Annotated in this window: 49 protein-coding genes (2 of these 49 running past the window's edge); 34 read left to right on the forward strand and 15 right to left on the reverse strand. The window is 60.5% G+C overall.

Annotation, left to right across the window (positions count from 1 at the left end; genetic code table 11):
* Nucleotides 1-475, forward strand: the 3' portion of a protein-coding gene (gene coaE, locus BSZ35_RS14230; RefSeq protein WP_105013857.1) for a dephospho-CoA kinase. It extends 122 nt beyond the left edge of the window; only the last 475 of its 597 coding nucleotides appear in the window; the start codon falls outside the window, past its left edge; its stop codon occupies nt 473-475.
* 349 nt (nt 476-824) lie between these two features.
* Here coaE and metK read toward each other — a convergent pair whose 3' ends face one another.
* Complete coding sequence (metK, locus tag BSZ35_RS14235; protein ID WP_105013858.1) at nt 825-1,982, reverse strand: methionine adenosyltransferase; 1,158 nt, start codon at nt 1,980-1,982, stop codon at nt 825-827.
* A gap of 322 nt (nt 1,983-2,304) precedes the next feature.
* On the opposite strand from metK, the gene BSZ35_RS14240 reads away from it, so the two are divergent.
* Both BSZ35_RS14240 and fabF read left to right on the forward strand, forming a co-directional pair.
* Nucleotides 2,305-2,541 carry an acyl carrier protein gene (locus tag BSZ35_RS14240; RefSeq protein WP_105013066.1) on the forward strand — a complete coding sequence of 79 codons (237 nt, stop codon included), beginning with the start codon at nt 2,305-2,307 and terminating at the stop codon, nt 2,539-2,541.
* Nucleotides 2,542-2,901: 360 nt separating this feature from the next.
* Entirely contained in the window at nt 2,902-4,161 is a 1,260-nt protein-coding gene (fabF, locus tag BSZ35_RS14245) for a beta-ketoacyl-ACP synthase II (protein ID WP_105013067.1), read from the forward strand.
* Between the two features lie 149 nt (nt 4,162-4,310).
* Here fabF and BSZ35_RS14250 read toward each other — a convergent pair whose 3' ends face one another.
* Complete coding sequence (locus BSZ35_RS14250) at nt 4,311-4,628, reverse strand: DUF721 domain-containing protein (RefSeq protein ID WP_258096528.1); 318 nt, start codon at nt 4,626-4,628, stop codon at nt 4,311-4,313.
* A 146-nt stretch (nt 4,629-4,774) separates the two neighbouring features.
* On the opposite strand from BSZ35_RS14250, the gene BSZ35_RS14255 reads away from it, so the two are divergent.
* Together BSZ35_RS14255 and BSZ35_RS14260 are read left to right on the forward strand one after the other, a co-directional pair.
* Complete coding sequence (locus tag BSZ35_RS14255) at nt 4,775-6,232, forward strand: TolC family protein (protein WP_105013068.1); 1,458 nt, start codon at nt 4,775-4,777, stop codon at nt 6,230-6,232.
* A gap of 57 nt (nt 6,233-6,289) precedes the next feature.
* Nucleotides 6,290-6,922, forward strand: coding sequence for an ABC transporter substrate-binding protein (locus tag BSZ35_RS14260; RefSeq protein WP_258096531.1), 633 nt, complete (start codon nt 6,290-6,292; stop codon nt 6,920-6,922).
* A 13-nt stretch (nt 6,923-6,935) separates the two neighbouring features.
* Here the strand turns inward: BSZ35_RS14260 and BSZ35_RS14265 are convergent, their stop codons facing one another.
* Complete coding sequence (locus BSZ35_RS14265; protein ID WP_105013069.1) at nt 6,936-7,373, reverse strand: DCC1-like thiol-disulfide oxidoreductase family protein; 438 nt, start codon at nt 7,371-7,373, stop codon at nt 6,936-6,938.
* A 318-nt stretch (nt 7,374-7,691) separates the two neighbouring features.
* Here BSZ35_RS14265 and BSZ35_RS14270 point away from each other — a divergent pair, with 318 nt between their 5' ends.
* The 4 genes from BSZ35_RS14270 to BSZ35_RS14285 all read left to right on the forward strand — a co-directional run bounded on the left by BSZ35_RS14270 (nt 7,692) and on the right by BSZ35_RS14285 (nt 10,941).
* A complete protein-coding gene (locus BSZ35_RS14270; RefSeq protein ID WP_258096534.1) occupies nt 7,692-9,050 on the forward strand; it encodes an arylsulfotransferase family protein in 1,359 nt (452 codons plus the stop codon).
* 180 nt (nt 9,051-9,230) lie between these two features.
* Entirely contained in the window at nt 9,231-9,485 is a 255-nt protein-coding gene (locus BSZ35_RS14275; protein ID WP_219846650.1) for a hypothetical protein, read from the forward strand.
* On the forward strand, nt 9,482-9,865 hold the full coding sequence (locus tag BSZ35_RS14280) for a hypothetical protein (RefSeq protein ID WP_105013071.1): 384 nt from the start codon (nt 9,482-9,484) through the stop codon (nt 9,863-9,865). Before BSZ35_RS14275 ends, BSZ35_RS14280 begins: the two co-directional genes overlap by 4 nt.
* On the forward strand, nt 9,862-10,941 hold the full coding sequence (locus BSZ35_RS14285) for a sulfotransferase (protein WP_105013072.1): 1,080 nt from the start codon (nt 9,862-9,864) through the stop codon (nt 10,939-10,941). Before BSZ35_RS14280 ends, BSZ35_RS14285 begins: the two co-directional genes overlap by 4 nt.
* Before the next feature lie 159 nt (nt 10,942-11,100).
* Here BSZ35_RS14285 and BSZ35_RS14290 read toward each other — a convergent pair whose 3' ends face one another.
* The 4 genes from BSZ35_RS14290 to BSZ35_RS14305 all read right to left on the reverse strand — a co-directional run bounded on the left by BSZ35_RS14290 (nt 11,101) and on the right by BSZ35_RS14305 (nt 15,460).
* On the reverse strand, nt 11,101-12,534 hold the full coding sequence (locus BSZ35_RS14290) for a capsule assembly Wzi family protein (RefSeq protein ID WP_181149349.1): 1,434 nt from the start codon (nt 12,532-12,534) through the stop codon (nt 11,101-11,103).
* Nucleotides 12,535-12,589: 55 nt separating this feature from the next.
* Nucleotides 12,590-13,672, reverse strand: a complete 1,083-nt coding sequence (locus BSZ35_RS14295; RefSeq protein WP_146110116.1) for a hypothetical protein — start codon at nt 13,670-13,672, stop codon at nt 12,590-12,592.
* 8 nt (nt 13,673-13,680) lie between these two features.
* Nucleotides 13,681-14,505 (reverse strand): glycosyltransferase family A protein, encoded by an 825-nt coding sequence (locus BSZ35_RS14300; RefSeq protein ID WP_105013075.1) that lies wholly within the window; start codon nt 14,503-14,505, stop codon nt 13,681-13,683.
* Between the two features lie 124 nt (nt 14,506-14,629).
* Nucleotides 14,630-15,460 (reverse strand): sulfotransferase domain-containing protein, encoded by an 831-nt coding sequence (locus BSZ35_RS14305; RefSeq protein ID WP_105013076.1) that lies wholly within the window; start codon nt 15,458-15,460, stop codon nt 14,630-14,632.
* 159 nt (nt 15,461-15,619) lie between these two features.
* Between BSZ35_RS14305 and BSZ35_RS14310 the strand changes: the two genes are divergently transcribed.
* The 11 genes from BSZ35_RS14310 (at nt 15,620) to BSZ35_RS14355 (ending at nt 27,205) form a co-directional block, all read left to right on the forward strand.
* Nucleotides 15,620-16,363: a DUF3047 domain-containing protein gene (locus BSZ35_RS14310; protein WP_105013077.1), complete on the forward strand. Its 744-nt coding sequence runs from the start codon at nt 15,620-15,622 to the stop codon at nt 16,361-16,363.
* Nucleotides 16,364-16,457: 94 nt separating this feature from the next.
* On the forward strand, nt 16,458-17,432 hold the full coding sequence (locus BSZ35_RS14315; RefSeq protein ID WP_105013078.1) for a hypothetical protein: 975 nt from the start codon (nt 16,458-16,460) through the stop codon (nt 17,430-17,432).
* Nucleotides 17,433-17,493: 61 nt separating this feature from the next.
* Nucleotides 17,494-18,411 (forward strand): alpha/beta hydrolase, encoded by a 918-nt coding sequence (locus BSZ35_RS14320; RefSeq protein ID WP_258096544.1) that lies wholly within the window; start codon nt 17,494-17,496, stop codon nt 18,409-18,411.
* A gap of 216 nt (nt 18,412-18,627) precedes the next feature.
* Nucleotides 18,628-20,628: a lasso peptide isopeptide bond-forming cyclase gene (locus BSZ35_RS14325; protein WP_105013079.1), complete on the forward strand. Its 2,001-nt coding sequence runs from the start codon at nt 18,628-18,630 to the stop codon at nt 20,626-20,628.
* Between the two features lie 39 nt (nt 20,629-20,667).
* Nucleotides 20,668-20,829 (forward strand): lasso RiPP family leader peptide-containing protein, encoded by a 162-nt coding sequence (locus tag BSZ35_RS19300; protein WP_146110117.1) that lies wholly within the window; start codon nt 20,668-20,670, stop codon nt 20,827-20,829.
* Between the two features lie 173 nt (nt 20,830-21,002).
* On the forward strand, nt 21,003-21,935 hold the full coding sequence (locus BSZ35_RS14330) for a hypothetical protein (RefSeq protein ID WP_105013080.1): 933 nt from the start codon (nt 21,003-21,005) through the stop codon (nt 21,933-21,935).
* A gap of 12 nt (nt 21,936-21,947) precedes the next feature.
* Nucleotides 21,948-23,861: an ABC transporter ATP-binding protein gene (locus BSZ35_RS14335; protein WP_105013081.1), complete on the forward strand. Its 1,914-nt coding sequence runs from the start codon at nt 21,948-21,950 to the stop codon at nt 23,859-23,861.
* A gap of 16 nt (nt 23,862-23,877) precedes the next feature.
* Nucleotides 23,878-25,146 (forward strand): nucleotidyltransferase family protein, encoded by a 1,269-nt coding sequence (locus BSZ35_RS14340; RefSeq protein ID WP_181149350.1) that lies wholly within the window; start codon nt 23,878-23,880, stop codon nt 25,144-25,146.
* Complete coding sequence (locus BSZ35_RS14345) at nt 25,136-25,624, forward strand: lasso peptide biosynthesis B2 protein (protein WP_181149351.1); 489 nt, start codon at nt 25,136-25,138, stop codon at nt 25,622-25,624. The genes BSZ35_RS14340 and BSZ35_RS14345 overlap by 11 nt, the downstream gene beginning before the upstream one ends.
* Before the next feature lie 51 nt (nt 25,625-25,675).
* Entirely contained in the window at nt 25,676-25,987 is a 312-nt protein-coding gene (locus BSZ35_RS14350) for a PqqD family peptide modification chaperone (RefSeq protein WP_105013084.1), read from the forward strand.
* Between the two features lie 99 nt (nt 25,988-26,086).
* Nucleotides 26,087-27,205 carry a PQQ-dependent sugar dehydrogenase gene (locus tag BSZ35_RS14355; RefSeq protein ID WP_105013863.1) on the forward strand — a complete coding sequence of 373 codons (1,119 nt, stop codon included), beginning with the start codon at nt 26,087-26,089 and terminating at the stop codon, nt 27,203-27,205.
* A 204-nt stretch (nt 27,206-27,409) separates the two neighbouring features.
* Here BSZ35_RS14355 and BSZ35_RS14360 read toward each other — a convergent pair whose 3' ends face one another.
* From BSZ35_RS14360 to BSZ35_RS14385, 5 genes are all read right to left on the reverse strand, one after another.
* Nucleotides 27,410-28,672 carry a ScyD/ScyE family protein gene (locus tag BSZ35_RS14360; RefSeq protein ID WP_181149352.1) on the reverse strand — a complete coding sequence of 421 codons (1,263 nt, stop codon included), beginning with the start codon at nt 28,670-28,672 and terminating at the stop codon, nt 27,410-27,412.
* Between the two features lie 574 nt (nt 28,673-29,246).
* Nucleotides 29,247-30,167 carry a histone deacetylase gene (locus BSZ35_RS14365; protein WP_105013086.1) on the reverse strand — a complete coding sequence of 307 codons (921 nt, stop codon included), beginning with the start codon at nt 30,165-30,167 and terminating at the stop codon, nt 29,247-29,249.
* A gap of 97 nt (nt 30,168-30,264) precedes the next feature.
* Nucleotides 30,265-30,807: a thioredoxin family protein gene (locus BSZ35_RS14370; RefSeq protein ID WP_258096560.1), complete on the reverse strand. Its 543-nt coding sequence runs from the start codon at nt 30,805-30,807 to the stop codon at nt 30,265-30,267.
* A 307-nt stretch (nt 30,808-31,114) separates the two neighbouring features.
* Nucleotides 31,115-31,750: a hypothetical protein gene (locus BSZ35_RS14375; protein ID WP_146110118.1), complete on the reverse strand. Its 636-nt coding sequence runs from the start codon at nt 31,748-31,750 to the stop codon at nt 31,115-31,117.
* Nucleotides 31,751-32,144: 394 nt separating this feature from the next.
* Entirely contained in the window at nt 32,145-32,753 is a 609-nt protein-coding gene (locus BSZ35_RS14385) for a hypothetical protein (protein WP_146110119.1), read from the reverse strand.
* 1,831 nt (nt 32,754-34,584) lie between these two features.
* On the opposite strand from BSZ35_RS14385, the gene BSZ35_RS14395 reads away from it, so the two are divergent.
* From BSZ35_RS14395 to BSZ35_RS14415, 5 genes are all read left to right on the forward strand, one after another.
* The gene (locus tag BSZ35_RS14395) at nt 34,585-36,156 is read left to right on the forward strand and encodes a trypsin-like peptidase domain-containing protein (protein ID WP_105013091.1); all 1,572 of its coding nucleotides are present in this window, start codon (nt 34,585-34,587) and stop codon (nt 36,154-36,156) included.
* A gap of 246 nt (nt 36,157-36,402) precedes the next feature.
* Entirely contained in the window at nt 36,403-37,599 is a 1,197-nt protein-coding gene (gene aroC / locus BSZ35_RS14400; RefSeq protein ID WP_105013092.1) for a chorismate synthase, read from the forward strand.
* 251 nt (nt 37,600-37,850) lie between these two features.
* Nucleotides 37,851-39,893: a PAS domain-containing sensor histidine kinase gene (locus BSZ35_RS14405; RefSeq protein ID WP_105013093.1), complete on the forward strand. Its 2,043-nt coding sequence runs from the start codon at nt 37,851-37,853 to the stop codon at nt 39,891-39,893.
* Between the two features lie 6 nt (nt 39,894-39,899).
* Nucleotides 39,900-40,361, forward strand: coding sequence for a response regulator (locus BSZ35_RS14410; RefSeq protein ID WP_105013094.1), 462 nt, complete (start codon nt 39,900-39,902; stop codon nt 40,359-40,361).
* Nucleotides 40,358-42,286 (forward strand): hybrid sensor histidine kinase/response regulator, encoded by a 1,929-nt coding sequence (locus BSZ35_RS14415; protein ID WP_105013095.1) that lies wholly within the window; start codon nt 40,358-40,360, stop codon nt 42,284-42,286. The genes BSZ35_RS14410 and BSZ35_RS14415 overlap by 4 nt, the downstream gene beginning before the upstream one ends.
* Nucleotides 42,287-42,330: 44 nt before the next feature.
* Here BSZ35_RS14415 and BSZ35_RS14420 read toward each other — a convergent pair whose 3' ends face one another.
* On the reverse strand, nt 42,331-44,577 hold the full coding sequence (locus tag BSZ35_RS14420; RefSeq protein ID WP_105013096.1) for an amino acid permease: 2,247 nt from the start codon (nt 44,575-44,577) through the stop codon (nt 42,331-42,333).
* Between the two features lie 180 nt (nt 44,578-44,757).
* On the opposite strand from BSZ35_RS14420, the gene BSZ35_RS14425 reads away from it, so the two are divergent.
* The 6 genes from BSZ35_RS14425 (at nt 44,758) to BSZ35_RS19945 (ending at nt 52,044) form a co-directional block, all read left to right on the forward strand.
* Nucleotides 44,758-46,347 carry a phytoene desaturase gene (locus BSZ35_RS14425; protein ID WP_105013097.1) on the forward strand — a complete coding sequence of 530 codons (1,590 nt, stop codon included), beginning with the start codon at nt 44,758-44,760 and terminating at the stop codon, nt 46,345-46,347.
* Nucleotides 46,348-46,669: 322 nt separating this feature from the next.
* Entirely contained in the window at nt 46,670-47,482 is an 813-nt protein-coding gene (locus BSZ35_RS14430; RefSeq protein ID WP_105013098.1) for a J domain-containing protein, read from the forward strand.
* A 271-nt stretch (nt 47,483-47,753) separates the two neighbouring features.
* The gene (locus BSZ35_RS14435; protein ID WP_258096567.1) at nt 47,754-48,296 is read left to right on the forward strand and encodes an iron transporter; all 543 of its coding nucleotides are present in this window, start codon (nt 47,754-47,756) and stop codon (nt 48,294-48,296) included.
* Nucleotides 48,297-48,421: 125 nt separating this feature from the next.
* A complete protein-coding gene (locus BSZ35_RS14440) occupies nt 48,422-49,216 on the forward strand; it encodes a VOC family protein (protein ID WP_105013100.1) in 795 nt (264 codons plus the stop codon).
* A gap of 132 nt (nt 49,217-49,348) precedes the next feature.
* A complete protein-coding gene (locus BSZ35_RS14445; RefSeq protein ID WP_105013101.1) occupies nt 49,349-49,849 on the forward strand; it encodes a hypothetical protein in 501 nt (166 codons plus the stop codon).
* Between the two features lie 287 nt (nt 49,850-50,136).
* Nucleotides 50,137-52,044: a diguanylate cyclase gene (locus BSZ35_RS19945; protein WP_105013102.1), complete on the forward strand. Its 1,908-nt coding sequence runs from the start codon at nt 50,137-50,139 to the stop codon at nt 52,042-52,044.
* 120 nt (nt 52,045-52,164) lie between these two features.
* On the opposite strand, the gene BSZ35_RS14455 is transcribed toward BSZ35_RS19945, so the two are convergent.
* Nucleotides 52,165-52,617, reverse strand: a complete 453-nt coding sequence (locus BSZ35_RS14455) for an NUDIX pyrophosphatase (RefSeq protein ID WP_105013103.1) — start codon at nt 52,615-52,617, stop codon at nt 52,165-52,167.
* A gap of 375 nt (nt 52,618-52,992) precedes the next feature.
* Between BSZ35_RS14455 and BSZ35_RS14460 the strand changes: the two genes are divergently transcribed.
* From BSZ35_RS14460 to BSZ35_RS19950, 3 genes are all read left to right on the forward strand, one after another.
* Complete coding sequence (locus tag BSZ35_RS14460; RefSeq protein WP_105013104.1) at nt 52,993-53,373, forward strand: hypothetical protein; 381 nt, start codon at nt 52,993-52,995, stop codon at nt 53,371-53,373.
* Between the two features lie 215 nt (nt 53,374-53,588).
* Nucleotides 53,589-56,000 (forward strand): TonB-dependent receptor, encoded by a 2,412-nt coding sequence (locus BSZ35_RS14465; protein WP_105013105.1) that lies wholly within the window; start codon nt 53,589-53,591, stop codon nt 55,998-56,000.
* Between the two features lie 255 nt (nt 56,001-56,255).
* On the forward strand, nt 56,256-57,146 hold the full coding sequence (locus BSZ35_RS19950; RefSeq protein WP_258096575.1) for a hypothetical protein: 891 nt from the start codon (nt 56,256-56,258) through the stop codon (nt 57,144-57,146).
* Between the two features lie 70 nt (nt 57,147-57,216).
* Here the strand turns inward: BSZ35_RS19950 and BSZ35_RS14475 are convergent, their stop codons facing one another.
* A protein-coding gene (locus tag BSZ35_RS14475) for a YkvA family protein (RefSeq protein ID WP_105013106.1) crosses the window boundary here: on the reverse strand, nt 57,217-57,671 show its 3' portion. Its footprint extends 124 nt past the window's final position; 455 of the gene's 579 nt are visible here — the last part of the coding sequence; the start codon falls outside the window, past its right edge; it ends in the stop codon at nt 57,217-57,219.

The raw sequence follows: 57,671 nt of genomic DNA on the forward strand, positions 1-57,671 counted from the left end.
GGATGAGGCCGTTCAGTCGGCCATTGTCGACGAGTTCGGGCCCACGACGTACCGGGAAGATGGATCGCTGGATCGGGAGTACCTGGCCGAGCGCGTGTTCGGTCACCCCGATCGGTTGGATCGATTGAACGCGATTGTTCATCCGCGCGTTTTTGAGGCGTTTTCGGCGGCCGAGGAGCGGGCCGCCGATGAGGGGATTGATCTGCTCGTACACGAAGCGGCGCTGCTTTTTGAGGCCGGAGGGGATGCGCATGTGGATGTGACGGCGGCGGTCGTGGCGCCGGACGCGGATCGGGTTGCCCGGGTGGCTGAGCGCGACGATGTGACGCCCGATCAGGTGCGAGATCGCATGGGCCATCAACTACCGCAGGAAGAGCTTCGCCGACGGGCCGACCACGTGATCGTGAATGACGGCTCACTCAATGAGCTTCGGCAGAAGAGCGTAGACCTGTACTGGACTGTGTTGGATGCGTAGACGCATGCTGGGACGCCTGATCTCTCAGGACATCCTGTGTTGTCGGACAGGGTCTCTGCGCCTCGAAAATCTACTGAGAGGATGACGGCGAGGGGCATCCCCCGGCATCTACGAAGTGGGAGTGGCGATCGTCGGGGAGATGGGTGCTGTATCCACGCCTTGCTTTGCGAACGGGGGATTGACCGGCCTCGACAACAAAAAAAGCCCTCGCCGTTGGAGGCGAGGGCCTAGAGCCCATCAGAAAGAAGCGACGCCCGGCGAATGGGCCGTCAGGGGCCAAATGAGAACCGTTGATCAGAATATCGTTGTCGATCAACACTCCATTCGACATGGGGGTATGGAGGATCCCCTAGGCCGTCTCCGAGGCGGCGCGCTTGAGCGTGTCGACGTGGGTCAGTTCCTCCCAGGGAAAGTCTGAGCGTCCGAAGTGCCCGTAGGCCGCCGTTTTCTGGTATCGGGGTTTCAGAAGGTCGAGGCGATCGATGATCGCTGCGGGCGAGAGGTCGAAGTGCTCTCGTACGAGATCGACGAGGGCCGAGTCGTGTAGCTTTCCGGTGCCGTTGGTGTTGACGTCGATCGAGACCGGCTCCGCAATCCCAATAGCGTAGGAAAGCTGTACGATGGCTTCGTCGCAGAGGTCAGCAGCCACGAGGTTCTTGGCCACATGTCGGGCCGCGTAGGTGGCACTGCGGTCTACCTTCGAGGGATCCTTCCCGCTGAAGGCTCCCCCCCCGTGTGCGCCCTTTCCGCCGTAGGTATCCACGATGATTTTGCGGCCAGTGAGACCGGTGTCGCCGTGCGGCCCTCCGATGACGAAGCGACCTGTCGGGTTGACGTGAAGGATAAGATCGTCGTCGAGCAGGTCCTGCGGAAGAGCCTGCGGCAGGAGAATATTGCGCACATCCTCCCGAATCTGCTTCTGGGAAACGCCGTCGTCGTGCTGCGTGGAGAGGACCACCGTGTGGATGCGCTTCGGCGTTACACGATCATCTTCGTACTCAATCGTGACCTGGCTTTTCGAGTCGGGCCGGAGGTAGGGCATCTTGTCCGTCTCCTTCCGGATGTGGGCCAGCTCCTGCACGAGCCGATGAGAGAAGGTAATGGCCATCGGCATCAGCTCCGAGGTTTCGCGGCAGGCATAACCGAACATGAGGCCCTGATCGCCTGCGCCCTGCTCGTCCTGGCCGTCCACGCCCTGATTGATGTCGCCGCTTTGCTCGTCGAGACTGCTGATAACGCCGCAGGAGTCGGCATCGAAACGGAGGCGAGGATCCGTATACCCAATGTCCCGAATAACGTCCCGAGCAATCTCACGAGGCTCAACGTCGGCATCCGACGTCACTTCGCCGCTGAGGACGACGAGCCCCGAGGTGACGAGTGTCTCGACGGCAACCCGACTCTGCGGGTCCTGGGCAAGATGGGCGTCCAGGATGGCATCCGAAATCTGGTCGGCAATCTTGTCGGGGTGGCCTTCAGAGACCGATTCGGAAGTGAAAAGGTAAGCCATGAACGAAAACCGATCCGGTGAAAAGGACAGTGGAGTCCCAAAGAAAATTCCAGTGATGAACGCACCACGCGAGTGGACGTTCATCTTGAGGAGCGATAACGTAAAGGGGATGATCTTGATTCCCAACGCACACTATGTAAAGAACGGAGGGATGTTTAAGGTGAGAAAGGAAGAATGTGGGAGAGACGTGCGAAGCTTGCATCAAACGAGGGGGGCGCGTTGCTTCTCCGGAGGTCCGGTTGTAGTTTTTGGCGGTTGAAACGGAGGTCCGCAGTGGGCCTTTTCTTTTGCGTGTGATTCTTCATCAACGAGAGTATAGACCATGGCCAACGACATCGAAGAAAGTGTAAAGTCGATTATTGTTGAAAAGTTGGGCGTCGACGAGTCGGACGTGACGCCGGACGCCTCCATTACCAATGATCTGGGGGCCGACTCGCTCGACACCGTCGAGCTTATCATGGAGTTCGAGAAGGAGTTTGACCTGACCATCCCGGACGAGGAAGCAGAGGAGATTGCGACGGTTGGGGACGCGATTGACTACCTTGAGGAAAAGGTGTAGCGAGAGACCTGCGAGACGTGATCCCGGCGAGTAAGGGGCGCTTGGCGCCGTGGCTCGTCGGGGTTTATCGTCCGTCTTTTCTGGGAGTGGCTGTAGAAGCGTGGGGAAGGTATACCGTCACGCGAGCGATCGAACTACAGCTACGTTGGAGATTGTTTATTGCAGGAACGGGGCATGCAGCGGCAGAATCCCTTTTCCGGGCATGTCTCGTAGCGGCATCCGCTCTCGTCGGATTCCGCTCGAAAGGCGAATATCCGATCTGGGAAGACGTCAAGAGTCGCTTCTGCCTGCGAGGAGCACGGTCCTTCGTTCTCCCTGGAAGCATGTCCAAATCCTTTTGCACGGACCGGTATCATTTTTATGTCTGATTCATCGCGTCGCGTCGTCGTCACCGGGATGGGGGCGCTCACGCCCCTGGGCCTCACGGTTGAAGACTACTGGGAGGGGCTCGTAGAGGGACGCAGCGGCGCTGCGACCATCGAGTCCTTCGATCCGGAAGGGCTCCGCACGACGTTTGCCTGTGAACTCGACGGCTTTGAGGCGGAAGACCACCTCGACGCCAAGCAGGCCCGTCGTATGGACCCGTTCTGTCAGTATGCCCTGGTGTCTGCCGACCAGGCGGTGCACGATGCTGGACTTGATCCTGAGTCGATGCCGCAGGAGGAAAAGGACCGCACCGGCGTTATTTTCGGCACGGGCATCGGCGGGATGCAGGTGTTTCGAGACCAGACGGAATACTTTCTGGACAACGACGAGTCCCGCACGTCGCCGTTCTTTATCCCGATGCTCATTCCCGACATTGCCGCCGGGCAGATCGCGATGCAGCACGGCTTTCGAGGGCCGAACCACGCCATGATTTCGGCGTGCGCCACCGGCAATCACAACATCGGCGACGCCTACCGCCTCATCCGGGAGGGCGACATGGATGCGGCCCTCTGCGGAGGGACGGACGCCTGCGTGACCCGTCTCGGCATTGCTGGGTTTGCCAGTATGCGCGCCCTGTCGACCCGAAACGATGATCCGGCTCACGCCTCCCGGCCCTTTGATGCGAACCGGGACGGATTCGTGATGGGCGAGGGCGCAGGCGCACTCTTTATCGAGTCGCTGGAGCGGGCGAAGGAGCGCGGGGCCCCCATCTATGCGGAGGTCGAGGGCATTGGCATGTCGGCCGATGCGCACCATCTTACGGCCCCCGATCCGGAGGGCGGCGGCGTCTGTCTGGCCCTCAACCGGGTGCTCGAAAACGCGGAGATTTCTCCGGAGGACATCGATTACGTCAATGCCCACGGCACGTCCACTCCGCTCGGGGACGAGGCAGAGACGAAAGCACTGAAGAAGGTCTTCGGCGACCACGCGTACGAGCTCAACGTATCGTCCACCAAGAGCATGACGGGGCACCTGCTCGGGGCGGCGGGGGCCATTGAGGCCATTGCGAGCATCCAGGCGCTCCGCCACGACGTGGTGCCGCCCACGATCAACTTTGAGGAGCGGGATCCGGACTGCGACCTCAACTACACCTTCAACGAAGCGGAGGAGCGGCCGGTTAATCTCGCCATTTCCAATGCCTTCGGGTTCGGCGGGCACAACACGTCGGTCGCGTTTAGTAAATTCGAAGGCTGAGTTTGGCGTCTTGCAGACGGCGGACGGCTGCCTGAGGGGGGCTAATTCTGAGGTGAAGAAGTGGAGTTTGCTGTCGGGGAGGCATCCGCGTAGGTCAGGGGCGCATCTCTTACGTTCACACCTCCACGCGCCCGGTCTTCCAGACCGAGTTAGCGGAAAACGATTTCGTCGACGGGATCGGTGTCAAGCGCGCCGTTGAGCCGCTGGCGCCACTGGCGGCGGTTCATGTGCAGCTCTTGTCGCCATGCCGCCGACGTAATTTTGACGTAGAGCGTCGATCCCTTCATCCACACCGACTCGGTGACGCCGTTGATGTCTTTGCCGGCGATGGTGGCCCACGTCTCCACGACGCGGGCTTCATCGATCTTTTCCTGAAGGCCGAGCTGATCGATCACTTCTTTCAATACGTCGCCGAGGGGTTGAGGGCTGTCTTGAGCGGCCATGGCGAGACCTAAAGCTGTGAGCATGCCGTGTAGACAAATCTTCATACGTCGTCGGGCGTAGATGTGTCCTTGCGTTACCTTCTTCCGGAGCAGGGCGGCGTGTTCGAACGGAAATGGGGAGGTCCTGCTAGGGGGAATCAGTTTGTTTTGGATAGAGCACAGTCAACCGAATGGCCTTTCGACGCCCTCTTTTTTTGCTTCTCTTTTGCTGTGGCATGGCCGGAGGCGTATCGGCACAACCGACATCGGTCGGCACTGCCTCGCCGGATACCATGCATCTCTCGCTCACTGAGGCAATTGAGAAGGCGCTCTCCGTGAGTCCGGAAGTGGACCAGCGCCGGGCCCAGCGTCGTTTTGCGTCGGCTCGCAGCGATCAGGCTCGTGCCAGTCGTTTCCTCACGGACCTGTCCTTTAGCGCGGCGTCGTCCTTCGCGCCTGGCCTCGACAACGTTCCGGCCGGCACGCCCGACGACGAATTGTACCTCAATCCTGGAGTCACAAACGACTGGTCGATTGGGGCCCTCCGGCCCTTTGGACGGGCCGAGGTCGTGGCACAGCAGCCGCTGTTCACGTTTGGCGAACTCTCCGGCAACATCGAAGCGGCTGAGCATGGTGTGGCGGTCGAAGAGGCCCGTGTGGAGCAGAAGGCGCTGGAGGTGGCGGCCCGCACCGGCGAAATCTACTACAACCTGCTGCTTACACAGGCCCTGGACCGACTCGCCAACCGGACGGGCGACGTCATTGATCGGGCGAAGAAGGAAATCAATCGGCTCCTAGAAGAAGGCGACGAAAGTGTTGATCAGGCGGACCTCTTCCAGACGCGGTTGACGGAAGAGGAGTACAAGCGTCGGCTCGTTCAAATCGACCAGAATATGAAGACGGCCCGGTCGGCGTTGCGGCGTCAGCTTTTTGTGCCGGATCGTACGACCGTTGCGGCGTCGAGCGACGAGCTCCAGCCCCTTGACTTTTCCGTTCATCCGGACTCGCTTGCCTACTACATCGAGCTGGGGATGCAGAATCGACCGGAGGTGGATCAGGCCGCCGCAGGCATCGAGGCACGCGAGGCACTGGTGGACGTGGCCCGGTCCGACTACTTTCCCAAGATTGCCTTTCAGGCGAGCCTGTCCCAGAGCGTCACCCTTCCACCCCGCCCGAATCCAGACAATGCGTTCGTGGGCGACTCCTTTATGGGCACCGGCACACGTACCGGACTGGGTGTAGAGCTCAACCTGAACTTTGGGCAGACCCAGGCGCGGGTGGAGCAGGCGCAGGCCGAGCTCAACGAGGTGAAACACCAGCAGACGGCGGCCCAGCAGCTCGTGCGCTTTGAGGTCGAGGAAGCCTACCGCAACCTGCTCGTGGCCAAGGCCGCGGTCGAGTCCCGCGATCGGGCCACTACGATTTCCGGCGAGTGGCTGCGGACGGAGCAGATCGACTTTGATCTTGGCTTCGGAGACACGGAGAATCTCGTCAAAGCGGTGCGGGCGAGTCTGGAGGCGGAGGCCCGGTACGTAGAGGCCGTGAAACAGTACAACGTCGCGGTTCTGAAGCTTCTCCGGGCCACCGGGACGCTCACTGATCGCGTAAAACGCGGCACGCTTGTTGACTCCACCGCCACGACGGAGTAGTTGGAATTGAGGTTCACGCCCTTTCGCAGCATACTGATCATTATGCCTTTTTCCCCCATGATTCGTCGTTTGCGTCACTTCCTTATTGGCGTTTACAGTCTATTTCTCATCGGTCTCGTGGCGCTCCCTGAGGGCGCGCAGGCGCAGCAGGCCACACAGGCTGAAATCCAGCAGATGCTCGAAGAGCGAAATCAGCAGATCAAGTCCATCTTGAGCGGGAGCACCGACTACACGCCGGAGCAGCGCCAGCGACTCAAAGAGCTCATTAACGGCGTGTTGGACTTTCAGATCATGGCGCAGACGGCCCTGGGACCGCACTGGGATACCTTGAGCACCGACCGGCGGGCTGAGTTTGTCGATGTCTTTCGTGACGTGGTGCGTGCCCAGTCGATGAGCGACCTCGACGTGTACAATTCGAAGGTCACTTACGACCAGATTTCGGTACAGGGCGACAGCGCCTACGTGCGGACCATTACTGAGTACAAAGACTCGAAGACGCCGGTCGAGTATATTCTGGAGCGCAAGGACGGAGAGTGGAAGGCTGAGGACATCGTCGTCGATGAGGTGAGCACGGCGGAGGGATACGCCCGCTCTTTTCAGTCCGTGATGCGGAAGCGAGGGTTCAAGGCGCTCATGGGGGCGCTGGAAAAGAAGCGCAAAGAGGTGTCGGGGGATACGGCCGAAGGCTGACGGGGGACCTGCATCACGAAGAAGGGGGGTCGTAGTCGAGGAATCGACGGTTGAGGGCCGGGGTTGGGGCGCGGCACTGGGCTCGTTTTCCGAACCAGTCGTAGCGCCGGTCGGCGATCCAGTCGTACACAAAGTCGCGGAGCGGACGGGGCACGGCGAGGGCAACCGCCAGCAGGGGCCACGGTCCCGTCAGCTTCCGGGCAATGCGAAGGGCGGCCGTCGATCGGACGTAGGTGTCGCCCTCCTCCACGAGCACAATGGTGCTGAGATCCTGGTGTCGACCAGGCTCCGTGAGGTATGACTGCGCCACCTCTGATTGGAGGGGGGCAAACCGAAAATACCCTTCGGGATCGCGGTCGATGATGAAGTTGACGGCACTATTGCACAGGTTGCATACCCCGTCGAACAGGACGAGGGCGTGCGCGTCGGCAGTGAAATCGAATGAGGACATGGTTCGAGTAAGATGCCTTTGGGGGGGTATCCTCGGCGCGAGAATGCCGGCCGTGGGACACGTAGATGGGGAGGAACATCCCATTTCCGTGTGTCTTCGAGATCCAGCTATGTTTGTGGACGTTTGTACAATCCGTTTCGGCGAATTGAGGCACTTTGCTTCCGCCCGCCTGCTTGTGCTTTCCATCAGAGCGGAGGTGAGGTGTAGGCGACAAGATGCACGAAGCGAAACGGATAGAGATATTTGTCTTCCGCATTGATGAAATCCCCGCTGGGGCACATTCCCCCTGGATTGACGCCTGGCAAACTGGACCACCGGATGATCCGATCCTTCGAGAAAACCGCGTTCGTTCTTTCTCTCGTCATCCTCTCGTTTCTATACGGGTACGCCACGCGGTGGCACGGATGGTTTCCAAACAAAATCCTGGAGCAGGCTTCTCAGAAGATCACGGCCTTATCAAGCGCTTGGTCACCTGCGTCTGCTCTTGTTCAGCCTCGTGTTTACGATCGGGAGGGCGTCAAGGTTGTAGAGCCGGATGCCGTACAGTCCGGTCTGACATTGCTGGTCTCTTCATGGGAGGGGGCTGATGGATTGAAGCCCGAACTTCGACTTATTAACGAGCACGGTCGTGCCCTACATAAGTGGCGAATAGACAGAGGAAGCCTCTTTCCGGATTCCGCTCTTGGGCTGCGGGGGGGAAGTCCAAGCCGAGCAGTCATCCACGGGTCCCATTTATTTCCAAACGGCGACGTAATCGTCAATCTTGAGTACATTGGAACGGCCCGGCTCGATGCCTGCGGACGCGTGCAGTGGACCCTCACGGAAGGGAATCATCATTCGGTTGCTCGAGGCGCCGATGGATCCTTCTGGATTCCAGGGGCGAGCCAAAAACTTCGTGCGACGAGTCCGGGCCATCCGGAGGGCTTTCCGGGGCTGGACGACCCGCTCTATCTGGAGTGGATCCTGAACGTTTCCGGGGAAGGGGTTTTGCTGAATAAAATCAGCGTGCTTGACGTACTGTATGCAAATGGCCTCGAACGGTACCTCTCGAAGGTGAGCCAGCCGGAGGCGGGAACAGAGGGGCTGAGAAAGAATGATGTGATGCATTTGAACGATGTGGAGCCTCTGTCTCCCGCTCTAGCGGAAGAATATCCGCTTTTCGAGGCTGGAGATCTACTGGTCTCGCTTCGAAATCTCCACCTCGTGTTTGTGATGGATCCCGAATCGAAGGAGGTAAAATGGCACGCTTCCGCGCCGTTTATCCAGCAGCACGACCCCGACTTTATCGGAGAAGGATGGATCGGAGTGTTCGATAACAACGAGGACTTTACACAAAGAGGAACCATGCTAGGGGGAAGTCGAATCGTGGCGCTTCAACCTCACACGGATTCAATGGAGGTTCGCGTTCCAAAATCTTCCACCGAACACTTCTACACAGCCATCTGGGGGAAATGGCAGCACTTGGAGAACGGAAATATGCTTCTCACTGAGGCAAGTGCGGGACGGGTCGTGGAGGTTGCCCCGGACGGGCGTACGGTTTGGGAGTGGGTTCACAGTCCATTTACCGACTCGAAGGTCCCTGTCGTCACGGAAGCGACTCGGTATGATCTTAGCCGCGAGGACATAGCGGACTGGTCCTGCTCCTCGGTTGAGCCAGCCAGCACGGAGCAAAGATGATTTCCCGATGCAATTCGATGAGGAACGTTGTTTGACTGCAGAGTCCAGTAGAGGGGAACGAAGTTGTTTTATAACAACCCGCTGTTCTCGGAGCATACGGGAACGGCGTAGCGGGAACTTTTTCGTTGTGATGCGACTCATTTCGTTACCGACTCACCAACACTAGGCTGTGTGGACGGCATGATTACACGTATCCGTACACTATTACTGTTTGCTTTAATGCTTGGGCTCGTGACTGGGATTCCGTTTGAGTCAGCGTATGCCTATGGAGGACCCGGCAGTGTGCTTTCAGGGATCGGAACGCTACTTGCCGCGCTCGCTGCCATCATCGCGTCTCTCTTTGGGTTTATCTGGTTTCCTCTGAAGCGGCTCCTCCGGAAGTTTCGGGAGGACGAGGCGACCGCGCCCGCAGAAGCAGACCCGGCAGGCGAATGAATGTCGTATTAGCGGTTTTCGTCGTGGTCGGGTTTGCGGCCACGATCGAGTATTTCGATCTGCCCCTCCACGCCCGCAACGTCACACAGCGGGGGAGTGACAGTCTGGCGGTGCTGCGGGACGATTCGCTCTCAGACCTTGAAAAGGAGGAGGCGCTCCAGCGACAGGCCCGACGTCTGTTTGGGCTTCTTGGCATTCTGGCTGGGGGAAGCATCCTTGCGCTCGGCGCGCCACTGGGGATCGTGTGGCTCTTGGGACGAGTCGGGATCGGGTCGTTCGAGCGGACGCTGTCCGTTTTGCAGCGCCTCGACTTCCTTGGGGGAACGATCCTCGTGGGGGCTTTGGCATATCTCTTCATTCAACGGCTCCGTACATCATGAACTTTGAGGAGCGCTACGGATGGCTTGACCGGCTCTTGTACCGCATCGCGTTTCGGGCCGGGACTGCACAGCACGCCCTGGCTGACGTGGAAAAAGGGATGTATGGAGAGGATCTTCGCCCGGTAGAGGATCCGGTATTCATCACGGCCCTTCCGCGGTCGGGCACCACCATTCTCCTGAAGTTGCTGTGGAAGACGGGGCACTTTGCCAGCCACACGTATCAGGACATGCCGTTTATCTTATGTCCTCTGTTTTGGAATCAGTTTGCGCGCTCGTTTTCCACTGAGGACACGACTCGCGAGCGGGCGCATGGAGATGGGCTCCAGGTATCGGAGACGAGCCCAGAGGCCTTTGAGGAGGTGGTTTGGAAGCACTTCTGGTCCGATCATTACGAGCCGGATCGCATTCGTCCCTGGACGGCCGAAGACCGAAACCCGGCGTTCAATCGTTTCTTCGACACCCACATGCGGAAGGTGGTGGCGGTGCGAGAAGAGGAGGGACAGGGGCCGCTCCGCTACGTATCGAAAAATAATCTCAACATTGCTCGTCTGGCGAATCCGGCGCCTGCCCTTCAACGCGGCACCATCCTGATCCCATTTCGGGCGCCGCTCCAACAGGCCGCCTCCATGCATCGTCAGCATCACCGCTTCTTGGACATCCACCGGCAAGACGACTTTGTCCGGAAGTACATGGAAGCCATCGGACATCATGAGTTCGGCGAGGGGCTACGGCCCGTGAACTTCGATGGCTGGTTGGAGGACGCGGCCGATCCGAGCGAGTTTGCGTTCTGGGTCCAATACTGGATTGCGGCATACCGGCACGTTCTTCGGCACGCCGGGGAGTCGACGGTTCTTCTCTCCTATGCTCGACTTACGGACGAGCCGGCGGCGGTGCTCGGCCGACTCACCGACTGCCTTTCAATTCCGGACGATCGACTTGTGTCACAGGCGGATCACGTGCGTTCGCCGCGTGAGCATGAAGTAGACGAGTCCGACGTTTCGAACACGCTCCTCCGCGAGGCTGAAGCGGTGTACGAGCAGCTTCAACAGCGTGCGGCGGCCCTCGTCTCCAGTTAAAACGGGGGCGGTTGCGTCAGCATAAAATACACTTCCGAGGGGGGAGAACCGTCATCGCCGCCGCTCCAGGCCATCTAGAGGACTGGTATCGAGGTGTTTTAGAACGACGCAGAAGCCCTTTGTAAATGCCCCCCGGACTGTGCCGTCGGGGCCGGTCGGCTAGTTGAAGGACAGCGTGCCGTTCCACCGAAGGCCGATACTTCCGCCCAACCGGTTGTCGTAGTACTCCCCCATGTCGATCGCAAGCGAACCGAACACCTGGAGGTTGTGCTCTCCTGGCAGGCGATACCGCACCCGACCCAGTACGGAGTACTGGTCCTTGCGGAGCTCGCCTCGCGGTCGCACGGTTTGGTCGGGAGGAGCCGGCCGGTCCGCGAGGACCTCACACGTCCCGGTGATGATCTGGTCCTCGCAAACGCCGTAATTGCGGCTGTATGTGACGCGGAGCTGGTACCCAAGGCGCTTGGTGGGCGTGCCGTTGAGGCCCACATGGTGTGCAATCACCATGTTGTTTTCCATTTGGTTGGTTTCCGGGTTGAACACGAGGAGCGGAGTGCCCAGAACCGTACCCTGATAGGTCCAGCCACTCTCGTAAACGAAGTGGCCATAGTATCCGGCGCGTCCCCGGGGGGCACCGGGCAAGGCGTCCTGCTGAAGGGTGTTCATGTGCTCGTAGAGAACGCTATTGATCCAGCCCTGTCCGGTTTGGCGACGAATCCCGAGGCTCCAGACCCCGTCCCATGGACTCCGAAACTGCATCGAGACGGTGTCCTCCAGGTAGAAGAGCCGGGTGGCCTGTAGGCGCCAGTCCGTGAGGTCGTACTGCAGGGCAAAGTCGTACGCCGCAATGGTGTTGCCCGTCCGGTTTTGGTCCACCTTCGTTCCCTCCAACGATCCAGAGACCACACGCACGTAGTCGTTCCACCCGGTCGGGCGTCCCGTTCCTCCCCACACCGTATTTTGGACCAGCCCGCCGATCGCCGACACGTCCGCGACGTTGAACTTCAGGTAGAGGGTCTTCTGGTGGAGCAGGGCTGACTCGACGACGCGTTCTGTTCCCAATTGGCCGTCCGACCACCGTCCGCGGATCTGCACGTGCCCATGGGTCCACGGCACATCCAGGAAGTCGGGCGTGAACAGCTTCATCATCGGTACCGGTGGGGCATTACGGCTCACCATCATCGAGCCCATCGAAAGATCGTTCCAGCCGAGTCCAATGGTATCGGAAAAGCGGCCGACACTGAGCCGAATGCCGCGGTGTTGTGCTTTTCCGTACAGCGTATGGAGATGCAGGCTGTTCGAGGCGTCGGAGAGACGTCCGATGACCTCGGCGCCCGCGCTCACCTGAAACTGTCCAACGCGTTGAAACGGCAGCGTCAGTCCCGCGCCGGAAAGCCAGTTGGTGGTGGAGCCCCTTCGAAATTGGCCACGCGTATTCGCATAATGCCAGAATGGAAGGGTCCCGTCTGGGCTTCCGCGCAGGGTTGAGAAGGCATGGTAGTTCAGGGGTTGAGCCCGTACCGCAGTCCCCAGATCGCCCAAGAGAGCAAGCGCAAGCGCCAGGATACACAGTGCCGTACTCTGCAGTCGCATAGCGGAGATGCGAATGAATGAAGGCGGCAGCGTGGAGGGGAAAGGACCGGCAGACTCAGGAGGCTGAAGGAGACACCTCGGAGGGGGAAACCGCGTCTTGCGTGGAGAGATCTGCTGACTCTGCTGCGTCTTCGGGAGGCGCAGGGGCGTCCGTGTCATCCGGTGGCGACGTGGAAAGAGACGCGTTCCGATCGTACCACGATACCAGCGCGAAAAGAAGCAAGCCTAATCCTTTATCGAGCACGCTGTGGACGGCGAGAACGCCGGCGAGCCCCGCCTCCGGGACCTGTACTGCACCGGCCATTTCCAGTCCCACGGCCATGAAGAACAAGTCCTGGCTGGGCATGAGCGGGATCCGCTTCGTAATGATTTGCACAGCGAGAAACGTGAGCCACGTTTGGACGGCGACCTCGGGTAGAGCCACGGCCCACTGGGTGACTTGAAGGCCCTGCAGAAGCAGCAGTCGACCAAAGTAGAGGCCGAAGAGGCCCAGAATGAGCGCCCCGGACAGCTTGAAGACGGAGCGCCAGAATCGGATGCCCACCGCGAGGATAGCGATGATGCCCACAACGCCGGCGACCATGTAGATCCACGTCCGGTCGGAGAGCATCGGAAACGTCACCATACCCGTGGTGAGAAAAATGCCCAGGAGGACAACGGCGTTGGAGGTTGACGCGACCGACGAGACGATGGTGTTGTCCTTGATGTGGTGGGCAATTTCACCGTCCGTCAGGTTCAGGTGAGCGCGAGCCCAGGAAAAGAGATACATCTCGCCCGAGTAGTTTAACACTTCTTTGTTGTAGACACCCGACTTGAGGAGAGGAGGGAAGAGCGTTCGGAAGGGCCGCTGCCAGATGATGCTATAGCCGATCGATTGGAAGATCGGGAGCAGGAAGTAGAGGGCGAGAAAGAGGACATAGAACCAGGGCGTGGTCGGCAGGGCGGCCCAGATGCGTCCCCATCCGATGTGGGTCATCTGGTAGGCCAGGTACGCGATGACAGCAGCGGTTACGCCGTGCCGGAGGATCGACAGCGTCCATTCACCGGCGGTTGTGCCCGCCCACGTCTCGACACGCTCCTTCAAATGGGTGACCCATCCCGTCAGACGATGGTACAGCGAGGAGAGAGAGCCCGGCATAAAAGACATTATTGCTGAGCAAGAGCGGCGGCCGGGGCGGCATCCGGGGCGTGCCGAAACAGATCGAGGTCGGCAGAGTCTTGCAGGTAGGTTTCAAAGGCGTCCCAGGCGACATCGGAAAGCTGGAAGCGCCGGTGGCGGAAGAGATCACCCCGCACGTACCGGTGCCACACATACGCAATGGCGTCGCGGGGGGTGTTGCGCATTCGCGTTAAGAAGTGCTTCTGCTCCCAGGTATTGTCGCCGTGGAAGCATCGGATGAACAGGTGCGACTGGTCGGTTGGGAGGATCTGGTAGTCCCGTTCGAGCCAATGATCGAGGTAGACTGTATCCTCGGCACGGGGCATCTCCGGGTAGCGCGCGTTCTGGTCCCGGCGGTGCATGATGCTGCCCGGCACCCCGTCGTCAAGCAGGCCGATGTACGGGTGGTAGAAATACTCCGGGGCGTCGAGGTGCATGAGGGTGCCATGCAGTGCGCAGGCATCTGCCCCTTCGTCGAGCACCGCTGCCTGCGTTTCCAGGCGGGTTTTGTGGTACCAGTCATCATCGTCCCACTGAGTGAGGTAAGCGCCAGAGGCCTCGTCAAGGGCCACATTGCGGAGCGCCCCGAGGACGTGATCGATGGTTGGGTCGAGCGTCACGTACGTGACTTCCTCGTCCGAAAGATCCGAAAGAATTGGGGCAAGGTCAGTCTCCCCATCGTCCACAACCACGAGTTCACGATTCGGATAGGTCTGTCGCCGATAGCACCGCACAGAGCGGCGCATGAGGCGGGGACGGTCGGCCGTCACCATGAGGCAACTGATGAGGGGGCGGTCGTCGGACGCCGACATGCAGATAGGGCTCGACAGTTGGGGGAGTAGCGGGATACGCACCCCACGGAGGCGGTCGACCGAGGTTCCAAAGAGACGATTGATTCCCGGAGGAGCATCTCACGGGCGGGACACCGGGTAGGGGCTACGACCATGCCTCAATGCGGCGTCCCAAAAGGTCATACAGCGCCTCCTGGTGTGGAGCATAATATTCTTGAAGTTGGGTTCGGGTCTCCGGGTCCGGCGTTCGCTTCCAGGGGGACGAGAAAAAGTCCACGGGGCGGGTGAGGGCGATTGGAACCGGGAGCCAGTAATTCAAGTACGTACGTGCCTTGCTGAACGAGTGGACGTGACGGGCCTCGTCGGAGGCCGCTTCGAGACGATCTGGATTTAGATTCAGGAAGTCACAGGTTTTCTGGATTCCTTGATCGGGATTGTTGACCACATCTTCCTCGAAGATAAGGATTTGCAACTGATCGCGCCGGAACAGCTCCATGTAGTCGTGCAGGGGCTCGGCGTACGCGCCCATCGAGAGAACGCCGTGTCGCCGACACAGGTGCTGGTACTCGCCGAAGAGGACCTGCTTCATGGGAACGTGAGGAGGGAAGCGCCCCCGACAAAGATGGTGGTTGTAGGCGGATACAGCCCGGTCGACGGGATTTCGGAGAATGGCCAACAGTTTGACGTCGGGCAGAGACTCTGCGATGCGCCGGTGGGTGTCGGAGGCGTCACTGCCGGAGGCAGGAACATTAGTCCACAGGTAGTTGGGGGTTTTCTCACCAATGAGGCACCCGTTTTTCGCACCGCGAAACTGCCGAGAATACCAGTCGAGTCCCCGTTGGTAGGTCCGGTCTTTGTTGAAAAAGTGAAGTTCACGGTCGGGCATGTACACGTCCGGATGGCGCCGAAGCATCTCACGGAGCCAGGTGGTACCGGCCTTTTGGGCACCAATGATGAGAAAGTCGGGAAGGGGCATTGAAGCAGAAGGTAGGTCCAGAGCAACCGCGGTAGATACACGTCCAAAAGCAGTGACGTTTCCCGAGGGCGGAGCAAAAGGTGTTACCTCGGTCGGGCCAATGACGGCTATACCGGCGGGGAATGGTGGCGCGTTCTGTTTCTATTCAGTACTTTATCTATGATCCACTTTGCTTCGTTTTCCGGTCTGAATGCTCTCCGATGGTTCATTGGGGGGATTGCAGGGCTTTTGCTGGTTGCGGGAATTGCGCGAGGGGCTGTTGCTCAGGAGACTCCTCAGGTGGTTGACAACTTCGAGCAATATGATCTGGGACAGCCGCCGTCGCAGTGGGTCCGCGTCGACTCTCGGGATGACGTGCGGCCTGCAGCCCAGGCCCTGGAGCCCGGCGAACGGTTTGATGTACTAGAGGAGGAAGGAAACCAGTTCGTGCGTCTCTACACGAACAACCAGTACATTCGCTTTAGCCAGCGAAATGGGAAAGAGTTTGATTGGGATTTGCGTGATCATCCGCGGTTGCAGTGGCGCTGGCGCGCTCTTACCCTACCGAAGGGGGCAAGCGAAAAAGGGGAAAACGACACCGGCGGAGCCGTCTACGTCACGTTTGGCTCCGACTGGCTGGGGCGTCCCAAGAGCATCAAGTACACGTACAGTTCAACCCTGCCCGTTGGAACTGTCGTGTCCTTTGGGCCTCTGAACGTTATTGTCGTCAATTCAGGTCGCGAGCCCGGCATGGGCACGTGGAAGACGGAGACCCGGAACGTCATTGACGATTACAAGCAAATCTTTGGGGATGCGCCGCCCAATCGGCCCGTGTCCATTACAATCTCTGGAGATTCCGACTCGACCGGCGACGAGTCGAAGGTGGACATTGACGACATCATGCTCTTGCCCGCTCGGGAGTGAGTAGGGCCCACATTTCTTAATTGGGGGACCAATTCCAAGGCTGCAGGCGTGAACAGTGACTCCACCATTTGTTCGGTAGATCTGTTCTTCCCCGATGGCCGCGCGCGAAGGCTACGTCTTTCACAGCTACGGGCCCGTTCGGTACGCACAACATGCCGTGGTGTCGGTTCAGACCCTCCGGCGCCACGATCCCGACCGCCCGGTGGCCCTCTACTGCCCGCCGTCGCACCAAGAGCTTCTGGAGCGGACAAAACTGGCCGATACGTTCGACGTGATCGGCACCCTGCCGGACGCGCATCGGTCCATCGTGGGGTTTAAGCACCACCTTCATGAATTCAAGCCGTTTGAACGGTCGCTCTTTGTGGACGCCGACATGATCTGGTGTCGCGATCCGGATCCGCTCTGGCAGCAGTTTGCCGCTTTTCCGTTTACGGCGACGGGACTCCAGAATGCCGATCACTTCTTTGGCGGGCCCAAGGGCATTGGTGTGCTTGTAGATATGCTGTTCCGGCGCCGGCAGCGGACGCTGCACCGGTTTGGGCTCACCTCGCTTCCGCGCGTACAGGCCGGAATGATCTACGCGCAGGATGAGGCCGTCACCCGTGCGGTGGGCGAGCACGCCGCCGAGTTTTTGGCGCAGTCGGATCGCACGCACTTCCGGAGTCGCCTGAAGGAGGGCCGGTCGGAAGAAACCTGTGAGTGGAGTCTGGCGATGGCGATGCGCGAGCTTGAACTTCACGTGTTTCCGTGGCTGCAGGGACAGAACAGTCCACAACTCGACTACATCGGTGCCCTCGTCGATCACGACCCGGCGTTCGAGGACGTAACGTATCGCTACTACACCTCCCCGTTCGTGTACGAGCTCCGCGGGATTCCCAATGATACGCTGCTGAACACGCTGCTCGGGGCGGCCGAGCGCATGCCCCGAATGGGGGAGTACGTGACGTTTACCCCGTACGTCCTCCACTTTGGCTGGCTACACCAAAAAGAGCCGTTCTACGACTTTGCTGAGCGGATGTGGGCACGGCTCACTGAGGAGCAGGTCACCCCTTCGCGGGCAGAGGCATAGCAGTCTCCACGGCCGTTTGTAACAGAACTGGACGCACACCGGAGACCGAGAGAACAGTGGAATGGTCATTGACTTCGGGGAGGAGCGAATTTCGGTACCGATGGAACGGCATTGGGGGACGAGCACGGACGGGGTATCTCTTCATATACGGGCGGCAGGGCCATCCGATGGGCCGCTCGTCGTCCTTCTTCACGGCTTTCCAGAGTTCTGGTACGGCTGGCGCCATCAGATCCCAGCCCTCGCCCATGCTGGCTACCGCGTCCTCATTCCCGATCAGCGTGGCTACAACCGCAGCGATGCTCCCGACGACATTTCGGCCTATGATCTTGATCGGCTCACGGCGGATGTGCGGCAGATCATTGACGCGGAGGGTCGCGACCGAGCGCACGTGATCGGACACGATTGGGGCGCAATGGTGGCCTGGCAACTGGCGATCACATCCCCAGAGCGAATTCATCGCCTCGGCATTTTGAACGTGCCGCATCCCTACGTCTTTTCCCAGACCCTCCGGGCCGATCCGTGCCAGCTTCTTCGCAGCACGTACGCCCTCTTTTTTCAGATCCCGCACCTGCCAGAGTGGGTCCTGGGGCGAAAGGACGGGCAAGGCCTTGCCCTCCTGTTACGGTGGAGCAGCCGTTCCGACACGTTCACGACGAACGATATGCAGGCCTACCGGCGGGCGTGGCGACGCCCGGGTCGGCTGACCGGGATGCTGCACTGGTATCGGGCAGCGGCGCGCCGGGCACTCCGAACGCGCGTAAAGGACCGTCAGGTGCCGGTGCCTACGCTCGTGCTTTGGGGCGCGCGGGACATCGCCCTCAGCCGCCGGATGGCAGCTCCCAGTGCGGCTCGCTGTCTCGATGGACGGCTCATGGTTCTGGACGACGCGACGCACTGGATACAGCACGACGCTCCGGAGAGGGTGAATCAGGCCCTTCTCGACCATCTTGATCGAACGGGCACGCGGCCGGCATCGTAGCGAACTGTACGTTCAGAGGGCCAGCCACGAATTCTTGCTGCCCTGGGGAGAGGGGCTGTGTGTCGTCCTTTTGTTCAGGGCAGCACGGGAGAAGGTGCGCTAAAAGCGCAGGGGGTCCTCTCCTGAAGTTACAACTGGTTGCGCAGGGAGAGGGAGAGGTCGGGACCACTGAATGTCATCTTGAGTGGGTCCTGATTTCCTATTCCGAAGATACATATGAGCGGCATAGTCGGCGTTTATCATCTCCAGGGCGATCCCATTTCGCACCCGGGACTCGCGGACATGCTTCAGGCAATTGCGCACCGCGGCCCGGACGGACACGAGGTCTGGTATGGCGAGGGCCTTGGCCTGGGACATGCAGCGCTCAACACGACCCCGGAAGCGGCACACGAGCGCTGGCCGCTCCGTTCCCCGGATGGTACTCGTGTACTGGTGGCCGATGCTCGGATCGACAATCGCGAAGAGCTTTGCTCCAAGCTGTCGCTGTCTCGTTCATCCGAAGCGGTCGTGACGGACGCCGATTTAATCCTGGCGGCGTACGAGCACTGGGGGGGCGAGTGTGCGAGGCATCTCATTGGGGATTTTGCATTTGCCCTCTGGGATGAGGAGCGTCGGCACCTGTTCTGTGCCCGTGACGTGTTCGGCGTGCGTCCGTTTTTCTACCGTTACGATGAGGAGCGACGCTTCGCATTTGCTTCGGAAATCAAGGCGCTCCTTGAATGTGAGGACGACGGGGCAGCATTGAATGAGGAGCACATGGCCGATTTTTTGGTCGGGATCGTGTCCGATGCAACCGCTACCGTCTACAAAGACATTCTGCGGCTGCCCCCGGCTCACACGGCGCTAGTGACACGCACAGGACTCCGCCTCGAGCGCTACTGGGCGCCCGACCCGGACCGTCGCATTTACTATTCCACCGATGCGGAGTACGCAGCGGCATTTCGAGCTCACTTCGACGAAGCCGTCCGGTGCCGGATGCGGAGTCCAGGGGGACGCGTCGGAGCCTTGCTGAGCGGGGGACTCGATTCGTCCTCGATCGTAGCGACGGCCCGTGAGAAGGGGCGCGACTCGGCGACGCTACACACCTTTTCGACCGTGTTCGACGAGCACCCGTCGTGTGATGAGCGGCGGTATATCGAGGCGGTTACGGAGAAGGGAGGGGCGATCTCCCACGTCACGTCGGGCGATGAGGTGTCGCCGGTGCGCCTTCTCGACACGCTTGGGGCGTCGCAGGACCAGCCGTTTGGGGCTCCGACCCTTGCTCTGTCGTGGCTGCAATACACGAAGGCCCGGGCGGAAGGCTGTCGCGTGTTGTTGGACGGACATGGGGGCGATGAGGTGGTGTCTCATGGAGAGGGGCGGCTCTTCGAGCTGGCCAAGGCAGGGCATTGGGGGGGGCTCGCCCGCGAATTGTATGGACTTCGCCGAACCGGACGAGTGTCGTCTGCGTGGGCGCTCTTCTGGCGGTACGTTTGGGGCGTGGGCATTGGCCCATGGCTCCAATCCCATCCGCGCGCTCAGGCTGCCTGGAATACGGCGCAACGATTGAAAACCGTTATGCCGAATGGGGCGGGGGGAGAGGCTCTTCCCCCGGAAAGGGAGGAGCTAGACCTCCTCACTCCTTCCGTTCGAGGGCGTACCGCGGTTGAGGAGCGCTACCATACCCATCTCAAGGCGAGGGGCCGGCCTGCCAGCGAGGCCGAGCGGCACGCCCGCCTCTTGACTCATCCCGTGCAGGTGCAGGGATTTGAGGTGCTCGATCCGCTCGGGGCGTCCCGTCAGGTGGAGACGCGGTACCCGTTCTGGGACCGGCGGCTGGTCGAATTTTGTCTGGCCCTTCCCGCCGACCAAAAACTGCGAAATGGATTGGGGCGCTTCGTTCTGCGATCGGCCATGCAGGGACGACTTCCCGCGTCGGTGCGTCTTCGTCCGACGAAGGCCGACTTCCTGCCGTTTCTGCGTAAAGACATGATTCGGGAAAAGAAGCGGGTGCATTCGCTCCTATTCTCCCCCCTAAGGGGAGCAAAAGAGTATGTAGAGGAGACAGAGTTGCGGGAGATTTGGTGCAGACTCTTCGAGTCCGAAGGGGCTGCTGTGCAGCCGCGCGACGTGTTTTCAGTTTGGACCGCGGCGGTATTTCTGCACTGGTTCCGACAGAAGCAATCCGTCGGGGCGAATGACAGTCGGCCCTCGGGGTATGCGAGTAGCGGACCCTAGGCCCCTCTTCCTTTTTTCCGATTACATCACCTTCTCGATATGAACAAGCAGAAGAAAACCTATTCATCTCCGATTCTGGTCGAGCACGGAAGCGTCGACGCCATTACGGGTCAGAACAGCGAAGCCCGTGAGTATCTGGACCAGCCGTTTGGAACGGGGACCCCTTACGGAGACCTCACTTTTTCCGGACCGCTTCACTAATAAAATATCAAAGACGGAACGAGGGCGGCCTCGAAAGGGGCCGTCTTCTCCGTGTCGAATAGAAATAAGTGGACGACCGCAGGGGTTGAAGGGAGGCGTCGTTCAGAACAATCGGATGTACACTTTCACCTTCACCGTTCCGGACATTCCGGTCGGGGAGAAATTGCCAGTCGATGAACGCATACATTGCCTACGGGCTTCACATTCACTCCGATATTGTACTTCCGGAACTGGAGAGGTCCGATCGGGCCACTCCGGACGTTCGAATTCATCGTCGAATTCTGCCCGCGTCGGCCGTGCTGCACACGCATCATGAATACGGTCCTGGGGTGGCGATGTACGAATGGTCGGACATCGGACGATTTCGCGTCGTCGATGGTACTGAGATCCATGCGGAGTTGGATCCGAATGTAGACGCACGCCTTGTGCGCTTGCCGCTCCTCGGAACCGTAATGGCCGCACTTCTTCATCAGCGCGGGTTTTTGGTCTTGCACGCCAGTGCGGTGGCCATCGAGGGACAAGGGGTCGCGTTCGTTGGACACAAGGGATGGGGAAAGTCGACGACGGCTGCTGCCCTTTATGCACGAGGACATGCCATGATTACTGACGACATTCTCGCCGTGGCCCCCGGAGCCGGGGCGCCGGAGGTAGCAGCTGGGTTTCCTCAACTGAAACTTCACCCTGCCTCGGCACAGGCGGCCCTCGGGGATGACCCGTCTGCTCTGCCTGAGCTGGCCGATCGCGTCTCGAAGCGAGCTCGAACAGCCCGAGATGGATTTCAGGCAGCCACAGGCGTGCCTCTCTCGGCCATTTACGTGTTGGGGAAAGGACCTCAACTTGCCGCAACAGAAATCCCGGTGCAGCAGGCGTTCGTGGAGCTGCTCCGGTACTCCTACAATGTTTCGCAACTCCGAGCGGTCGACGATCCGGGACTTCCGGCGCTCTTCCGTCGATACGCCGACCTCGCAACTCACGTCCCACTCTGGTCGCTCCAGCGGCAAGAGGATTTGCACGCCCTCTCCGATATTGCACAGCTCATCGAGTCCAGGACGAGGGAGGACCGATCGGGGACGAACGCATCCATTTCTGCCACGGTCCGCGTCTAGTCGATATTGCATATGCACTCCACGTTTACGGCCACTGTACACGACGCCCGACGGCGACTCGGAGATCTGCTCCGGGCTCTGCACCTTGTGTGGGAGGCCGCTCGTCGGTGGACCCTTCTGTGGGTGCTCTTTCTGGTCGTGCAGGGCACGATCCCGACCGCAACCGTCTACCTCACGAAATGGCTCGTGGATGCGGTGGCTGAGGGGCTTGGGGGAGGGCTTACCTGGGAGGTTGCGGTTCCTGTGCTCATTCCCGCAATGCTGGTGGGAGGACTCATGCTATTGGCGGAGGTATTTGGAGGCCTGATGGGGTGGGTGCAGACGGCCCAGTCCGAATATCTGCGTGACCACATCAAGGGGCAGATCCATGAGAAGGCCGTTCGGGTCGATTTGGCATTTTATGAAAGCCCGGCCTATTACGACCACATGGCCATGGCGACCGACGAGGCCGAAGGGCGGACGCTGTCGTTATTGCAGAGCCTTGGGCAGATGATCCAGAGCAGCATCACGCTTATGGGCGTGGCGCTCTTGCTTTTGCCGTATGCATGGTGGCTGCCTCTTGCCTTGCTGGTAAGCACAGCGCCAGCTCTTTGGGTAGTGCTGGTGCACCGCCGGCGTCACCACGCCTGGTGGGAAGACACGGCGCCCGACCGCCGGTGGACAAACTACTTCAACCGAGTGCTTACGCTTCCCTTTTCGGCGGCCGAAGTGCGACTCTTCGGGCTCGGATCCCACTTCCAAGAGCAGTACCGAACCCTTCGAGAGGAGCTCCGAAATGGTCTTATTCGGCTCACCGGGCAGCAGAACTGGGCGCGGCTCGGGGCCGCAAGCATCGGGCTCCTCGTCACGGTTGGGGTGATGGCATGGATGGGCATGCGAGCACTGGGCGGTCGGGCAACGCTCGGCGACCTCGCCCTGTTCTACCGTGCCTTTACCGAAGGCAAAGACCTTATGCGGACGCTCTTGAATGGGGCGGGAAGTGCCTACAGCGATGCCCTCTACCTCGAACATCTCTTCACGTTTTTGGAGCTTACGCCCCAGGTCACGAGCCCGGCGGAGCCCGTTGCACTGCCTTCCGCACAGGCCCGTGAGATCCGGTTTGAAGAGGTTGGGTTCCGGTATCCCGATAGCGACGAGTGGGCCCTGCGCAATTTTTCTCTCACCATCCCTGCGGGCAAAACGGTAGCCGTTGTTGGGCCCAATGGAGCAGGAAAAAGCACGCTCACGAAGCTCCTCTGTCGCTTCTACGATCCCCAGGAGGGGCGCATTCTGGTAGATGGCGTGGACCTTCGAGACTGTGATCTCGAGGCTCTTCGGGACGACATCACGGTTATGTTCCAGTATCCGATGCAGTACATCGCTACCGCGGCCGGCAACATCCAGATGGGCGACCGCCGGGCGGAGGGCACCCGTGAGCGCGTGAAGCAGGCGGCCCGCGCCGGGGGGGCACACCGCATTATCGAGCGGCTACCGGACGGCTATGATACGCTTTTGGGCAAACAGTTCGAAGGAGGCGTGGAGCTAAGTGGAGGACAGTGGCAGCGCATTACACTTGCGCGCGCCTTTTATCGAAAGGCGCCCATCGTCATCCTCGACGAGCCCACTAGTTTCATGGACTCCTGGGCCGAGATGCAATGGCTGGAACGGTTCCGCACGCTCGTGTCTACTCGCACCGCGATTCTCGTCACCCACCGTTTTACCACAGCCATGCAGGCAGACCTCATTTTCGTCATGGTGGACGGACAAGTGGTGGAGACGGGGTCCCACGAAGATCTCGTGACACAAGAGGGCATGTATGCGGACTCCTGGCAGGCCCAGACGACGGTGCGGGAGCTTGGAGACGACCGTGGAGCGTCCGCTGCGCCGGAGCACGGCGTCCCTTCTGCAAAAAATGGACGCTCGTCACTCTCACCCGGTTCTCATTAGTTTTGAGGAGTTCTCGATGTCTTTTGCCTTTGTTTCCGCTTCAGCGCCCCCCTTCCTTCGTTCGGCTCCGCCCTTCGCACCGGAGACGCAGCTTCTGTGTCTGTGTGCGCGGTCTGAGGTGGAGGGGGAGCGGGAGGATCGCCTTCGGGCCCTCCTCGCAGAGCCACTCGATTGGGCCGCTGTGCTCACGGCGGCCGCGCTTCACGGCGTTTCGGGAATGCTCTACCACCACCTTGCCCGTCACGCTGCCAGCGTTCCCGCCGATGCGTTGTCGTGTCTCCAACGCCGTGCGCAAGCTACGCAGTTTTACAACATGCGGGTCATGACAGAGCTGGTACGAATCGCGGCACTGTTTCGGGCCGAGGGGATTCCGCTTCTCACCTACAAAGGGGCTGCTCTGGCCTCTCGCTACTACGGAAATCTGGCCTTTCGGCGTTTCGGGGACGTAGACCTTCTCGTTCATCGGGACAATCTGGGCCAGGCGAAAGCTCTTCTGCTCGGGGAAGGATACGCCACTGTTCGGTCGCTATCGGACGAACAAGAGCACATGAGGCATGAGGCACAGCTCGGCTATGAGTTGCACCACGAAGAACGGGACGTGCTCGTCGAGCTGCATTGGGCACTGCTCAACCGTGCACTCACATTCCGCCTCTCGTCCGATGACGTATGGGCGCGATCCACGACGCACCAGTTCGGCACCAGTTCGGTGCAGGTGCTCGATCCGGATGATTTACTGCTGTACCTGTGTGCGCACGGGACCAAGCATCACTGGAGCCGTCTGCTGTGGGTGAGCGACGTGGCGCAGGTGCTGCGGGCAGATCCCGATCGCGACTGGGGACGGCTGATGAAGCGAGCCCGTTCGATCGGGAGCCTGCGCACCTTGCTTCTAGGGGTGATCCTTGCGGGGCGGTGGCTGGACGTGGAAGTGCCGCCGGAGGTGCATCGCCGAATTGCGTCAGACGAAACGGTCGAACGGCTGGTGCAAGAGGTGGAGACGAAGTGGTTTGGTACGCAGAAAGGCCTCTTTCGGCCCGTCGAATGGTCCACGTTCTGGTTCGCCTTCCGCACGCGCCAGCGCCTGCGCGACAATCTGGCCCTTCTCGGGCACTACGCGGCCCTGGCCGTAACGCCGACCGAGCACGATTATGCGTTTCTATCGCTTCCTCCATCCCTCTGGGGATTGTACTACCTCATTCGTCCGTTTCGCCTCCTTCGAGATGGGGGCCGCGCCCTTGCTCGTCTTGTGGACGGAACGGCCAAACCAACGTCACACCATGCGCAATAATGTCACCAGACGGCTGCTTTCTCGCGGAAGGCGGGGAGCACAAACGCTGCGCCGGATCACCTGGGCCGAATGGAAAGCGCTCGGCCTTGCGGGGGGCACGGTGATGGCCGTCGCCCTGCTCCTACGTCTGGTTTCGTTTCGACGCGTCCAGCGCCTGCTTTCGGGGGCGGCGTCTCGATCGGAGTGCTCCGTGCGGCTGAGCGAAGACGACGAGCAGCGACTACTGTGGGCCGTCGCAGCGATAAGCCGGCGGCTGTTCCCGGCTCGTCCGTGCCTCACGCAGGCCCTTGCCGCGCAGGTCCTCCTTCGGTGGAGGAAGGGGCGACCCGCACAGTTGCGCATCGGCGTGGCTCGGGCCGACGACAATCAAATTCGGGCCCATGCCTGGCTCGAGCGAGACGGGAACGTCCTAATTGGAGGGGGCGCATCGCCTCGGGTTTACAGCCTGCTTTCCGGACGAGCAGAGGACCCCCTTTAGGGAGACCTGCTCCAGCTCATTTCTTTTCTCCTCATAGACGAATTGACGACAATGGACTCAACTTCCCAGCAGCTTTCGCTTGACAGCTCCGTAGCGCGCACCGACGACAACTTGTCGTCCAATCTCGCCGGGGAAGAAGTGATTTTAAACCTCATGGATGGCGTGTACTACGGCTTGAACGAGGTCGGGGCGCGTATCTGGGCCCTGATGGAGACCGCCGACACGCCCCGCGAGATCTGTGATGCGCTCCAAGAAGAATATGACGTGGACCGGAGCACGCTCGAATCGGACGTGCGTGCTATCCTGGTGGATATGGAGGAGGCCGGGCTCATTGAATGCTCTCCCGATCGGGGAGACGAGTAGGGGCACTCAGGTGTCGGGGAGGGACGATGAGGAGCAATGGGAGAGGCCGCGCCGTACCCTCAGTCCTTGTTCTCTTCCGCCAACCGACGGAGTCTCACCATGCGACGGTCCGTTCTGCTCGTGCTCGCACTGTTTCTGCCGGCCTGCGGCATTTCGATTCCGGATTGGGGCGGAGACGCACTCTCGCCTGACCGAATTACGGTTCCCGATGGCTTTCGCGTCGAGATCTTTTCCGATCAGCTGCCGGAGGCGCGGTCAATGGCGCTCTCCCGGTCTGGAACGCTCTTCGTAGGGTCCCGGGACGGGGGCGAGGTCTATGCGCTGCGAGATGTGGACGACGACCATCGGGCCGATTCGGTCTATACCATTGCCACGGGACTCAACACGCCGAATGGAGTGGCGGTGCGCCAGGGGGACCTCTACGTGGCTGAGATTTCGCGCATTTTGCGCTACGAGAATATCGATGCCCGGTTGGACGACCCGCCGACACCCACCGTTGTGTCCGATGCCTTCCCGAGTGATACGCATCACGGATGGAAGTATATCGACTTCGGCCCAAGCGACAGTCTCTACGTGCCTGTGGGAGCGCCATGCAACATCTGCGACGAAGGCGATCCGTATGCGTCCATTCATCGCATCGCGCCGGATGGCAGTGGGCACACCATCGTGGCGCGGGGCGTGCGCAACACCGTGGGATTCGACTGGCATCCAGAGACGGGCGACCTCTGGTTTACCGATAATGGCCGCGATTGGCTCGGCGACGACCGCCCGCCCGACGAACTGAACCGTCTCACAGATCCCCCACAGCACTTCGGCTATCCCTACGTGCATGGCGACAGCTTGCTCGATCCGGAATACGGAGAGGGGCACGACCCGGCCGAGTATACAGCCCCCGTGCAAGAGTTGGGACCGCACGTTGCGGCACTGGGCATGACGTTTTACACGGGACAGCAGTTTCCGGAGGCGTACCGGGAACAGGTCTTCATCGCCGAGCACGGCTCCTGGAATCGGAGTACCAAGATCGGCTACCGCGTCACCCTCGTGCGGCTGAACGACGAGGGGACGGCGGTCGGCTACGAGCCCTTCGCGACGGGCTGGCTTCGGAACGGCGACAACTGGGGACGGCCGGTGGACGTACTGCAGACGCCCGAGGGAGCACTGCTGGTCTCCGACGACCAGACCGGCACCATCTACCGCATCTCATACGAGCCGCTCTAGCTGCTCTCCTCCTCGTTCTTCGCTCCAGTTGCGAGCCACTTTCCGCGGGCAGACGGCGGTCCCGCTGCGCCTCCGATGCAGGCAGCGGAACCGCTCACGTCTCTGAGGGGAGATCAACCAATATGGACGTAGGGAGGGGGGCAAGAAACGCCCCCCTCACAGGTGCATGACGAACCACGCCCGTGGAACGGGAAGCGAGGGCCACTACGGAGCAGCGGAGGGCACGGGGCGGACCGTCGGCGTTCCGATGTTGTTTTCCAGAAGCCACAGCGTCCCCTCCTTGTCGAAGGCGATTGCTCCCGGGAGCGTGAGGTCGTCCGTTACTGCGGTGCACTGTCCCGTTTCAACATCGCAGCGGTTGATGGTGCCTCCCGCCGGGTTTCCCAGTGCGGTGGCGGCAAACCAGCCGTTCTCGTCGTACTCGACGACGTACAAGTCGCCGTTGGGTCCGAATTCGACGTCAATCACCGACGTAAGCCCGGAGAGGGCAACCTCGCAGTGGTCAGACGGGCAGGTGACGTTCTGTGCCCTTTCCTCGACGCGCCACACGCGGGAGAGGTCCGTAGAGGGATTGCCTTCGAGGTTTTCGGGCGTCACGCCGGTCAGCTCCCCAACGTAGTAATCCCCGCTCGGTCCCACGTCAACCGCAGTCGGCACGGGTTGTACGTAGCAGTTTGTGTCCTGAGAGAGGGGGAACAGCACTCGCCAGTCGGTGGGGTCGGTGGAAGCCGCCGGCGGGCCAGTCGTCGGGGGCGTGAGGATGGACACCCACTCGACCGTCCCGTTCGTACGGGCCGATAGCAGCGTATTTCCCGCCGCGTCGGCCACCAGCACCTCACTTCCGGAACGATGGGCGAGGTGGTACGGGTTGGACTGCGGCCCCGCGGTGAACCCCTGCGATGGATTGATCTCACAGCGTGGGTCTTTCCACTTCAGTCCCTCGTTCGCGTCCGGGTCAACGGCCTGCTCGAAGGCCTCCACGTTGCCGACCTTTCGGGCGGTGCCGCGCGTCACGTGCCACACGCCCGCGCCGACGGCCTGGTCGAGTCCCCCGCTGGTCGCGAAGAAGTTGCCGCGGCCAATCGTTTCGATTCCGTTGATCGGCGAGCCCGTCACCGTCGCAATTTCCGTCACCTCCTGCACGCCCTGTCGGCTGATTTCCTTGACGACCGACGTGTTGGTTCCCTCAGGGGGAATGTCGGTTCCGGGGGACACCGTTTCGACGGCGAGGATACTCCCATTGGGGGCAGTCGCCAGGTCAAACACCGGGCCGGAGAGCACGGTCCCCCCCGACGGCCCCGTTGGATTGTTCGGGGGAGGCACCCCCTGCATCATAGCCCCGCGGGCTTCGACGTGGGCTTCGGGAGGAACCGGGTCTTCCTCTGCGTCGGGAGCAGAGGTGTCACATCCGACGAACAGCATGGCCATTGTAGCAAAAGCGAGAAGGGCACCCTGTGCGTATCTCATGACTTGGACGGGCTTGTTGAGAGAGGAGCGGAGAATGCCGGATCTCAGCATGCCTCTGCCGGTGATCGAGGCGGACGGCCTCCACCCGCGAGGAGGAGAAGGACACCGCGCACGGGAAAGGAGGCCGTTTCTCGGCACCCGTATGGCGCCGAGGGATCCAGGTGTTAGCTGAGCGTAGCTTTGCGCCCTCCCAAATGTCAAGAAATGTTCAAGGTCGGGAGCTTTGTCCTACGCGTCAGTGCTCTTCAGTCACACAAGGTCATTATCGATATTTCCAGCGCTCGGACACGCCCAAGGCAGTGTCGATGCATGGCGGCGGCTGCTACGGGGCCGAAATCTCGCATGTACTCCCCGACAACCATATTCATTGATACGCGGCCGACCCATCTGTCCGGGTCGACGGTGGGGACCGACGCCATCCCGAACGGGACGCCCTACGGGAGAAGTGCATCGGCAGAGACAACGGGGAACGACCGGTGGACGGGCCGATCCTCGTCGCCGACGATCAGACAGGGACGACGAACCGCACGCGTATGACCGCAGGGGGGAGAAGGGGAGAATGGAGGCCCGCTCGTTATGCTGCGGAGTGGGGAGAGGGAGAAAAAACGCGAGCGGCCTCTCGGTGCATAATTGCGTGTAGGTCGGCCGTAAGTTCCGGCGTTTCGGCGTAGCCGCCCGAGAGAAGGAGGACGACCGGCAGATTGCGATCGTGGATCTGCTCCAGCACGTAGCCGTCGCGGGCATGCAGGCCCTCGCGGCTAAGGTTGATGCGTCCAAAGCGGTCGTCGGCCGCCACGTCGATGCCGCCGAGGTAGAAGACGAGGTCGGGATTGACGGCGTCGAGCGTGCGGGGGAGGTGCGTCTTCAGTGTCTCCAGATACGTCTCATCGCCGGTCGCGTCGTCGAGGGGCACGTCGAGCGAGGACGGCGGTTTCTCAAAAGGGTAGTTCTTGGCGCCGTGCATCGAAAAGGTGAACACCGAGTCGTCCTCCGCAAAAAAGGCTGCGTTGCCGTTGCCCTGGTGGACGTCGAGGTCGACGATCAGAATGCGCTGTGCCCAGCAGGACGACTGCAGGACCCGCACGGCGACGGCCACATCATTCAGCACACAAAAGCCCTCGCCCCAGTCCGGAAACGCGTGGTGCGTGCCTCCAGCCAGGTTGGCCGCACGGCCATCGGTAAGGGCCATGAACGCGGCGTTGATGGTGCCCTGCACGGCCAGCCGCGAGCGGTAGACGAGCCGTTCCGACCAGGGAAGGCCCATCCGGCGCTCGGCGTGATCGGACAGGGCGCCCTGGGCCAGTCGTTTCAGGTAGTCCGACGTGTGTACCCGCTGGAGGTCGGCCCAGTCGGCCTGCCGGGGGGCCACGACGTCGGACGGCACGATCAGCCCCTCATCGAGCAGGCGACGGTGCAGGGCCGGAAACTTGGCCATCGGAAATGGGTGGCCGTCTGGAAGCGGCACGTAGTACCCGTCGCTGTAGCTGACGCGCATACGGCGGTGCGTTCGGCGTTCTGCGTTTAGTGCTGAGTGTTCTCTGGGGCAATCAAAGAGACGAAAAACGTTCCCCGCAAAACGCCCGACGCGAATACTATTTTGACTGCTGGCGCGCGAACTCCTTGTAGCTTTGGTCCTCGTAGGCCCCTGACCCGACGAATCGGATCATCGTAAGAAAGGTGGGGCGCTTGATGAAGCCGGGCTGCCGGGCGATGGGGGTGCCGTCGGGCTTCATGAACACGGTGGTGGGCACGCCCCGTGCTCCGAGGACCGAGGCGAGCTGGCTCGTGGTGAGCGTCCGGTTGGCGTAGGTGTGGTTTCCCCCCGTTGTATCGCTATTCAGACGGACGTAGGTAAAGTTGTCGTCCAGATACTGCTGCACGGTGGAATGGGAGTACACCGTGTTTTGCATGCGCTGGCAGTAGGGGCACCAGGACGCATAGATCTCGACCAGAATGGGCGTTTGTTCCTCCTGTGCTGTCGCGATGACCTCTTCGAAGGACTGTGGAGGAATGGTAATCTGAGCGGAGGCCGGATGGGCAGTGATGCCCAGGAGGCCTACTAGCAGGAGGCAGGAGACAAGGCGTGTGGTGCGCATAGACCGGGTGGGGAAATCCACGAGATCGGAGAGGGACATTCGATTCGTCAGTTCTCGAATGGTTTCACTCACCCCCAAGGTCCGAGACGAGCGACCCTCACAATTTTCACCTCGCTGTTTTCTGCATTCAGGTGGACCGCAACTTGTGCCTTTCCATCTTGAATCAGGTCCGTTCTGACTTCGTGGATGCACGACGTTCAATATGGTAACGGGCCTCCGAAGACTTCTGTGAGAAAGTACAAGTGAGACCCTTGCCAGTTTGTAAATAATTTTGGTTAGGCCAGTCCATTTTCAGAACGGGTCCGACTTAAGTGTTTATTGGTCCCAACTTTTCAAGAAAAACGTCTCATATAATCCTCGAGAGAGTCACTGATTTGACCTCACTACTTCCGGGATATTGCTCAATTCGTATCTCCGTATGTTCCAAGATAGTTTCGCCCCTCTTATTCTTTGTTCCATTCTTCCGTTCGATGAAAATCGTCGCGTGTGGATCATCGTCTGGTCTTTTTGCTTTGGAGCGGTTTAGCTCCTTCCGCAAGGGTTGATCTAATTTGTTATTTGGCATTCCGGGGTGGACCTTCTTGCCCCCTATTCCCAAAAAGTGATTATCGGAAGTCACCTCGACGACTTCCAGTTGTATGCCGTTCGCCGCCGTTTCGAGATAAGAGATCCGCAACCCGTCGTATACTAGTTCCGTGCTCTTTTTGTATCCGCCAGAATTAATCTCGGTAATATTTCTCTCTTTCGGGTTTCCTAATATACGGATCGCCTGTTCGATAGAGCGAACTGTCAAGAGGGTCTTCATATACCCTCTACCATCAATTGAGATGTTGTTAAACTCTTCATAAGAAATATAGGGTGTGTCAACTGTATGTCCTCTAGTGTTATTTTCAAATGTTTTTTTAGTTTGTCCTTTGACTATGTATGGTATAAAAGTGAATATTGTGGCTATTATAGTAATAATAAACGTAACTTTTTTCATTGTTTTATTTTTTAATTTAGGAGGTTTGTAATATTGAGGGTAATATTTTAATTTTTATATGTACTTGAAGACTGGGCTACATTTGTCTGAAGATGGGTCACAGTGTTTGTTAAATTTAGTTCCAATGTGCTCTTCAGGATTGATGAGGGGGGTCATCATTGTAGTTTTCTTCGTCAACATTTACTGGTTTCATTTCAATATGTACATGAGGAGGACCTCCTCTGCAGGGATTTCTTGTCGCATTTCCACTCACGCCCACTTCGCCGATTTCACCGCTCGCAGGTACAGAATCTCCTCTTTGTACATCAACACTGCCTAGGTGAGCGTATACGGTAAATGCAGAGTTTCCATCCACGCTCTGAGAGAGTAGTCGTATGTGCGAGGCAATATCGTTCTACACAATCCGGTGAAATCGGACGACTTTAACCGTGCTCGTTTCCCGATTCACGTGAATGGTGAGTTGTGCACGGTCCTTTGTCGTCTGTTGCCCTTTCTTTGAGGTTTTTTCGGGGGAGGCGATTCGGATCGTACCCACGCCATCAACGCTTTTTTCTCCGAGGAATGTGTCGCTGTCAATAGAGGCTTGAACCTGGGGGCTTAACTGTTCAACGCCCATTCCGGAACGCAGTACCGTTCCTCCTACGCTGATAGACCATCTTGGGGAGCGAAGCTCCATCGTATTGAGCCGTACTCGTCCCTCTTTTCGTTGAATGTACTTCAGCATCATTCCCTCATAGTGGAGAGTTGCGATGAAGCGTTTGCCGTCGGGAAATACGTTTCGATCAATATCTTCTGGCTGGCCGAGGAGACGGGCGACCTCGTCTAGAGATGAAACGGACAGCAGGTCCTGGAAGATCACACTATTCCTAGACGTAGATTTCGATGATGTCAAAGAGTCACGGACGGAAATCGAGTGGTATTCGGATTGACTGATGTATGGCGTTTGGACAGTACGCCCCTTTTCCTTCTTATCGAACGTTTTTTTGGTCTGAGCTAAACCCATTTCTGGGAGGGCGACTCCGAGTGTAACGAGTAGGAAAATACTAGAGAGCAGTCTATACATAGTTTTGTATCAATTAAATTAAAAATTGTATTTACAGGTGGTCATCCTCCCTTAAAGACTGGACTACAGTTGTCCGAAATGGCCTCACCATCAGAGTCAAACTCCGCACCGATATAGTTTTCTGGGTCCTTCGGAGTACCTCCAGCCCAAGAGTTTCCTTCCTTTACTCCAAGGTGTAGGTGGGCTGGGCCACAACTGCAGTCAGTTTCGCACGCATTACCGGAGACACCAGTCTTTCCTATGAGTTCTCCCGTGGATAAGGATTCTCCTCCCTCGACAGTACGTTTACTAAGGTGAGCATATATAATGAGGTTACCGCCGTCGGTTTGGATGATGATATATTTTCCAAAATCCTCGCTTTCATTTCGAGCCCACACGATTCCTTCCCTCATCGAGTGGACTTCTGTTCCGATGTCAGCCAGAAGATCTATTCCGTAGTGCGGGTTTCCTTGACCTCTCGCATTCTCTCCGAACCGTCCCCCCTTCGACACCAGAACAGGTGGGTCGAATGTCCATGTCTTTGAGCGGATCCGACCGACAGAGTCTCGTCTCATTGACCTCAGGATTCGACTCCTCCGGCACGCAGTCCGACCCTGGCGCTGGGAGCTTCTCGGTACAATCCACACCGCCACTTCCTCCCTCGTCTTCTCCTCCGTCTCCACCACCACCTTCGTCATCTCCGGGATACAGCTCCGATTCTCCTCCGGTCGATCCACTACAGTCCCACCACCGATCTTTGACCTCGCAATCTCCGCGCACACAAACTATCGCTTCTCTCAGATGACACTCCTTGCTTTTCGTCTCCGCGCTTCTCTTTGCCTCTGCCTGTCTCCCATGAGCACTTCCCCCGTCGACTCGAAGGACCTGCTGTAGCGCAAGGCTGTAGGCTGCCTCCGTCTCTGGAATCGTGCAGTGCGCAAACCGGACGCCTTCCCCCTCGCGCGTCCTCCCCTCCGTCCGAAGGACCCGGTAGACGACCCGCTGGGTCGCTGTCTCCGCGCTTTTGACAATCGCCTTCGGAAACCGCAGGTAGATGCTCCGGAACCGAACAGTGTCCGTATACGGCCGAGATGCCAGGTAGCACCCGTACGGCGAGGGCTCGGACCGAGAAGATTTCTTCGGTCCGGGCGTCCGGTCTTCGCCCGGCCCTATGATTTTCTGCTCCAGGGGAATCTCACCAGGATCCGGCAGCGAGGTGCCAGTCGGCATGTGTGAGTAGGAGAGCGCCGCACTGTCTGGATCGACCACCGGCTCTTTGCTTTTGGTCGCCCGGTCGCTGCTGGTGAGATCGCAGGCCCCGAGGCTAAAGGCGAGGGCCACGGCCAGAAGCCAGGTCCAATCGTTCGAAGAGTAAAGGGCACGTTTGTCGACAGCACATTTGGATGACATTGGATAGAAGAGGGATCTTCAGCAACAGAAAGCCTCAGCGATAGAGATATGGTCGCAGGCACAATGCGTAAAAACGACTAAATTAATTTTTCTTAAATGTAAAGGTGGGTAGGTTAATTAATTATATCATAAACAAAAGAGTGGTTTGGGGCAGGATGATCCCGAATTACGACATAAGGCGATTCTGTCTTCGCCCGTCTAAGCGTCTTCCCAGCTGTGGGATAATTGCGGATTAGAATGTTCAGCAGTGCCCGAGCGAGAAGGGAATCCCAGACGATTCGTGTGACGTGCTCGTTGTCACGTGGGCAACACCGAAACAATTCTCCCCGTGTAGGGTGGAGATTCATCCCCGCCTTTTCTTTCGTCTTTACGTGCATCCCTCATGTCCGCTTCCCGGCGTCTCGTTCGGCTGCTCGTTGGCATCGGCCTGGTGTTGGTCGGCCTGTTGTCGGGAATCCTGGTCATGCTCGTCGTGGAGGAAGAGCCGGCGCCTACGCCCGCCCCCCGGATCGTCAAGCAGGTGAATAGTGGACAGACGGGGGACGGTCGGGCTGGAGCGCCCGCCGATTCCGGCCTACGCGCCCGAGAAGTAAACCCAACCACCCTCAGCCAGAAATTTCGCTCTGTAGCGGAAGAGGTTCGGGCGGCTGTGGTCTCGATCCGGGTCCAGTCGGAGGGGGGAGAGAACGTTCCTGAGGAAGAGTTCTTCAACAATCCGCCGCGCCGGCAGAATCTAGGAAGTGGGGTACTCATCAGTCCGGACGGGTACGTGGTCACGAATCACCATGTGGTGGAAGAGGCCGGAGCCATTCAGGTGCGTCTCACGGACAAGCGGCAATTTGAGGGACGCGTAGTAGGGATGGATCCGTCCACCGACCTGGCCGTCGTCAAGATCGACAGTCCGGGCGACCTTCCCGTCTTGCCCATCGGCAATTCTGACCGTGTGCAGGTAGGCGACTGGGTGGTGGCCGTCGGGAATCCGTTTCGGCTGACCTCGACCGTCACGGCTGGGATCGTGAGTGCGCTCGGGCGCCAACTCCGCATTATCGATAGCCAGTTCGGCATCGAGAACTTCATTCAGACCGACGCGGCCATCAATCCAGGCAACTCAGGGGGGGCGCTTGTGAATCTGGAAGGAGAACTTATCGGCATCAATACCGCTATTGCCAGCAAAACGGGAGCGTACGCCGGATACGGCTTTGCAATTCCCTCTATGCTCGTGGAGCGGATAATTACGGATCTGATTGAGTACGGAGAGGTCCGGCGCGGCTATCTCGGCGTGAGCATCCAAGAGGTGAACGCGGAGGTGGCCGAGGAGGTGGGGCTCGACGAGATCCACGGCGTCTACGTGGCGGATGTGCGCAGCGGAAGTGCCGCCGACCGGGCGGGCCTCCGTCGGGGCGACATCGTGGAAGCGGTGGCGGGGGAGCGCGTCGACGCGCCGAACGAGCTCCAGAGCGTGGTTGCCATGCAGCGCCCCGGCGACGTCATCGCATTGCGTGTGTGGCGAGAGGGGACGGTTGAGACGATTGATGCACGCCTAATGGGCAACGACACGTCCGTCTACCAGAACTGGCTCAGCGACCTCCGGTCTCAGTCGCGTCGACGGCCGGGGCCCGTTCCCGACGACGAGCGTCCGCAGTCGGATCCCGATCCGGAATCGTCCGAGGCACCGGTGGTCACGCTCGACGGGTGGGGCGTAGGACTGCGGGCCGTCGAAGATCCGGTGCAGTCCCGCTTCAATCTCGACGCTGGGGCCTACGTCGCATACGTTGAGCAGGGCGGTGCCGCGGCGGACGCCGGCCTGCCCCGCGACGTGATCATAACGGCCCTCGATGACGCCCCCGTCGAGACGCCCGAAGACGTGCAGGACTACCTGGAGGACGCCGAGCCCCCGATTCTCGTACAGGTCCAGCGGACGGACGGCACGCAGGCCTTTTACGAAATTCAGTAGCGGCGAGTGCATTTCTGAACTGTTGCCCGACTGTGTGGGGGGCTGGACGGATTGCCCGTGATTGCGTATTTCGTATTGCGTGATTGCTGACCGGACGAGCCTGTCGGTCCGGATCTGCCAATCATTTTCGGGGCTCATGACTCCACGACGACAGAGACTGGCGGCATTGCTCTCAATGAGGGCGTCTACTTGTAGAGTCAGTGCCACGCTCCTAAACGCATAACGCACAAACGCACAAATACATCCATGCTCCGTTATCTCACCGCCGGCGAATCGCACGGCGAGGCCATCATCGGCATTATTGAGGGCGTGCCCGCCCAGCTGCCCCTCTCTCCTGACGACATCAATGAGCATTTGGCCCGGCGCTGGCTCGGCTACGGGCGGGGCGGTCGTTCGAAGATCGAGAACGATAAGGTGCACATCTACTCCGGCGTTCGGTTTTCTGAGACCCTCGGAAGCCCGATTTCCTTCCGCATCGACAATGGGGCCTACGAGAAGGACAAGGCGGGCTGGCCGGAAAAGATGGCCATTGAGGGCCCGCCGCCCGACGATCTGGAAAAAGTGACCCTTCCCCGTCCCGGTCACGCGGATCTGGCGGGGCTTCAGAAGTATGAGCTCGACGACATCCGGCCCGTCATCGATCGTTCCAGTGCTCGTGAGACCGCCATGCGGGTGGCCTGCTGCTCCGTGGCGCGGCAGTTGCTCAATGAATTCGGCATCGAGGTTGGCAGTCACGTCGTAAGCATCGGCGACGTCGGCTTCGAGGAGCCGGAGGAGTGGGTGGATCGCCGCAACGCACTTATCGAGGACGGCAACGGGGCGCAGGCCCTGTACGAGGCTGCCGATGAGAGCGCCACGCGCATGCTCGACGACGAGATGACGGAGCGCTGCGTGGAGCATATCGACCAGACGAAGAAGGAGCGCGACTCGCTGGGGGGCGTGTACGAGGTGGTGGTGACGGGGGTGCCGCCGGGACTCGGCTCATACGTCCACTGGGACCGCCGACTCGACGGTCAGCTCGTGCAGGCCATCTGCTCCATTCAGGCGCAAAAGGCCGCCGAGGTGGGCGATGGGTTTTTTAACGCTCGACGGCGCGGCTCGGAAGTGCACGACCCCATTGAGCGCGAGGATGGAGAGTATCCCCGGCGCACCAACCACGCGGGAGGGACGGAGGGCGGCACGTCCACCGGCATGCCACTCGTGGTGCGCGGCTACATGAAGCCGATTCCGACGCTCATCAAGCCGCTCGACTCGGTCGACACCGCCACGGGCGAGGCGCAGCCCACCCGGTATGAGCGGAGTGACGTGACGAGTGTCCCCGCGGCCTCTACCGTTGCGGAGGCAACCGTGGCCTACACTGTGGCCAACGCGTTCCTTCGGAAGTATGGAGGGGACTCCATTCCCGCCATTCGTCGTCACGTTGAGGCGGACCGGGAGGCGTAGTCGGATCGGTGGAGGCAACCGGAGATGGGGGCAAGGGCAGACAGAGCGCGCATTCTCGCCTCCGCACTGCAGGAGGGACGAACGGAGGGCCGTCCCTTTTGCCCACGGCCCGTCGGGGTAGCAGCGTGCACATCCGAAACGTAAACGGAACGTGATAAACCTGCCCCTCTAGGTCCCGTTTGGCAAGACCCGCCGTATATCGAGCCTCAGCGGATCATATACTGAGACGACTCTCCGCATCGACAAACTGTATGGGCAACGACTCTGCACCGCACACCGACACGGCCCAGCCCCCGTATGTAGAGGATCCCGACGCTCTGAAGCAGTTCGTGGCGGCCATGCCGTCCCTCATCGTCATGCTCGACGCCGAGGGAACGGTTGTGGCATGCAGTGATCGGTGGGAGGACTTGTTTGCTCCTTCCTCCGAGAGTGAGGAGACCGACGGAACGGAGGCGCGCTCCTTTTTCGATGTCTTCGTCGATCCGGACGAGGTGTGGGCTGACACCTTCGCCGACTGTTTGGCGGACGGAGAAACGCGCCGGGGATATGTTCGTCCCCTTACGCGAACCGACGGCACGAGCTACTGGGTGGACTGGGAGGTGCGGCCCTGGCGTACCGGTTCGCCGAAGGCGGAGATTGGTGGCGTGCTCGTGTACCTCAGCGATCGCACCGGTCAACATCGGGCGGAGGTGACGCGTCGGCAGGTGGAGCAGCGCTTCGATGCGCTCATCGGCACGATCAGTGAGGGCGTGCTCCTGATGGACGACCGCGGCATCTTTCGCGACTGCAACGACGCCGCCCAGGACATTTTGGGCCGACCCACCGATGAAATCGTAGGATCCCGCTTCAATGACGACACCTGGAACGGACTCCGGGAAGACGGCACTCCGTTGCCCAACGTCGAGTTTCCGTTCTGGCGAGCCTACGTGGAGCGCGAGACGGTGCCCGACGAGGTCATGGGCATTTACCCGCCCGACGCTCCGCCGCGCTGGATTCGCGTCAACTCCCAGCCGCTTTTCCACGAGGGGCAGGACGATCCGTATGCTGTTCTCATTTGCTTCGACGACATCACCGACGAGAAGTTGAAGGAGGAGGCGCTCCAAACCTCGCGGGACCTGTTGTCGAGCGTTCTCAGCAGCTCGCTGGATGCCATTACGGTCCTCTCGACCGTGCGTGGCGAGACCGGTCGCATCGTCGACTTTGAGTGCGAGTTAGTGAACCCGCAGGCCGAAAAGCTCATCGGCCATACCGCCGATTCCCTCGTGGGCCACCGCCTCCGCCGGATTATGCCGGAGCAAGAAGAGAACGGGTTGTACGACGCCTACTGTGAAGTGGTGGAGACGGGAGAGCCGATGGAGACCGAGGTGCAGTACGAGACCGAGGAGGGAATGGCCTGGTTTCAGGTCATGGCGGTTAGTGTGGACGACGGCGTAGCGGTCACCTTTCGCAACATTACCGAACGAAAGGAAGCGGCTCAAGCCATGGCTGCGGCCAATGCGAAGCTGGAGCGCCGCAACCGCGCGCTGCGCGACTTTGCCTACATTGCCTCGCACGACCTGCAAGAACCGCTTCGCAAGATCCGCGCGTTTTCGAATCTCGTTTTGGAGGATTACGGCGATGCGGTGGACGAGACGGGACAGGACTACCTGGCTCGGATGCAGGATGCGGCTGAGCGTATGTCGCAACTCATCAACGACTTGCTCGTCTACTCCCGCATCACCACGCAGGCACAGCCGTTTGAGAAGGTGGACCTCAACCGGATCGCGAAGAACGTTCGCAATGACCTCGACCTTCGAATTGCTGAGCTGGACGGCACGGTCGAGATTGGAGCGCTGCCGACCATCGAGGCCGATCCTACACAGATTCGACAGGTGTTTCAGAACTTGATTGGCAACGCTCTCAAGTTTCACAAGCCCGATGAGCCGCCGCGCGTAGAGGTGGACGCCACGGTGGAGCCGGCCTCGGAATCTCTCCAGCAAAACGGACGACTTGCGGCGTCGTGCTCGGAAATGTGCCGGCTTACGGTGAGGGATAATGGGATCGGTTTTGAAGAAAGTTACACAGATCGTATATTTTCACCCTTCAAGCGGCTCCATGGCCGCGATGAATACGAAGGAACCGGGATGGGCCTTGCCATCTGTCGCCGTATCGTAGAGCGGCACGGTGGCGACATTTCGGTGGAGAGTCGTCCGGGGGACGGGACGACCTTCACCGTGCTGTTGCCTGTGGCCCGAGGGGAGGGCGATTCCGCTTCGGAGGGGGCCCGGTCGACCGATCCTGCGACGAGCGCGTAGTATGCGATGGACCGCGACGAACCGATTCACATTCTGCTGGCCGAGGACGATCCGGACGACCGATTGTTGACGCGCCGGGCAGTGGTGGAGAGCCGCGTCGCCACGACGTTTGCGGCGGTGGAGAATGGAGAAGAGCTCATGCGGTACCTACGCCGAGAGGACGAATATGGGGCCCCCGATCCGGCACCGCGCCCCAATCTCATTCTGCTCGACCTCAACATGCCCCGAATGGATGGGCGAGAAGCCCTTCGCGAAATTAAGTCCGACGAGGAACTCCGGCGCATCCCGGTCGTGGTGCTCACGACCTCCGAGGCCGAGCAGGACGTACTCCAAAGCTATGATTTGGGGGTGAATGCCTTCGTCACGAAACCTGTGATGTTCGACGCTCTTGCCGGGGCGATGCGCTCCCTCGGCGAGTTCTGGTTCAACCTCGCCAAGCTCCCTCCCGAGCATGACGCAGACGAATGACTACGGCTCCCACTCAACTCGACATTTTAATCATTGAGGATGATGAGGGCGACTACCTCATCACCAAGGCCCTGCTCGATCGTGCGCAGACCATTGAGCACACGCTCGATTGGGCGTCGACCTATGAGGACGGGCGGGACGCCATCCTCACAGATCAGTACGACGCCTGTCTGGTGGACTACCGGCTCGGCGCGAAAAGCGGACTTGATCTGCTCGAGGAGGTGAATGAGCACGGAGGCGTACGGGCGCCCATCATCTTTCTGACCGGTCAGGGGGATCTGGAGGTCGATCTGCACGCGATGGAGGCCGGTGCGGCGGATTATCTGTCGAAAGACAACATTGATGCCCCGTTGCTGGAGCGGTCCATTCGTTATGCGGTAGAGCGCAAGGAGGCCGAGCAGCGCATCCGCGAGCAGGCCCAGCTGTTGGACAAGGCCCGCGATGCCATCCTGGCCCACAATATGGATGGGGACATCGTGTACTGGAATAAGGGGGCCGAGCGCCTGACCGGGTGGTCAAGGGAGGAGGTGCTGGGGGAGCGAGCGCATACGTGTTTGTATGACCCCGACGAAGAAGACAAGCTGCGGCGTTGCCACGAGACGATGATGGAGGAGGGGGAGTGGACCGGCGAGCTCCACATGCGCACGAAGGAGGGCGATGAACTGGTTGTAGAAAGCCGATGGACACTCGTCCGGGACTCGAATGGCGCCCCCGATCAGGTGCTCGTCATCAACACCGACATTACGGAGCGCAAACGGCTGGAGTCGCAATTCCTGCGGTCGCAGCGTATGGAGAGCATTGGGCGGCTGGTGGGAGGGATCGCGCACGATCTCGGCAATCTCCTGATGCCCATCACGTTGGGCGTAAAGGTACTGCGCCGCCGCCTCCAGCAGACGGACGACAAGATCGACCAGGTGCTCACCATGATTCAGAAGAGCGCCGAGCGTGGGGGCAACATGGTGGAGCAAGTGTTGGCGTTTGCGAGAGGCGTAGAGGGAGAGCGGGTGGCCCTGCAGCTCGGCAGCATCGTCGAAGAGATTGAGGGCATCACGGACGAAACCTTTCCGGAGTCGATCACGGTGCGTACCGCCTTGTCCGACGATCTGCCGCAGGTTGTTGGGGATGCCACTCAGATTCAGCAGGTGCTCATGAACCTGTGCGTGAATGCCCGCGACGCGATGCCCGACGGCGGGACGCTTTCCATCGAGGCGCAGGCGGTTGAGCTTACGGAGGAAGAGGCAGAGCGGACCATCGACGCCGAGCCCGGCTCGTACGTGTGCGTGCGGGTAGAAGACACCGGGGAGGGAATGCCCGAAGACGTAATGGACAAGATCTTTGAGCCGTTCTTTTCGACAAAAGAAGAAGGAGAGGGCACGGGCCTCGGCCTCTCTACGGCCTACAGTATCGTACAGAGCCACGATGGCTTCATCGATGTGGACAGCGAGAAGGGACACGGCACCACGTTCTGGGTCTACCTGCCTGTGAGTGAGGATGCCGACGAACGTCGCGCAATTCCGGAAACCGGGGATGGGGTCGCTGCCGGAAGAGGGGAACGGGTATTGGTGGTCGACGACGAAGAGTTCATTCTCGAGACCACGCGAGAAGCGCTTCTGGACGCCGGGTACCGGGTTGTTACGGCGTCGGGGGCCGAAGACGCACTGCAAACGGTAGGCGAGGACGAGGTTGATGTGGTTGTCACCGACCTGCGCATGCCGAACATGGATGGCTTCGATCTCATCCGCACCCTCCGCGCCCAGTACCCCAATCTGCCCATCATTGCGGCGAGCGGGGTCGCGGATGGTCGTACCGACGAAGCCCTTAACGCTGGCGCGCAGGCCTTTCTTGCCAAGCCGTTTACCGCCGAGAAGCTGCAGGCAGCCCTTCACGAGGCGCTGCATGCTCCGGATGAAGCCCCGGCGCAGTAGGCCGCCCCCACGGGGCTGCGAAGAGACACATCTGCTCTCGGCGCTCACGCGAGTGCACTTTCCTGCCCGGAGTCTGCCACGAAGAGGCAACTGGAGCGGGTTTGGTCCACCATCGACCGCATGAAGTTGAAGTCCGGTCCCGGAGGCAAACCAAAGATGTTGAGGTCGGCCTGCGGGGCATTGGGCACGGCCTCTCTGAACGCCCCCTCCATCACCAGGGCGTCGGCTCCGGGCATCCGCGCCAGGTTGGTCACCGTTTCCATAAACGCCTGGGCGTTTTCGCGTTCGGACGGGTCGTCCACGACCGTGAGCAGGCGCATTTGCGCGTTCCAGTTCTGGACAAGCTTGTAGGCCGTGAGAAGGGGAAGGTCCAGGTTGCCGATGTCCATGGAGATGCTCCAGTCGGGGCTTCGGTCGTGAATCCAGATATTGATCTGCTCGCGTTGGCCGAGCCCGGCATGTGGGTGGGCGGCATAGATGAGAATCCCGATCGGCATGTCCGAAAGGTCATTGAGGATGGTCCGATAGTCCTGCTCGCGGATGTCGGAGTCGGGACAGGTCAGAAAGAGCATGTTGGGCCGGAAGAAGGCCCCCCGCAGTGCCTGGATGCCGGCGGTAAGTCCATCGGCGAAGGCATCCGCCTTGATGACGGTGGACGAGGCGAAGACGCCGCGCTTCCGGAAGGCTCCGGTCAGGTCGTTAATCTGGTCCGACAGGTTCTCCGAGGCGTGGTCGGAGGCAAGGCCCAAGAGTCGGACTGAGCCTTTCGGGGCCGCGATCTGTTCGAGAAGCGAAAAGGTGCCCCGCAGCGTCTCGGCACTCTCCACAGGGATCAACAGATTGGGCTTCCAGGCCCGCTCTTGGCTGGTTGACAGCTCGGAGACTTGCTTGGCGGCCCACTCGGCAAGAGAAACGAAGAGGCCACTCCGGACGTCGGCGACATCGGTGGCGAGCGACCGGCGCAGCAGCAGGCCGTAGAAGAGGACGACGACGGACAGAGCAATGAGGCTAAAGGTGGGGTTTACGATGAACATGGCGAACAGGCACCCGACGACCCCGAGAAGTGAAACCGTTCGCGGAATTTGGAGCAGCGGTCGGAAGCTTACGAGGCCCAGTGTCTGTTCGGTGAACACCACGAAATTGATCATGGTGTAGGTGATGAGAAAGAACATCGTTATGAGCGGGGCAATGGCGTTCAGGTCGCGCAGCATAAGGGTCGCCAGGACGATGCCGCCCGTAATGAGGATGGCGTTGCGCGGTTCGCCCCGGTCGGTGCGGGCCGCGATCCAGTCGCCATTGGGCAGGACGTCGTGATTTCCCAGCGCTTGAAGGATGCGGGGAGCACCCACGGTGGAGGCCAGGGCCGACGAGAAGGTGGCGCCCAGCAGGCCCGCGACCACCGCCGGGCCCCAGTACGCCCGGTCGATCATGATCGTATAGTTGCTCATCAGGTCCTGCGGGGATGCGGTGCGGGCCAGCCAGATGGCGATCAGGACGTAGACGACGAAGCTGACCGCAATGGCCCCGAGGGTGCCGGCGGGAATGCTACTGCGGGGATCCTCGAGTTCGCCCGACATGTTGGCGCCGGCCATGATGCCGGTCGCCGCGGGAAAGAACACCGCGAAGACGACCCAGAACGAGGTCCCGGAAAAGCCGTCCTCCGGAGAGCCCAAAAAGTCGCCCCAGAGCTGCACCTCCTCGATCGAGTACTGCATCGAGCCGGTGTAGGCGGCCACGGCGACGGAGATCAGCGATGCAATGATGATCGCCAGGATGCCGTACTGGACCCGAAAGGCCAATCCGGCACTCGCGTAGGCGATGCCGAAGATGATGATGAACGCCGTAAGGTCGACCAGCAGCGCCGGATGGTTTGGGAACATCCAGAGCCACCCTTCCCGAAACCCGAAGATGTACATCGTGACGGCCAGGGCCTGGGACAGGTAGAGAGGAATCCCGACGCTTCCCCCGACCTCAATCCCGAGGGACTGCGAAATGATGGAGTAGGCGCCGCCCGCCCCAATGCGGATGTTCGTCGTAATCGATGACATGGAAAGCGCCGTCGCCGCCGTGATGACGAAGGAGAGCCCAATGATGAGCAGTCCCCCCACGAGGCCCGCATTGCCAACAACCCACCCGGTTCGCAGATACATGATCACGCCCAAAATGGTGAGCAGCGTGGGAGTGAAAACGCCGCCGAACATGCCGTATTTTCGGTTGCTCAAGGTCGGCGTCGCGTCATCGGAGGACGGCGCCACGCTTTCCTGCGTGTCGGCTGGTTGAGAGGACGTCATGTTGGTAGCAGAGAACTGACGGGAAGCAATCGCAAAATGAAGAATGAACGGGTCTGGGGAGTGCTCCGAAACTGATCGTGGCACACGTAACCAAACCGTGGCGAAGTCGCCCGAACGCCTACTTCCTCTGGTCCGTTTGGGTACCATCTCTATCCCTTTCTCTCTTCGTTCTCACGTCCAATGAGCTGGACCAATCGTCTCGTTCACCGCGCTGACGCCACACTGAACACGCGCACCGAACCCGTTCCTGCTACTCCCGATGCCCCGCACGCTGTCGTTATTGGGGCCGGGTTCGGCGGGCTGGCCTCCGCCATTCGCCTGGGCGCCCGCGGCTTTCGGGTGACGCTCGTCGAGCGTCTGAATCAGCCCGGCGGACGCGCCCGCGTCTTCGAGCAGGACGGCTTCACGTTCGACGCCGGGCCGACGGTTGTCACTGCCCCGTTCCTCTTCGACGAGCTCTGGCAACTCTGCGGACGGGAGCGATCCGATGATGTGGAACTGGTGCCTGTCGACCCCTTCTACCTCATCCGCTTCGACGACGGCACGGCCTTCCACTACACCGGCGATCGGGAACGGATGGAGCAGGAGATTGCCCGCTTCTCGGAAGCGGACGTAGACGGCTATCGACGCTTTCTGGAGAAGAGCGAGGAGATTTTTGAGATCGGCTTCGAAGAGCTCGGGCACGTTCCCTTCGACAATCTCTCCGACATGCTTCGCATCGTGCCGGCCATGATGAAGCTGGAGAGCCACCGCACGGTGCACGGCCTGGTGTCGAAGTACATCCAGCATCCGAAGATCCGGAAGGTGCTCTCCTTCCATCCCCTGCTCGTCGGCGGCAACCCCTTTAGCACCACGTCCATCTATACCCTCATCGCCTACCTGGAGCGAAAGTGGGGCGTATGGTATGCAATGGGGGGCACCGGGGCGCTCGTAGAGGGCCTCTCCGACCTCATCGACGACCTCGGCGGCACGCAGCGCTACGGCGTGGAGGTCGAGGAGATTATGGTCGAGAACGGGCGGGCGTCGGGCGTACAGCTGGACACCGGAGAGACGGTGCCGGCGGACCTCGTGGTCTCCAACGCCGACGTGGGCTGGACCTACCGGCATCTCATCGACTCGAAGCATCGGACGACCTGGACGGACCGCAAGGTCGAGAACATGGACTATTCGATGAGCCTCTTCGTCTGGTACTTTGGCACCGATCGGCAGTACGAGGACGTGGAGCACCACACGATCGTCCTCGGCCCCCGCTACAAAGGGCTACTCGATGACATCTTCGAGAACAAAGAGCTCGCCGACGACTGCAGCCTCTATCTGCATCGGCCCACGAAGACCGATCCGTCAATGGCGCCCGACGGGCATGATGCCTTCTACGTGCTTTCGCCGGTGCCGCACCTGGAGAGTGGAGTGGACTGGCGGCAGCAGGCCGAGCCGTACCGACAGGCTGTGGAGGACCGGCTGGCCGAGACGGTGCTGCCCGACCTGGGCGACCACCTCGTCACCAGCCGCATGCTGACGCCGCAAGAGTTTCTGGACGACTACAAGTCGCTGAAGGGCGCGGCGTTCAGCGTGGAGCCGAAGCTCACGCAGAGTGCGTGGTTCCGGCCCCACAATCGGAGCGAGGATGTGGAGCACCTGTACTTTGCCGGAGCCGGCACGCACCCGGGGGCAGGCATGCCGGGGGTGCTTTCGTCGGCTCGCGTCCTCGACACGGTGGTGCCCGATCCAGAAGCGTTCGACGTCCGAACGCCTGCCGACACCGTGGCCTGATGTGCTGTTGGTTCATGTACGTGCGAGAATGAGGCGAATACCCGCTGCACAGGAACAATATGCACTTTGTGATCCGCTCTATGTCTGACTGAGTTGCTTCTTCTGCCGAGAGATCCCGATATCGAGGAATGGATCGGAATCAAAGGGAGGAAATTTCGTCGTGCGAACGCGTCTGGTAGATGCACCATGATCTTCGGAACGCGGTATAACTCCGAAAGGGGAGCAGACTGGGGCCACGCCCATGCCCACACACTCCCATACGCATAATGGCTGAACTGATTGGCAACGGCAGGACGAGTTTGGTACGTCTCTCCGCCTCAGTATGGATGATCGCTCCAACGCATCGCCACCGAACTACTACGCGCGGCTTGGCGTCCGTCCCTCCGCTTCGGCGAGCGAAATCCGCGACGCCTACCGTAAGAAGGCGCGCGAGACGCACCCCGATCGCAACCCGGACGATCCCCAGGCAGCCGAACGCTTTCAGAAGGTGAAAAAGGCGTACCAGGTGCTGCGCGATCCGGAACGGCGCACCCACTACGACGACACGCGGGCCGCCCGTCGCCGGGTCCCCAACGGGCTCACGATCAACCAGCAGGCACCGGCCGGGTGTGGAGGATATCTGTGGCGGGTGCTGGCCGGGATGCTCGCTTTTGGGGTTTTTCTCATCCTCGAAGTCATGGATGTGTGGGCCACCGATAATCTGTGGACGCTCACACTGGGGGTAGGCATCGCGTCGGGGATTGCCGGCATCATCGCCGTTCTCGTCGCATGGCAGTTCCCGGATGAAGCCACCGACGTGATGGTCCGCTTTACGCAGGACCGGGTGCTCATGCGTGCCGATGGACAGACGACATTTCGAATTGACTGGGCCGACGTGTCCGCTGTGCATCTTCGTGAAGAGGGGTGGACGGTACAGATGGTCGTTGACAGGGCGTCTGCTCGTGCACTGCGACCAGTTCCTCCGGTTATGACGGAGGTCGAGCATCGACGACAAGAGACTGCAATCTGGCTCGACCTTTCTGATACCGACGTGCCCCGCGAGGTCCTGCTCTCCTTTCTACGCACCACCGCTACCATCCCGTTTCCACATTCACGCACAGAGGAGGCAGATTCGCCATCCTCCCGGGACCGATAGTATCTTTGAGTGTCTTGGGCTTTTGCTGTTTGGGGGCACCGTCCGCAGCGAGGCACTAACTGCGTCCACGTCTCCGCGCCGTCATGCGTTTTGCGACTTTCGTTTGATCTTCCCGGAAGGAAAGGGCTGTTCCCCTTGATCTGAGAGAACGCGTACGCTATCGTATACCCTAATTTAGAACCGATTTAAATAGCGTGCTGCCGACGTCAGGCTGGCGCGCGCCCGAGCCGTACTTCTCTGATAATTTCTTTGTCCAATGACGTATTTGCGCATGACCCTTCTGATCGTCGTTCTCTCGTTTGTCGTCCAGGGGCCCGCGGCCCACGCTCAGGAGGCCGTCTTTGGGGAAGAGGTCGTTGAACCAGGCATCAAATTTACGTTCATCGCCGCCCCGAAAGATGCTGTGCAACCCGGTGCTAAGCACCTGTCCGAGAACGCAACGGACATCCACTTGGAGGTGCTTGCGGGCTGGACGGAGGATGCCGCGGAAACGGTTGGGGCGCCCGCCGGAGGATTCGTGCCCTATCTACACCTCTTTGCTCGCGTGACGAATGAGGAAACCGGCCAGACGCAAAAGATCAGCCTGGTGCCGCACATCAATCTTTCTGACAATGCGCATTATGCCCGCAACGTGGCCCTGCCGGGTGCGCCGGACGATCCGTACACGGTGACGTTCTCCGTGAATCCGCCCCAGGAGTTCGAGGTGGCCACTCACCGCGACTGGCGCCAGAAGTATGGAGATTCGCTTTTTGAGGCGACGACCGTTACGTACGAGAACCTTCAACTGGAGGAGGTAGCGAAGGCGACGCGGTAGCTCTGAGCCAGCGCGTATGTGAGTGCGCGCGTTCGTGCAAGATTGCACTCACATACGCACATACGCCCACACTCTCATACGAGGGACATGGGTACAACCATAAAGATGGACGGTTGCCTCTAACCATGCCTGCCCCGCCGGAATTTGTACTGGAAACCGGGCTTTACGCCTTGGACTTGGACGCCGCCGAGACGTTCTACGGCGATGTGCTGGGGTTGGACGTGTTGTTTCGAGAAGAGGGGCGTCACGTTTTCTTCCGATGCGGGATCGGTACCGTGCTCGTATTCAACCCGAAGACTACCCGTGTGGGGGAGACACTTCCGGCGCACGGCACGGAGGGAGAGGGGCACGTGGCCTTTGCGGTGGAGACTGACCAACTGATGGCGTGGCGTCGGCACTTTTCCGCTCACGACATCGCGGTGGAGCACACCGAACGGTGGGGAGACGGGAAGCGGTCGATGTACGTCCGCGATCCTGCCGGCAATAGTGTGGAGCTTGCCACACCCACCCTCTGGGGGACCGCAACACGTGGCGATCGGCTCCGGCAGGCACGTCCGTCCCTCGACTTGCGCACGTCGGAGTCGTCCCCCGTCGAGCAGTTTCAGAACGAGACGCTGCGGCCCGTTCTGAAGTTGCTGAATCCTACGATCCTGCGCCTCGTTGCGGCCCGACTTGTCCGGTACGGCGTCGGCTTTGCCAACATGGACCGGACGGACCAGCGGGACCGCCTCCGCAACCTTCTCAAGGAGGACGGGCGATTGAAGCAGACGCTTCTCGGCATGGTGGTTGGTCACCTCACTGACGACGAACTCACCGTGTACCTCGATCACAGAGAAGAGGTTCGGCGTCGCTGCGTGCCGATGCTTCTGGCCCGCGCGCAAGATCAGATCGACACGATTGCGGAATGGACAGAGACGTAAAAAGGGTATCTCTGCCGTTCCAGCTCCAGTGCTTGCCATCTATCCCCCATGAACCACGAATCCACGTGCCGGATGATCGGTATGGAGGACCAATCTCACGACTCTTCTGACTGATAAGTCCCGATACGCACTGTGGACATCGAAGACCGTACCGTCATTATTCCCCGCGAGGAAGAAGCTGCCGATGATCCTGAAGAGGTGGCCGTCTGGCCCCTAGTCGAGGCGGCGCTCGACACGATTGACGCCGACCCGTCGACACGAGACGCGGCTGAGGCTGCTATGGAGCACGGCGACGGCTGCGTTGTGCTTGCCAACTTTCTTAACAGCGAGGCGAAGCGGGTACACGAGATGGACTACCGCTTCAAGGTGCCCCTCGTGGTGCTGGCTGCCGAGCAAGCCCGTGAGGACGACACCGCCACCTCCATCTACGATCCCGACGAGGGATGCGTCTACTTTGAGACCGACGTCAGCCAGTTTTCTTTTCACGTCTACAAAGACTGGACGGTCGACTGGCCGCAGGTGGCCGACGAGGTGCAAGAGGGCTACGAGTGGAGTGGGGAGGACAACCAGACCTGGGCGCTTGACTGGCTCATGGACTTTCTGGATGTCCCGACGGACGACTATATGGTGTGAGTAGGGATCTGGCAGGAAGGAGGATGCCTGCGGTTGCTTCTCCCCGTCCGGCCTCCACGAGGAGACAGGGAAAAGGTGATCCCGGTCCCGTAGAACAAACGGTGGGGCCTCCAACATGCGGACTGCTGGGTATTCCCCGTACCTGGAGGATTTACGACTATTTACGTATGGGAGACACAAGTGGAGATTAGTACAATTAGGTACGTAAAATCCCGAAGACGACCGAAAAAAAAAAGAAACTCAGCTAGGGTCGAGGTCGGGTCGTTTCTCCACAGGAAAGGGGGGATATGTTACCATACGTTGAAGCATTTTCTTATTTCCGGCCCGAGGAGGACGAGCTGCCTCCGCGAAAAGCATCTCAGATTCAGCTCTATCGTCTCCTGAGCCTTCTTGGGGCGGTGCTTCTACCCGTCTTCGGTCTCATCCGTACATTCCTTACCCCGGAGGAGACCGATCCGCTTTGGGCTCGTCTCTCGATCTCGGGAATCATTGTGGGCCTGCTGATTGCTTCCTACGTCTGGAGGCGCGTACGAGAGAACTACGGGACGTGGATACAGGTCCTCCTCTACGGGATTGTCGTGTGGTCGGCCCTTCTGGCTGCGCTGAACCAATTCGCCAGTGACTACACGGTCGGTTTTCTGATCGTGTTTATGGTGGGAGGCTCCGTCATTGGCTTCCAGACACGGAAGATTGGGCCGGTTTTATGGTTCGCAGGGGTTGGGATTTTCGGGGTTGGAGCGGGGCTTGTCTTGGGTGCCCCTCCGGAGGTGAGCCCGTTGCTCCTTTTCGCGGGCATAACAACCGTAACCCTCATCGAGATCCTCACGCTCTTTTGGTGGCTCTCTTTTCAAGAGACCATTCGGCAGCAGGAGGAGCAACTTCAGACGATTACCGAAAACATTTCGGATGGTATTTATCGGTCGGCCCCGGGCGAGGGGCTCATTTATGCCAATCAGGCCTTTACCGAGATGTTTGGCTACGAGAGTGTAGAGGAAATTCTTACGGTTCGCCCAGGGGCGCTATACGATGACCCAGCCGCTCGCGAGGCTGTGCGGGCGCAAGCGCAGGAGGAGGGAAAACTTGGACCTGTGGAGGTTGAGCTTCAGCGGAAAGACGGGTCGACGTTTACAGGACGTCTTCGAGGAGCGGTCGTCTGGGACGAAGACGGCACGGTTCGGTTTTACGATGGCGTCGTGACGGATATCACCCAGCGCAAACGCAGAGAGCGAGAATTGGCCCGTCGGAAGGCCCTGCTTGAGGCACAGGCCGAGGCCACGATCGACGGTCTACTCGTCGTTGATAACGAACGAGATATTTCCTTTTACAACGAGCGCTTCCTTGAAATCTGGAACATCCCGAAAGAGATCGTGAATCGGTCTTCGACCGAGATTCCCCTCGATCGGATTCTTCTCGAAGCCGTCACTGAGCTGCTTTCCCGTCCCGAGGAATTTCGAGAGAAGGTCGAATATCTCTACGATCATCCCGATGAACGCAGTCGCGACCTCATTCAACTCACGGATGGGCGGTGGGTCGACCGATACAGCGCTCCAATCTCTGGCGAGGACGGATCGCACTTTGGGCGGCTTTGGGTCTTCCGGGATGTGGCTGAACAGAAGCGGCGAGAGCAGAAACTTCGACACGAGGCAACGCACGATGCGCTCACTGGGCTCCCGAACCGGGCCGCTTTGCACGAAGAATTGGAGGGGTTGGTTGAGCAGAAACGTCGAGGCGCTTTGTTGTATCTTGATTTGGACCACTTTAAGCAGGTGAACGACCGCTTCGGCCACGATGTGGGAGATCAGGTGTTGAGCTGCGTGGCGGATCGGCTTGAAGGAGTAGTACGAGACGCCGATCTGGTGGCGCGGCTCGGGGGGGACGAGTTCGCCGTTTGTCTTTCGGGACCAACCGATACGGAGACCGCTGGAAGAATCGCGAAGCGAATCTACGAGGTGCTCAGCACGGCCTTTGAGGTGGGAGGACAAGAGGTGTACGTGCCTCCGAGTATTGGAGGGGTTACGAGGCTTTCTCGGTTTGGATCGGTTGAGGAGGCGCTGTCCGAGGCCGATGCGGCCATGTACGAGTCAAAGAAATACTCTCGGACTGCGAGATCTTCTGACCAGCCCTTTGTCATATCGGAGGCGTCTGATCCTCGAAAGATCGACATGGAGTTTGCGACCAGCGAGAAGCCCCATTAGGTCGTTTGATCGGTCAAGAAATCAGGCTGTCGAAGGCGAGGACGAAAAGGATCGGCCTCCAGAACCGCCGGTCCTTCTTTCAGGAGGGGAGAAGGCGTTCCGTTAGCGGCAGTGCCCGGGTTACGTAGCAATCACAAGACTGGGAGGGATCCCGTCGCGGAGCATGCGGTCGGCCAGGCGGAGAAGGCGCTTTTGCTCGGGCCAATCAAGGCGCTGGGCCGCCTCGCGCGCGGGCCACCAGCCGAAGGCATCGTGCTCGTCGTCGAGGGTCGGATCGTCCGAAAGAGCGGCCCCGAACGCCGGGGACAGGTTGATGCGATCTTCTTGCCACTCGTAAAATGCGTTCACCGAGGGCAGCGACCAGAAGTGCGTAGGGGCTTGGCCGGTTTCCTCTTTCACCTCCCGCAGTCCGGTCTCCCACGCTGCCTCGTCGGTCCTGATTTTGCCTCCCACCATGCGCCACTGCCCGGCGTACTTGGTGTCCGGGGCGCGACGCAGCAGCAGAAACTCGGGGTTGACGGAGGTCTCGCGGTACGGGTACACGTCGACGACGCGAATGCTGGTCTTAGACATTGGAAGCGAACGGAGTGACGGAGAATCATTGGATTGCTAACATAGCGGATGAGGCGGAGAGTGTCGATCCGGTTCCGGCCGACGGATGGGGGACGGAGTTGAGCAATGGGGGATACTGCTTTGGAGGGGGAAGGACGTGCGTGAATCGTGAGTCATAAATAGAACACCCCCTGTTGCTGGGGGCAGTCACGCGTCACTCGTCACGCATCACGAGGCGCGCCCAGGGGGGCGAGAGTGGGCACCTCACGAATGAGAATGCACGAAAGAGATCCAAGGATGAGCAAATGTACATGTGTGGTTTCGTGCAGACGAGGAACCCGGGACAAGGAGAGGGCTTTGTGATCATGTCTCAGTCGTAATCTCTCTTTTGTCCTCATGCACCGACTCCGTCACATTGCGGTCTGGTTTCTGCTCGCAGCAGTCGTAGCGGGCGGAGTCGGGGGACCGGTGGTACACCACCTTCAGCATGCGGCGGAGAGTGCAGAGATCGCGTCCGATTCGTCCTGCCACTCGTCGGCTTTTCACCACGCCGACGTGCCCGTTGTGGCCGACGCGGCTTCGGAGGTCACGGCGCCGGAGTGTAATCTGTGTGCGACGCGGTTGCTCGTGGTACTGCCCGACGTGTCGCCCACGTCGGGCCCGACCATGGAGGGCACCGCACAAGTTGTGCTGCGGACCCACCTTGCGTCGGTTTACGTCGCCACCGACCGGACGATCCGCGGCCCCCCGTTCGTCTCTGGGGCCCGTCTGGCGTAGCCGCCGTAGTGCCGTCTGCCGTCGGATGCAGCAGGTGAGCATGTCGTGCAGAAGCAACGGCCCGTCCCCGGTGTTTGGGGACGGGAACGCAGTCGCGGGACGGTCGGCAGGGCGTGCGAGGGCTGCGCGGATTGAGGCCCCATCTCTCTACGTTCCCCCGTCCGTCTACGGTGGGGGCCTCTCCGCGTCGTCGTACCACACCCTCCCTATTTCCGATGACCCTTCGTACGGTTCTTTCGAGTATTCTTTTTCTCATTGTTCTTACCGCATCGCCCGTTCAGGCCCAGTCCACGCGCGGTGCCGTGACCGGCACGGTCACGGGCCCCAATGGCGCCCCGTTGCCGGGCGTACAGGTCGTCGATCCGGCCCTGCAGCGTGGCACCACCACCGGGGCCGACGGGCAGTATCGCCTCGACAACCTTCCCACCGGCGATCACACCCTCGAATTTCGCTTCGTCGGCTACCAGACCGCCGTTCGTGAGGTGACGCTCGACGCCGGCGAGACGCTGCAATTGGACGTCTCCCTTAAGACGCGGGTGTTGCAGACCGACGGAGTGACCGTGACCGGCACGGCTCGGGCCCGAAGCACGCTCCGTGCCCCACAGGACGTGGATGTGATGAGCACGGAGGATTTTCAGGGCCGCAACAGCGCCTCTCTCGGCAAGCTCCTGCAGGAAAACGTGGACGGTGTGTCGTCCGTGCAGACCGGCTCGCAGGCGGGTAAACCAGTACTCCGCGGCCTGAGCGGCAACCGGGTCGTGTTGCTGAAGGACGGCATCGCGCAGGAGTACTATCAGTTTGGCGTGCGCCACTTTCCTACCACCAACGCGAGTGAGGCTGAGCGCGTGGAGGTGGTGCGCGGCGCCAGCAGCATCCTCTACGGGTCCGACGCTCTGGGCGGGGCCATCAACGTCATTAGCAAGCCGGCGCCCACCACTGGTGTCGACGAGTTTGAGGTGGGCGGGGCTGCATCGACTCAGTACTTCACCAACAACAACGAGCGATCCGTTTCTCTCGACCTGAGTGCGGCGCAGGGGAACGTCGGGTGGCGCGTGGGAGCCGAGCGTCGCGTAGCCGACGACTATCACACGCCCGATGCCTCGACCTTTTTCGAAACGCAAAAAGGCGGCACCTACGGCGATCCCAAATACACCGGTGAGGTGCCGTTCACCAATTTTGAGCAGTGGAGTACCTACGGGCAGGTGGGCCTTCAGGGGGCGTTCGGGACCCTGCAACTGTACGGCGATTACTGGTCGAACGCCCACAATTTCCTGCTGCCCACGGGGGGACCGAACGACAATAATCCGAACTCGCCGCCACCCAACGGACTCGGCCAGAATCTGGAGCACAGCAACGTGGTGTTGAAAGGCAATCTGGTGTCCGACGGATTCGTGTTCAAGCCGCGGCTGAGCTGGCAGCGGTCCCTCCGGCAGTCGGGCGCACCGGGCACCGCGCTCGGCGACATCCGCGACAATGGCGGACTGGGTGGGTTCGACTACCCGCTCGACCTCAAGACCGACATCTACACCGGACGGCTGGAGGTGGCCCACCCGACGATCGGTGCCCTCAGCGGTACGATCGGGGCCGAGGTGCAGCACCAGAACGCCGATACGCGTGGTCCGGCGGAGCTGCAGCCGTCGGCAAAAACGTGGAATACGGGTCTCTTCCTGTTCGAAGACCTGGATCTCGATCCGATCACGATCTCTTTCGGAAGCCGCGTGGACGTGCGCACGGTGGAGGCGGTGCCGAATGAGCGCACGACCGACGCCGATGAGTTGGAAAATACCTACACCACGCTCTCGGGGTCTGTGGGCGCCAGCTACGCCTTCGGCGACGGGTACGCAATCGCGACGAATCTGAGCTCCGGCTTCCGCGCGCCGAGCGTGTTTGAGCTCTACGCGAGCGGGGTGCACGGCGGTGTGGCGGCCTTCCAGGTCGGGAATCCGGACCTGGGGCCGGAGCGCTCCTACAGCGCCGACTTCTCGTTCCGTGTTCGACGCGATCGGGTGACCGCCGAGGTGACGGGCTACGTCAACGCCATTCAAAACTACGTCTACCTGGAGAACACCGGCGAGACCAACACGGGGTCCGGTCTGCCGGTCTTTGCGGCGGACCAGACGGACGCCATGATCCCGGGCATCGAGGCGACGGTGGAGGCCCGTCCCCTGCCGTGGCTGCAGGTGGGCACCAGCACCGCTGTGCTCGACGGCACGGGCGACGGGCTGGGCGCGCAGGGCAGCGACGGCCAACTCCCGCTCCTGCCCTCCAATACTGTGAGCGGCTTCGCGCGCTGGATTCCTGCCGACACCGGTCCCCTCAGCAACTCGCAGGTGGAGTTCTCCGTGAAGCACGCCTTCCAAAAAGACGCCGCCGGCCGCTTTGAACCGTTCTCCCAATTCGATGGAGAGTTTGGGCCGCCGTTCGGTACGGCGTCGACGCGGGCCTACAGCGTAGTGAACCTTGAGGCGCGCACCACGCTGGACCTGGGCCTCGGCGCGCCGCTGACGGTCTCGGTCGGGGTCGACAACCTGCTCGACGAGACGTACCGCGACTTTCTGGACACCTACAAGGGATACGCCCTCTCGCCGGGGCGCGACGTGCAGTTTAGCCTCTCCACGACGTTCTAGCCGTTGAGGGAAGGCACGTACACGTGAGTGGCCGTTGGGCGACGGGAGCCCGAGCGTCCGGTTCTCGTCGCCCGTTCCCTTGCGGGATCACATGCACGTTTCGAATGCGTCTCTGCCCTTTGCTTTATGAGTGATACCCGTCCCGGTCCCTTTCCGGACTGGCAGGTTGAACCGGCCGCTCAATAGAAGCAGGAACGGCGTTCTCCCATCGTGCGCTCAGACAGACAAGTAGGACCCCAGACGCAGATTCGAACCATGACGTCTTTGCTCGCTCAGTTGACAGATCGCGGCGATTCGGTAGGACCGATAATCGCCCTTCTGGCCGGCGGAGGGATGCTTCTGCTGACAATCGTGGGGATTTGGGCCTCGCTCGGGAAACTGCTGGGCATCGGATGGGTTGCGTTTGCGGCGATGGGCGGCGGGACGTGGATGGGCATTCAGTCGGAGCGTCGATCTGCGGGAGCGACGAAGGGACAGAGCCGTCGATTGATCTGGGCCTACGGGCTCTCCAGCGGAGCGATGATTACGAGCACCACGCTGTTCCTCGTCCCCACCGCGATGTCTCATCAGGCGTCGCTCGGGGGGCTGGGCATCGCGATCGGCATCGTCCTTGGGTTTGCGATTCACGCGATGCACGTTAGCACGGAGCAGCCGGCCGGGTCCGTGCTGCCCGTGGTCTGGGAGCTATCGTTGCACTCGTTCGGGGCCGGACTCGTCATCGGCGCCGTGTACGCCGCCATGCCGGCGCTGGGCCCGACGCTGGGGGTGGCCATCGTGTCGCACAAGGCCCCTGCAGGCTACGCGGCCGCCCGGCGACTTGTGCGGCAGGGACATTCGGCGTGGGTGTTGATGGTGCCCGCATCCGCGGTGTGTATTGCAGCTCTCATCGTGGGGATCGTCGATCCGCCAGCCGCGGATGGACTTCACGCCCTAGTGTTCGGGTGCGCAACGGGCCTCTTTCTACACGTGGCCATCGACTTTTTGCCCCGGTGCGGATGGGAGGGGGAAATACACACTGTCCCGGCTTCCGAGAGTGCGGATCGGAGGGACGCGTCAGGCGAACGCGTCCGAGGGGCGCGTTGGAAGGCGATCGGGAGCACCCTGTTGGGAGGGGGGCTCGTCGTTGCAGCATGGGCACTGCTGTAGCGGGGCGTCCGTTCCCGTATGGTCCAGGGGCGCAGAGACGGGTTCTCCCCGGATAAAGGCAGTCGGGCAATCAGGAGGGGGATTCCTTCGCCTCCGTCGAAGCCGAGGCTGCTTCCTGCCGCCACGCCCGATAGTCATAGAGGTCTTGTTCCAGCAGGGCCAGGCACGCCGACACGACCGCTGCATCGTCGAGCACCCCTACGATCGGAAGTGTATCCGGGATAAGATCAAGCGGGTTCAATACGTAGAGAAGTGCGAAGACCGCAGCGCTCAGGGTCCATAGGGGCACGCGCTGATAGGCACCCCGTCGCACGTCGCGCACCAGATCGAGCAGCAGCTGTCCGTCGTCTAGCAGGCGGCGGAGCGGGCCGTTGTTCCGAAACCGTTCCTCGATTGCATCGGCCTCCTCAACTACGGTTTCCACGTCGGTGTCCGTCACAGTGCGTGCTCCGTCTTCGACGAACTCCGTATCGAGAGCATCGAGTGCATCGGTCTCATCCGACAATTCCACGTCCCGCAGCTTCC

The sequence above is a fragment of the Salinibacter sp. 10B genome (assembly GCF_002954405.1).
Classification (GTDB): Bacteria; Bacteroidota; Rhodothermia; order Rhodothermales; family Salinibacteraceae; genus Salinibacter.

Bases quoted from the DNA above. Each gene is read 5' to 3' on its own strand.
- BSZ35_RS14325 (WP_105013079.1), top strand. From the start codon at position 18,628: ATGAGCGGCATAGTCGGCGTTTATCATCTCCAGGGCGATCCCATTTCG.
- BSZ35_RS14305 (WP_105013076.1), bottom strand. From the start codon at position 15,460: ATGCCCCTTCCCGACTTTCTCATCATTGGTGCCCAAAAGGCCGGTACC.
- BSZ35_RS14300 (WP_105013075.1), bottom strand. From the start codon at position 14,505: ATGTCGGCGTCCGACGACCGCCCCCTCATCAGTTGCCTCATGGTGACG.
- BSZ35_RS14340 (WP_181149350.1), top strand. From the start codon at position 23,878: ATGTCTTTTGCCTTTGTTTCCGCTTCAGCGCCCCCCTTCCTTCGTTCG.
- BSZ35_RS14250 (WP_258096528.1), bottom strand. From the start codon at position 4,628: ATGCTCACAGCTTTAGGTCTCGCCATGGCCGCTCAAGACAGCCCTCAA.
- BSZ35_RS14260 (WP_258096531.1), top strand. From the start codon at position 6,290: ATGATTCGTCGTTTGCGTCACTTCCTTATTGGCGTTTACAGTCTATTT.
- BSZ35_RS14375 (WP_146110118.1), bottom strand. From the start codon at position 31,750: ATGAAAAAAGTTACGTTTATTATTACTATAATAGCCACAATATTCACT.
- BSZ35_RS14365 (WP_105013086.1), bottom strand. From the start codon at position 30,167: ATGCGCGTCAGCTACAGCGACGGGTACTACGTGCCGCTTCCAGACGGC.
- BSZ35_RS14415 (WP_105013095.1), top strand. From the start codon at position 40,358: ATGACTACGGCTCCCACTCAACTCGACATTTTAATCATTGAGGATGAT.
- BSZ35_RS14240 (WP_105013066.1), top strand. From the start codon at position 2,305: ATGGCCAACGACATCGAAGAAAGTGTAAAGTCGATTATTGTTGAAAAG.
- BSZ35_RS14265 (WP_105013069.1), bottom strand. From the start codon at position 7,373: ATGTCCTCATTCGATTTCACTGCCGACGCGCACGCCCTCGTCCTGTTC.
- BSZ35_RS14455 (WP_105013103.1), bottom strand. From the start codon at position 52,617: ATGTCTAAGACCAGCATTCGCGTCGTCGACGTGTACCCGTACCGCGAG.
- BSZ35_RS14385 (WP_146110119.1), bottom strand. From the start codon at position 32,753: ATGGGTTTAGCTCAGACCAAAAAAACGTTCGATAAGAAGGAAAAGGGG.
- BSZ35_RS14330 (WP_105013080.1), top strand. From the start codon at position 21,003: ATGAACGCATACATTGCCTACGGGCTTCACATTCACTCCGATATTGTA.
- BSZ35_RS14345 (WP_181149351.1), top strand. From the start codon at position 25,136: ATGCGCAATAATGTCACCAGACGGCTGCTTTCTCGCGGAAGGCGGGGA.
- BSZ35_RS14465 (WP_105013105.1), top strand. From the start codon at position 53,589: ATGACCCTTCGTACGGTTCTTTCGAGTATTCTTTTTCTCATTGTTCTT.
- BSZ35_RS14395 (WP_105013091.1), top strand. From the start codon at position 34,585: ATGTCCGCTTCCCGGCGTCTCGTTCGGCTGCTCGTTGGCATCGGCCTG.
- BSZ35_RS14425 (WP_105013097.1), top strand. From the start codon at position 44,758: ATGAGCTGGACCAATCGTCTCGTTCACCGCGCTGACGCCACACTGAAC.
- BSZ35_RS14370 (WP_258096560.1), bottom strand. From the start codon at position 30,807: ATGTCCCTCTCCGATCTCGTGGATTTCCCCACCCGGTCTATGCGCACC.
- BSZ35_RS19945 (WP_105013102.1), top strand. From the start codon at position 50,137: ATGTTACCATACGTTGAAGCATTTTCTTATTTCCGGCCCGAGGAGGAC.
- BSZ35_RS14295 (WP_146110116.1), bottom strand. From the start codon at position 13,672: ATGCCGGGCTCTCTCTCCTCGCTGTACCATCGTCTGACGGGATGGGTC.
- BSZ35_RS14405 (WP_105013093.1), top strand. From the start codon at position 37,851: ATGGGCAACGACTCTGCACCGCACACCGACACGGCCCAGCCCCCGTAT.
- BSZ35_RS14410 (WP_105013094.1), top strand. From the start codon at position 39,900: ATGGACCGCGACGAACCGATTCACATTCTGCTGGCCGAGGACGATCCG.
- BSZ35_RS14360 (WP_181149352.1), bottom strand. From the start codon at position 28,672: ATGAGATACGCACAGGGTGCCCTTCTCGCTTTTGCTACAATGGCCATG.
- BSZ35_RS14435 (WP_258096567.1), top strand. From the start codon at position 47,754: ATGACCCTTCTGATCGTCGTTCTCTCGTTTGTCGTCCAGGGGCCCGCG.
- BSZ35_RS14355 (WP_105013863.1), top strand. From the start codon at position 26,087: ATGCGACGGTCCGTTCTGCTCGTGCTCGCACTGTTTCTGCCGGCCTGC.
- BSZ35_RS14320 (WP_258096544.1), top strand. From the start codon at position 17,494: ATGGTCATTGACTTCGGGGAGGAGCGAATTTCGGTACCGATGGAACGG.
- BSZ35_RS14280 (WP_105013071.1), top strand. From the start codon at position 9,482: ATGAATGTCGTATTAGCGGTTTTCGTCGTGGTCGGGTTTGCGGCCACG.
- BSZ35_RS14255 (WP_105013068.1), top strand. From the start codon at position 4,775: ATGGCCTTTCGACGCCCTCTTTTTTTGCTTCTCTTTTGCTGTGGCATG.
- BSZ35_RS14290 (WP_181149349.1), bottom strand. From the start codon at position 12,534: ATGCGACTGCAGAGTACGGCACTGTGTATCCTGGCGCTTGCGCTTGCT.
- BSZ35_RS14430 (WP_105013098.1), top strand. From the start codon at position 46,670: ATGGATGATCGCTCCAACGCATCGCCACCGAACTACTACGCGCGGCTT.
- BSZ35_RS14350 (WP_105013084.1), top strand. From the start codon at position 25,676: ATGGACTCAACTTCCCAGCAGCTTTCGCTTGACAGCTCCGTAGCGCGC.
- BSZ35_RS19950 (WP_258096575.1), top strand. From the start codon at position 56,256: ATGACGTCTTTGCTCGCTCAGTTGACAGATCGCGGCGATTCGGTAGGA.
- aroC (WP_105013092.1), top strand. From the start codon at position 36,403: ATGCTCCGTTATCTCACCGCCGGCGAATCGCACGGCGAGGCCATCATC.
- BSZ35_RS14335 (WP_105013081.1), top strand. From the start codon at position 21,948: ATGCACTCCACGTTTACGGCCACTGTACACGACGCCCGACGGCGACTC.
- BSZ35_RS14285 (WP_105013072.1), top strand. From the start codon at position 9,862: ATGAACTTTGAGGAGCGCTACGGATGGCTTGACCGGCTCTTGTACCGC.
- BSZ35_RS14440 (WP_105013100.1), top strand. From the start codon at position 48,422: ATGCCTGCCCCGCCGGAATTTGTACTGGAAACCGGGCTTTACGCCTTG.
- fabF (WP_105013067.1), top strand. From the start codon at position 2,902: ATGTCTGATTCATCGCGTCGCGTCGTCGTCACCGGGATGGGGGCGCTC.
- BSZ35_RS14420 (WP_105013096.1), bottom strand. From the start codon at position 44,577: ATGACGTCCTCTCAACCAGCCGACACGCAGGAAAGCGTGGCGCCGTCC.
- BSZ35_RS14275 (WP_219846650.1), top strand. From the start codon at position 9,231: ATGATTACACGTATCCGTACACTATTACTGTTTGCTTTAATGCTTGGG.
- BSZ35_RS14270 (WP_258096534.1), top strand. From the start codon at position 7,692: ATGATCCGATCCTTCGAGAAAACCGCGTTCGTTCTTTCTCTCGTCATC.
- BSZ35_RS14460 (WP_105013104.1), top strand. From the start codon at position 52,993: ATGCACCGACTCCGTCACATTGCGGTCTGGTTTCTGCTCGCAGCAGTC.
- metK (WP_105013858.1), bottom strand. From the start codon at position 1,982: ATGGCTTACCTTTTCACTTCCGAATCGGTCTCTGAAGGCCACCCCGAC.
- BSZ35_RS19300 (WP_146110117.1), top strand. From the start codon at position 20,668: ATGAACAAGCAGAAGAAAACCTATTCATCTCCGATTCTGGTCGAGCAC.
- BSZ35_RS14310 (WP_105013077.1), top strand. From the start codon at position 15,620: ATGATCCACTTTGCTTCGTTTTCCGGTCTGAATGCTCTCCGATGGTTC.
- BSZ35_RS14315 (WP_105013078.1), top strand. From the start codon at position 16,458: ATGGCCGCGCGCGAAGGCTACGTCTTTCACAGCTACGGGCCCGTTCGG.